The organism is Bacteroides sp. UBA939, assembly GCF_002293435.1.
GTDB lineage: Bacteria > Bacteroidota > Bacteroidia > Bacteroidales > Bacteroidaceae > Bacteroides.
This window is the reverse complement of the sequence record NZ_DBDF01000022.1, coordinates 1-53636: the sequence shown is the minus strand read 5'-3', so window position 1 is coordinate 53636 and position 53636 is coordinate 1. Positions and strand designations below refer to the sequence as shown.

Below are 53636 nucleotides of genomic sequence, written 5' to 3'. Positions count from 1 at the left end.
GTCTTAATCCTTATTCTATTGGAAGTACAAACACGAGCGTTTAAAACGATGCAAAAGTATTTGGATGCAGCTGTCTTAATCCTTATTCTATTGGAAGTACAAACACGAGCAAACGGCGTCAACAGACAATGGTTTAAGTGCAGAGTCTTAATCCTTATTCTATTGGAAGTACAAACACGAGAATTAAAAAATAGAAAAATGAAATCAATTAATCTGTCTTAATCCTTATTCTATTGGAAGTACAAACACGAGTTGCTGAAGACCTTGACAATGAGGGAATTCAAGAACTGTCTTAATCCTTATTCTATTGGAAGTACAAACACGAGTATGGAACTCTGTTAACATTATTATTTGACAAAGATAGTCTTAATCCTTATTCTATTGGAAGTACAAACACGAGAAATTAGAGGAAGATTATAAGGATATTCTTGAACTGTCTTAATCCTTATTCTATTGGAAGTACAAACACGAGGGCATCTTATCACATACCGCTAATAACCAATAAATTACCATCAAATAATTAATCAGAAACACATTGCATTAGCAAAAAAGTGCCCTTTCAAAAGCGGCGGCAAAGATAAACAATATTTCATAGAACGAATAATTAATAAAGCCTAAAAAAATAGAGTATTTTTAGACTTCATAATAATATCTACATCTATTGACTTCCCAATTATCTTCATAGCTTGAAGATAATCGGTAGAGATGGGTACAATCAAGATACTGTCATGATTGTCATAGAGCGACTGCACTTCAGCGAGGTCACTGCGAATAGATTCATACTTGTCCGCATTCAGATCCGCCAGAAATATGGAACGCTGCACACGGGTACAACCTTTACGCAACAGATACTTAGCTATCTGATTGCGAACCTTATTATTCTCTATATCGTACATCACAAAAAACAACATATTGGTAGCCGGTCTTTGAGGGTTATTAATCAATCCTAATACATGCCTGACCCGTACGTCAAGTTCCGGTATGGAAGCATAGTCGTTAGGTAAGCGGTTTATCATCTTACTATTCGCCATTCCCGCTTGCGATAATTTCATCATTTTCTGCGGAAAGGTCAACACCGTCTTCTTTTTCTTCGTGGTCATATCACACACGCAAATTATGTATTCTCATTCAAAAAGGAAGTTATCAAATCCGCCATTAACTGATTTAGCTCCGAAGACGTACCACAACGGGGAGATTGTACTACACTGAACCCACGCTTACCATAAAAAAGATTGATTTCCGCCTGCCGCAGTCCAACCTTCATCCGCAGCTTCTTGCCATACTGAATGTTGATAACTTCGTAAATCGATGTACCGGTATCCTCAATATATTTTCTCAATCCATCCATCAATTCATCAAGCTGTTCGGGAACATACACAGGTGGTTTTTCTTTCCCGCGTTTAGCAGCCTTTGGGTGAAGTACTTCTTTGATACGTGCCAAGACGTCAGCATCAGGATCAGACGACTGCATTTCTTCTTTCCCATTCCCTGCCTGCTCTTTCTCTTCTTTAGCAAACGAAGCCTTCATATCCATCATGCCAGTGATATCCGATGTATCTATATATTCATTTATATCTACAGGCGTACTATCAGGCGAGTAATAGACATCAGGATCTATACTGACAAAACAAGCCCGACAAACATCGCATGTTCGCGCATCTACCACTTGTTCCAACTGATAATGGATAGAGAACTTGCGCACAAAAGCCTTGTAAAAAAGGGAATATAACCCTGCATCATAGCAACGCTCCTTCAACCGGAATAACACTTTCAACCCATCTTCTCCGGGAGAAAGAAAACAGAGCGCTACCCGCTCATCCTGCTCTATCCGTTTACGTACATCCGCAATGTCCAGTCCCTTTTCTGTCAGATGGTCAATATCAACCATAAAATATTCTATAAAAGCGAAGTTCTCCGTTCGCCGATAAGGAGGATTGAACATGCCACACACCACATAAGGCAACATTCTCTTTAATGCCGCATATTGTTTGACATCCAAGCGGCGCACAATGCGCAGTTGCCTGATTTTCGCACTAATCTCCGGCTTAGGATTGCGGAAACTATGATACAGATACTCCACCGTTACTTTTTTTAAAGCATCAGCGGCACTCGTGATATTTGTTCCTACCAACAGCATCATTCGTAACGTTTAAATTGTTGTGCCAAATCAGTCGCATACAGTTGTATCTGAGTCAGGCGAGAACGGGAAACTGATTTCACGGATATCACTTCCTCCAGATAATCGTTGAGTGACTGTATGAGGATGCGTCTGCCCAATCCTTCCAGCCAGTAAGAGCCATCATCGCGCACGGAATAATACTCTTCGGTTACTACCCGTTGCGCTACGAGACTGTACACTACATAGTCCACCCATACACGATAAAGTTCAATTACATCGTACACTAATACCGGGCGGTTGTAGTCATCGCGATGAAGCACTCCCACATAAGGGTCGATGCCGGCTTTTATCAACGCGCCCTCTATTTTTCCATATAAGATACCATAGCCGTAGTTTAAAAAAGCATTTGTTATGTCCATTGCCGGATGTTGCGAGCGTCCGTCAAAGCGGTATTCTTCAGGGATGAACAAATTAAGCGCCTCGAAATATATTTTAGAAGCCACGCCTTCCCAGCCACGCAGCTGTGCGGCTACATCCGAAATAACCTCTCCATCCACTGTGGCGATTTTCGTACGATAATCTTCCAGCCGGGAAATAGCCTTATCACGTTTGCGTTCAATATCTGCTCCGGTAGCATTCATCATCAGCAACAACGCCTGCTGGTTTTCTATCTTCCGGCGGATAATATCCTTTATCCATGTCAGCGCATCTTTGGAAAACGTAAAGTTAAGCTGCCCTTTACGAATGGTAGATATGGAGCCGTACTTTGGACTCCAAATACGACCTATCGGCATACCTCCCTTGTCCATAAAGAGTACCTCAATTTCATTTTCTATTGCCAGCATCACAGCGTCACTTGTGATTTGAGCACCCCGGCTTATCTGTATAGACTTAATACCATCTGCCGGAATGCGCTGCCGTCCGTCTTTATGGGTGATAACAAATCCTTCGTTATCACGGCTGAGCGAGGTGCCGAATGTGTTTAAGATGAGTTCCATATAACTTTATGTATTAGTATAATCACGAAAACGCACAAAATGAAAAAACGTATGTTTCACTCCGTCTTCCGTCATTGTCACATTGCGCTCGGTACAGGATGCTATACAGCGTATGTTCCGACTTTGCAGCTTTCGCAAGAGTGAGAAACAAAAGGTGAGTTCGCCCATTAAGTGAACAGTAAGGGTACCTTCGTGTCCGTTGCTCATTACAAGAACTTTTTCCAGGTATTCATCGGAAAGTTGTTCAATCTCTTGGTCATTACACAGAGGATTAATGTCGGGGAATGGCAAATCAACACATTTGCCATAGACTTCCGCTGCTTGGTACTGCTGCTCAGACCAAGCGGAGAAGGGATGATTGGAGAGGTTAATGAGTAGCAAAGGAGTGAAAGTATTTTGCAATTCACTCTCCCGATTAAGCAAGAGAGATTCAGTACTATTTATGCGCTTCTTAATACCATCCACTATCTTTTGAGATGTCAAAGGCTGCTTTCGCATTCCTGAATGATTAAAATCATTTCTTATATCAGTTAAATGAAAAAATGCATTTGCTAATTCTTCAGCAAAAGTCTCATCATTCCAAATATTCTCAACAACTTCACGACTTTCATATCCTGTCGGTATTCCACCTTTCGTATAATAGTAAAAAGCGTCATTAACTTTTTTACGCTCCTCAGCATCTATCTCGTTAAGCTTGTGCCTCAAACAAAAAAACGTAACAATCCCTTCTTGAAGTATCGTCACAGCCTGTTCATACATTCCATGCTCAAAGCACCATCGTGCAGCAACAATTGCACATTCAGCATTACTGTATCCATCAAAGCAAGAAAAGCTTTCTTCTATTTTCGTAACGATAGGTGATAGAGGTTTGATAATATTCGCATCTACATCTTTTAGGTAAGATTTGAGTTTCTGCATATTATCTCCTTTACAAATATTAATTCCACGGCATATATTCATGTCGTTTGTTACCTGAAGTAAAGCTTTACCAAATCCTTTAATCAATCCGGCCTTTTCATCTTTTCCCGATGTAGCCCTCAAAATAGAACTAACTTTGTCGTTTGATAGTTTCTCTATTCTTTCAGCATTACCATTTTCTATAAAATTAGCTGCCGCAAAGGTCCAGTCTTGCAATGAAGACAAAGGTAACAAATCTACAATAGGAGCTTCATTTGAGACCGTATCTCGAGCCTCATAATTGCCATAAGAGATATACTTGACAGTTACTTTCTTAAGGAATTTAGCATAATTCCCCAAAACCAATACAAGCATTGGTAGATAACGAAAGCTATGTGTCAGATCAAAATACAATTCATCGTCTTTCTGTAACTCATTAAAAAGGATATTGAAGATTTCCCACATCTCAGGTTCATCTTTCCCATCAGGGATATTCAAGTCTTTCGGTTTAAAAGGTAATCCCATATCTTTCAATTCCTTTTGCAATCCTAAATAAGGGACGTCATTTCCTGTTCTATTGTCTTTGCGGACAGACAACTCTTCAGTCCAATTATCTTTTCTTGCTCTTTCTGTCAGCAAAAAGAGAGCCATATCTTTATCTCCCCAATCCTTCTTGACATTCAGCAATTCAAGCGTAGCTTGTTGTACAAAACGCGTTTCCGACGATACAAATTCACCTTTTGTGTATTTGCAATATCCATAAAAGCTTGCTCCTAAAATGGAAATAAAGACTTTTCGTGCCATACCTTTTATTCTTTAGTTTTACTATTCCTCCTCATAATAATACGAATAATCGATTCCCTTCATAAACAGTTCACGGCTATGAATATCATCCGTAAGCGAACCTTTGAGCAATCTTTTTAGCGTGGTACTATCTGTACTACTCCGGATCATTGCATCCAGATACTCTTTCTTACCTATTCGACTCCAATCCACACAACACTTAAGTCGATGCTTAAACATTAAATCCAGCCAAATACGAGTACTACGCCCATTACCTTCCATAAACGGATGAGCAATGTTCATCTCCACGTACTTGTACACAATCTCATCGAATGTATTTTTAGGCATTTGCTCAATCTGCCTCAACGTAGCACCTAAGAAACGAGCTACTGCAAATTGAAAACCACCTTTCGATATATTCTTTTGCCTGATTTGACCGGCAAAGTCATAAAGTCCACCAAACAAATAACCATGAATCTGCTGCAAACCTTGTGTAGTACCAACCTCTATGCTATCAATAAATGAACTCTCAAACAAGGCATACGCTTTTGACTTACTTTTGCCATCAATACTTTCATCACTATACGTAAACCATTCGATAAAACGGTTTGCCTTTTTGCCGGGAAACTGCTTTCCCAAAGCGATGATTCCATTGTAATCAAGCATATCGGTTAGATAACGTTTACCATCACTTGCCAGCAGTTTCAGTTGGTTAGTGGCACTAACCAACTCATCATTTTCCTTCTTTAACTTGGTCTTGAGATATTTCCAATAGTTTCGCGCTTTGCTGTAATCGTCTTGGTCAGTAAGAACTGCCACCATATCTAAAACAGAAAACCACCACTTACTATTTGCCTCATCCCAAATGGCGCGAACTTCCCGGTCGTCAAAGAAACGAATGGATATTTTGGTGTTATTGCTCATTGCTGCTTATTGCTTTTAGTTTGCTCAGTATATTGCCCTGACAACATATAAACTTTACTGTTTTTCCAAAAACTCTTCATACAACGCTACCGGCCCATAGTGCCATAGTTTTGTTTCTTCTTTCTCCAATTCCTTATAAGTATTAGAATGGTAGAAGATTCTTAGCGCATCCAAAGGATTGACATGGTGCTCTTCGGTATATATAGTGGCAACCCATGCTACTTTACCCGGTAATAGCAAGTACAGATTATCATTGGTAATCGTTTGGTTCATAATAAAACCTCCTTCGCTTCAATAAAATTTAAATAACGCAATGCTTCTTCTGTATGAAACAACATTTGATCAACCAATGTGTACGCTTTCAATTCACGGATAAGCCCATCTTTATCAAGCAATCCGCTTTCATACAGAGCAAATGCTGCATACACTTTATCATTTGCTACCGGACCATATACTAAATCGTATGGATGCATATATGTTTTATCCATGCGGTTTTGCATCACAAAATCCACCCAGTCTGTCGTTGGCTTTTCAAATTTCAAAACTTTGAGAATGGCGCTGTTAAGTAGTTCGTCATCAAACTCATATATATTAATATATCCGGTATTTGCACTTGTTCTTTTACGGGTAATCCACTGTTCAGCTTGTTCATGCGAGGTGGTGGTATAGAATCCATATCCATAATCAAGCGTACGGGTTGATATAATAATATGTGGTTCTCGTACAATCTCTAAACTTCCATGATAAAGTTTCATTTCAATCCCCCTCTTTCTTTTATAAAACTTTCAATTTCCTCTATCAGCCACTGATTTCCTTGGGTATGAAGAACATCATAGTGATCAAACAAATAGTTTGTTACCCCATAACGATCAAACAGTCCCATAGTAGCGCCCCCCGTCGTACCGCTATGCTTTTTGTATTGCTCTATACAAAACGAAATGAAATAGAGCTTGTTTTGTTCCAATTTAGAAATAGTTTCACTCATCTTTTATTGCTTTTAATTTTACGAAACCTATTAAATCTCCATCAGAATCTGTACGCCTCGATTTTGGAAAAATATATTCATCATAATTACGATTATTGGGACGTGCTGCATTCACTATAGTAGAATTAAAATTAGGCAAATCCTCTGCCCAAGCTCCCGTAATAAACCGCCAACCAGAAGCATGACCTATGCGTAACACACACTCATCACTTTGGCATCTGCGAGCCTCGGATAATATTTCATCCATCTTCTCTATGTATTTATCTGCACCGGTACGTTCTTCGTAGTTTTTCCAAATATTAATTTCTTTCTCGATAAGAGTACAAGTATAAGAATTGATCAGACCAAATAGAGAATTGATACTCATCATTTCTTGAGGCATCTCTCCAATAGCATTCGGATTAGCCAATTTAGCGTTTTCGTAATGTTGTTTGTCTATCTTTAATTGAAAAAGAGCTTCTTCTTCGACTCCTATTGCTTCTACTAATTGTGGTTTCTTATTCTCTTTAGGAATAAGATTTTCAGTATTATGAGTAATATTTAAGCCCATTACAAGTTGTACTGCGATTTCCGAACCTTGTTCAAAATAGGCGTCCCCCACCTGTAAAAAACGAAATACATCAGCATTCGGATCTTTACCAAATAACCTTTTTTCTATTTGTTCTGCCCCTATTTTTTCTCTTTTGTCCCTTATATTACTTTCAATATTCGGAATCGTATTTACCAGTGAAGTAAGTATAGCTGTACGCATAGCCCCCTTGATAGAGCTTCCGGGAATATAAGGAAGTCCAAAGCCATTATGAATACATTCTTTCAACGTATCTCCTTGTTTCAAAGTTGTACTGTCAACAAAAGAGGTCAAACGTCGCTTTGAGTAATCAGCCACTTTACTTTGAGGAGCATATCGTTTTACGAACTCCTTGATATCTTCTTGCTTTTCTATGCTCAGTAACCAATCATCAAGATGTTCTTCACCTACCAATTCCAACACCTTTCGATCGTCAATGATGCGAATATACTTTTCCTGCAATGTAGCCGTTGGCACAAACTCCGTATTGAGTTGAAGCATATTCCCTGAACCAATATGCACAGGAGTCAATGTAGTTATTTTTATTCTACTCATAATCATTCACTTTTATATGCAAGCAAAATGGCTTTCCGGTACGATAAACAGGATGCAGACATTTGTCATTCCAATCTGGACGTAAGTCTACTACCTTTCCTTTAAGAGACTGAACAACAGGAAATATGGAACCACATCCAAACATATAGATCGACTTCTTCCATAAGTGACGAAATGTTTCTATATCACTCCCTGCCATGTACCCGCCACGTAAAATGAGGGTATATCGAGAATCTGTCAACCGAAGCTTCTTTAGTTCCTCTTCTGTGGGTACATATAAGGATAAAAGAAGGGTAGTGTTAGCGTCACCTATTTCCGCAAGTTCAAGAGTTCCTGTTTCGATTTCAAACTTTCCTCCCCCTACGTTTTTATCTGTCCCTACTCCTGTTTCTCCAAGTTGCCTGAACAGCCTGACTAATTCTTCAAACAATTGGTCTGTTGCACCGGTAATACAATATAGTCCTGCATCTTTGTTGAAGTATCGCCAGTCAAAAAAGAAAGGAGTAGTATCTTGTCCATTTCTTGGCACCTCCACCCGTTGGCTTACCTGATTCTTGTATGGATGACTCCATTGTTCTTCTGTTGATCCTACAAGATATGAACCTTTAAGTTGCTTCTCATCAATTTCCACAGTCTCTCCCTGAGCAAGTCGACAGAATACAGATGTTTCTATGAAGTGAATTTTCTTCAAATACTTTCTGTATTCATATTCTTCTTTACCCCTTACCTTTATGGACAACCTCCCTACAGGCGCAGGAAGAAAAAATGAATTTCCCATGTATGGGAAAGCCGAACTAAGAACAAAAGAATTCAGAAACCGTTCTAAATCTTCCGTTTGTCCACTCTGCGCCCGAATAGCAGCTAAGGCAGAAGCTAAAGTATCACTATGAAGGTCGGTAGACGAAAAATCATAGTTATCCTTACCCGAACCTATATGAACAGGGGTGGAAAACTTCATCTTCAAAATATTATACCTTACCATAATATTCATTTATTAGGCGTTCTTCGCCATCTTCATTGTCCAAAACAATTGCGACCTGTCCATATCCGCGCGACCCATGTCCACCCAAATAATCATCTTCCAACAATTTAATGGCTTGTTTCAACGTGTTCTTTAAAGCTACCTCATCTTCCTCTTCAAAGATATTGAGCACCATGTTGAGCTTAAACTTCGCTCCGGCAGGAACACGTTCAAAAGTGCGCGGATTAGCTTTTGCAGTAATGCGGTCAATAGAAACTTCTGTCTTACTTTCTGTGTATGGCAAATCTGTATGGCTGAAGTCAACATTAGGATCATCTACCAACAATTCTGCATCACGCACTATGAGACGAGAAGGGTGACTATCGTTACTATCCCCCGATATGCCGAACAAAGCACCAGCTTTATGTTTCGGGTTATTCGTTGGCTTTCCATTGTTAGTTTCACCATTGGCTATTTCTACCAATGCACGCATTTTCCCCTTCAAGGAACTTCCCGGAATATAAGGGATATTATTAATAGGATTACGAACTACAAATTTATCCGGACCACCGATATTCAATGCAGCATTTGTTCCGCCAATATGCAAACCGGTTTTCAACTCAATAGTACCGGCATAGACTACTTTCTTTATTAATTTTGTTTCCATAATTATTAGTTTTTGCTATAATTAATCACCTCCATTTGCTTTGTGATAAGCCAACATGGCTTCTATTAGGTTACAGAAGTTTTGATAACTTGTTTCATCTGTAACATCTTTAGATGCAGTGTCAAATATTAACTTAAACATTTCCAAGCCTTTGTTTTTAGAATCTCGGCCCAACGCATAAGCCATTTTGGGTCGTAACAGATAAAATGACGATCTTTCTTTTTCAAAAGTGCCCATTTGTATTCGTTTGATTTCCCCATAAACATTACGTATTTTGGAATTTGTCAACTTATTCTTAGCCAAGAATTTTCCCGTTTTTTCCGCAAAAGAAACCAAATCTTCGTTAGCTCCTTTAGTTATCCACTCAGATTGATAATTCCATTCTTGAAAGTAATCACTAATACTTCTCTCCGGATTATTATTCCAACCGCCTCCTCTGTAATTGCCACTACCTTGCCCTTGTGAAACTCTTGGGCGAAATGAATCTCTTTCTTTATCCATATTTCTTTATTTTTATGAGTTATTACTATTTGTCCTAATCTCCAATTCTGCCCATCTTGCAGCGAAAGTCCATAACTCCAACGAGTTATAATGAGTAATAATTGATTCGCCATTTAGTGTTCGACAGTTTCTGCTGCACACCTCCTTGATACAATTATTTATCAAATCCCTGCAAGTAGATACTTGTCTCGTACTTTTCATACGGCTAAGGTCATAAGTCAACATCCAATAAGTTTTAAAATTAGTTATTGTATGCCCTTTAATATCCGCATTTAAGGCATGTCCTAACAATTTAGATATAAATGATTTAGGCAACTCTTTTTGTTCTACAAAGTTGACTATTTTATTCTTTAATCGTTTAACAATAGGATATTCTTTATCCCAATTCAGTGGAGTACCCATAAAAGAGAGGGAATTTTTAGTGAGTTCCATTTGCGTTCCATCAGTTTGCACTTTCATAACTTTATGACCTTTTGCATTCTTCTCTTCTTCAGCACTGACTTCTGCCCCTTTCATAATAGGAAACTTTTTCGGTACAATAGCTATTCCCCCAGATATAGAGAAAGACGGATTTTCACAGGTAAATTCCCTAAAATCATTTCGGATACGTTCTGCCATTTCTATCATCTTGTCCCACACGCCCACGATAAACACATCATCACCGCCACTATATACAATAAATGTATTTTCTTCATCAATCTCTTGCTGTATCTTATTAAGATATCCCGAAAAGAAATAATCCAAGGAGCGACTCAAGGCAGCATAACGAGACAATGTGGCACGGTCTTCTCTTATCCCTGATTGGAACAAAGAACCTAAATTATCCACATCCATTCGCAGAACACCTAATCGGGAAAATGAATCGTTTTTGCACATCTCTTCAAAGGTTTTACCCGAAAACTTGTTGCCACCGTAAAACTCCAATGCATAGATATTATTCAGCCCATTTATACTCTTCATAAAATCGCAGTCCAAACTTCCACCTCCATTTAAAGAAACAACGGAAACTTTATCGGCAGAAGCTCGTAACAGATCTTTCATCTTGGTCACATCCGCAAATTTCAGCAGATAATAATAAATTCCCAGATTTGCAGGAGCAATAGATACCTTATCTTTCCAATAAGGAATTTCACCATCCGATACCACCATAACATCCGATTCTCTCAACATTCGTCCAAGATCTATTTGCTTACTCGTAATCCCTCTTAATGTAAGGCGATTACCGTCTTCTTCATCTATTGAGTTTTTACTACAAAGTTCCTCTTTAAGAAATTCTTCACCGGTAATAGAATCGTGCAATCGTTCTCCACCAGCAGGAATAAAGAAATTTCCATATTCGGATTCCATAAGTGAAGAGAATTTTGACCGCTTCTTTACTTCTCTCTTTTCAAACAATTGTGTCCACGCATTACGCAAGTTTTCACCTTTACGATGCATTAACATATCCTCCGTAACTTCTACGGAATCGATAGCTACAAACAAAGTAGTAGTATGCATACGAAACAAATGTTCTTCTATTTTCCGAACAGACTGTTCTAATATTCGTTTCACTTCCCCTGTATTGGGAGCTAACAAATAAAAAGAACCTCCTGAGTTATAGATCACGTTTGCTTGAAATAGCCGTAACACTTTCAATAAGTATCGCACAATACTATCAGAAAGAATTCGTAAATAGAAAGAACGACCTTTCAGATTCTTAGCTGCATGCTTTGATATAATTTGGTAAATATAATTCTGAATGCCACTAAAGTCTCCACCAATCAATAGAAAAGGAGTATCTCCTTTGGAAGTAGATTGTTCGTAGTCGTACAAACAAATTGCGATAGCCGCCGTTGTTTTGAGATGGTCATATAAAGATACATCCGGGAAATTAATGGTACTAGACGGAATTGTAGTGGTGTATTTGAATAGTAAACTTAGCAACGTTTCTGAAAAAGCGTGATACGTATTCGCTTGTATTTGTTTAAAATCCGCATTAAATCTTCCCCACAAAGTTATATAATCAGGAATTATCTCTTTATCAGTATCCGGAAAATACTCTTTCCTTAAACAAAGCGGCATTAAAGGCAAATGAAAAACACTTTCCCCCTTACGCCCATTGATATCTTGCAAGATAGAAGTCATTCGTTTCTTCTTGAAGGCATCCCAACTCTTCTCGTCCTGATCATCCTTCATTGCTTCATCATTGTTCCTATCCATACCCGAGGAAAGACAATCTGCTTTCTTTATAATTTTCCCTAATTCAGTTTGTTGTTCCAATGGTAAATGATGTCCTGCTGCCAGAAAATACAGGTTATCCTTTTGAGTCAAATTGCAGAGGTCAGCGTTTACCAGAGATTGAAATACGCTCCGGTAATCGTCTATAAATTGCGCCGTCCATAAACCGTGTTTATGTGTATAATCACCTTTCAATAAAGGAAGGATCATACTTTTTCCCTCTATTACTACTCGACCCAAATATCGACTTGAAGTTTCACTTCCTGTATCCGCACGCTGATAAAACTTCCCAATATCATGCAACAATGCAGCCAAATAAATATGTTCTCTAATTGCATTCATATTCTATATTATTTTTCTATTTTCTCCCTTATCCTCGTTATCACCCCACACCCGATACTCGCATTCTTACCTATCCCCACATAATCCGGTACGGAAAGGTTGGATTTGAACTCGATATCAAAAGCCATTAGTTTCACGTTCTTGTTCATCACGTAAAAAGGTTCACTCACCGCTGTCAACTCACATTCCAGATGTTCATCCAAGTGGATATCCAAACCTTTGGTAAAAGAAAGCAGATTACCGGTCAGTATCTTTTCCAGAAAGGTAATTCGTTCCTTTAGTCCGTCCAGTTCCATATATGTCTTGTAGTTTTCGCTATTCAGTGGTAACCACCTGCGGATACGGTATCTGAACGATATTTTCCACAATTGAATACAAAACTGTGAAGGGCGTACTGCTTCAATTTCCATTTTTATTTGTTCCGCCCCCAGTAGAAAATCTGACGAAGCACTGGAAAAGAATCTCCCTATTTTTTCCGCTCCATCGGCTATACATACAATGGCCGCTTTACCATGTATACGTTTATATTGAATGAGTGGATATGAATAACGGAAGTTTTCACCCGTATGGTTATGATATAAAATGTCTGCTTTGTCGCCTAATGACGCAATGACTGCGCCTCGAAAACGAGGTATATCAATAGAACGCAATTCGTAGGCAAACTGAACAATAAGTATAGGTATACGTTTCTCCATCTATTTTGTTACCTTAAATAATACAAAGTTCCCAAAGCTATAAAAAATAATACTTACCACAAAATATTCTTATTAAATAGTTAAGTTCTGTTTAAACAATCTTCAATAACAATCATAATTAAAGGCTATAACTTATTTTTTCATGAGAAACATCTATTTCTTAAAAGCATAACTTTACCACATCAATCATCCGCTTACAATGTGCCTTGAACGAAAACAAGTGCGCCCAAAAGCATTGCAGATACAAAGAATAACAATAAACTTGCAATTTCAGCAAATTAAAAAGTCTATTTATCGTTTTTTTTCTACCTTTGCTAAAATAAAGTTCCAAATTATGATTGCAGAAATTGGATTTAAAAATTTATTCTCTTTCAGAGATGAAGCAATATTCAGCTTTGAAGCAGATAATAGCAAAGAACTGGAGTCTTACCACGTGGTTAATTTAGCTCCCGGAGTTCGTTTGCTCAAACTTGCAGTTGTTTATGGTGCTAATGCATCAGGGAAGAGTAATTTCATAAAAGTGTGCGACTTCATAAAGAAGTTCGTTGTTCGTACTCCAATCAATAAGGGAGAGGAAACTGGAATTATCCCATTTCTTATGAATAAGAATAGTTCGAATGAGTCATCTGATTTAAGTGTATCGTTTTATATCATAAGAAGAGATGAGACACCCTTGAAGTTTATGTATAAACTTTCTCTAACAAAAGCCTATATTGTTAGAGAAGAATTATGCTATTATCCCGGTCAACAACCTGCAATGGTTTTTGACCGAACACTTGTTGGTGGAGTCTCCAGCATAAAATTTGGAAATAAGTTGAAACTGACTGCCGCTGCGAAAGAAGAGATTTCTCTGAAATGCCTGCCTAACATGTCTGTCTTAGCAGCATACACACAAGTAAATGTAAATATACCAGAGATAGAAGAAGTGCTTGCTTATTTCCGAAGTTGCATGATGCAGGCGGTAACCCCTGCATTGCCACTTAGTAAATATGCAGAAGTTCGTATCAAGGAAGAACAAACTAAAGACTATATTCTGCAGTATCTGCAAGAAGCGGATTTCAATATCTCTGATATTTCGGCAAAAGATAGAAAAACTTCCGCCGGGGTCATTCAAGACACCATTTTTCAACACAAAGTTCAAGAAAATAAAGGAGTAGATTCATTTTATGAATTCCCGGAGTTATTGGAGTCACGAGGAACCCTCCGTACCATGGGGCTTGCCGGATGCATTCAAGAGACCATAGCCAATAATGCATTTTTAGCCATTGACGAGATCGAGTCTTCCCTTCATCCCAGATTGATAGAATATATTATTGAACGATTCCTGAAAGAATCAGAAAACGCCCAGTTGCTTTTAACTACTCATTATGATGGATTATTGGCCGAAGAGGATCTGATTCGCAAAGATAATGTTTGGTTCACGGAAAAGAGTAGTGATGGAAGCACTATTCTGTATCCACTCACAGACTTCAAAGGATTGAACAGAATCAGTTCTTTGCAAAAAGCGTATAAGTTCGGTAAGTTCGGAGCAATTCCTAATATCTAAAATCGCCATGAAAAGATATAAGCATTCACAAAATACCCGTCAGGTTATTCACATCATTGGCGAAGGTCTAACAGGGTTATTCTATTTTAGCCATATTAAGAAATTATTAGGATATCGCTGTTCTATTTCGCCTCGACTATTTGAAAATAACAGCATTGAGAAAATTGAAAAAAAGCTGATTGAACTGCTTAAAGAAGATGTCTTTGTCATTTGCGTTTTCGATGCAGATGTTAGTCAACGCTCTTCTGCTGAGAGCAAAAAGTTATTATCGCTGAAGAGACGCTATGATAAGAATAAGAACGTGCTTCTATGCGACAGTATGCAATCTATTGAGTATTGGTTTTTATTGCATTATGAAGATACATGCCGATATTTCAATGATTCGGCAGCTACTGAACAAGCATTAAAACGCTATATTCCAACTTATGAAAAAAGCCGCAAATTCATGGAAAAAGAGAAATGGGTTAAAGATATGATTGCTGATGGGAAAATGGAAAATGCTTGTGAACTCGCTGAAAGATACGACGAAAGAGATTCTTACAGCAAAATTTATAAGGCGATTAGAATTTTAGTTAGAGAAGTATCTCTGTAAATATTTTATAGAAACCATACTTGCCTATCTCCCACATTCTGCGTACTTTTGAAAGCAGAAAACCATATAAACATGAAAATACTTCATACCAGCGACTGGCACTTGGGGCATACACTGTATAACTATGACCGCAGCCCGGAGCAACAAGCATTCCTGAATCAACTAACCCGCATCGTAGCGGAAGAAAAACCGGACGCAATGGTAGTGAGCGGAGACATCTACCACTACTCCACCCCATCGGCAACCACACAGAGAATGTACACCGACGGTATGCTGGAAATTCACCGGGCTTGTCCGGAAATGATTATTGTAGTGACAGCCGGAAATCATGACAGCAGTTCCAAATTAGAGATAGACAGCAACCTATGGAATCACTTCGGAGTGAAAGTAGTGGGAAACATCGAACGGACTCAGGAAGAAGTAAACTTAGAAAAGCATATCATAGAAGTAAGGGACAAAGAAGAGATACTGAAAGGATACATCATTGCCGTCCCCCACGTATATCCGCAGAATTTCCCGATGCTGGACACAGAAACCCCGCGTGAAGAACGGCAAGCACGCTTCTTCCAGGCATTGCTGGACGAAGTGGAAAAGATAAATACCGACAGCCTGCCCGTTGTACTATCGGCGCACCTCTCCATAGAAGGCAGCGACCGGACAGGCCATGATGAAACCGTGGGCGGAATAGAATATATCCCCATCAGTTCCATGGGCGAAGGATATGATTATCTGGCCCTTGGTCACATCCACTGTCCGCAGAACATCAAAGGGAATGGCCGCCACGCACGATACTGCGGCACTCCCCTGCCTGTGAACTTCGACGAAACTTATCCACATTCTGTCTCTATCGTCGAAATCCGGAAACATGAAGAACCGGAGATAAGAACGATAGAAATAGAGAATCCCATGCCATTCGTTACGTTACCCAAAGAAGCGGTGGCTTTTGATGAAGCAATGAAACTGTTAGAAGAATACCCTGACGACAAGCCTGCCTACATCCGCCTGAATGTCCTGATAAAAGATTATCTGGCGCCTGACTGCAACGAACGGGCATCCGGCGCAGTAAAAGGGAAAAGATGCAAGTACTGCTACATCAAGTCCAACCGGGAGAAGTTGGCTTCAGAGGATAAAGTCAGGCACATATCCATTCAGGAGATGCAGGAAATGTCTCCCCTGGAAATAGCGAAACTCTACTATCAGGAGGCAGAAGGAGAAGAAATGGACGAGGAACTCTGCGAGCTGATGAATGCCGCCGTGCAAAGCGTGCAGGGAACGAATGAAAGAAAAAAGTAAAGAAAAGAGTGAGGTAACGAGTGAAAGAAAAGAACAATCTGCGTTAACCCGCATAATCTGTGGTGAATCATGAAACTTCAAAAGCTTATCATAAAGAACCTGGCATCCATAGAAGATGCCGTCATCGACTTTGAGAACGGACCGCTGAGCGAGGAATCGCTGTTCCTCATCTGCGGCGAAACAGGTGCCGGAAAGACAACGTTGCTCGACGCCATCTGCCTGTCGCTCTATAATGAAACGCCCCGTATGGAACGTGCGGAAAATGAGAAGTACAGGGATATAGGACAAACCTTTTCTTCAAAGAAAGAAGAGGTGGCAATCAACGACAGCCGCCAACTGATGCGCCGGAACACCAGCGAAGCATGGACTGAACTGGAATTCACAGGGTCGAACGAGATACCTTATACCGCCAAATGGTACGTAGCCCGCGCACACCGGAAAGCATCCGGCGCCATTCAGGATGCCCGATGGACTTTAGAGAACCGGAAAACGGGTATCCTGCTCACCAAGAAGAACGAGATTAAAGCCGAAATACAAGCTGCCGTGGGGCTGACGTTCGAACAGTTTTGCCGCACCACCCTCCTGGCGCAAGGTGACTTCACCAAGTTTCTGCAAAGCAAAGAAAGCGAGAAATCGGATATTCTGGAGAAACTGACAGGCACCGGAATCTATTCTGAAATAGGCGCCGGAATTTATGCCATCACAAAAGAGAAACGCACGGATTATGAAAACCAGAACCGCAAGCTGGAAGGTATCCGCATCCTGACTGATGAAGAAACAGCCGAAATTGACGGGGCAATTACTGCGCTAAGCACCGAAATCAATGAAAACACCAGGCAGAAGGACACAGCCGTCCTGAAACGTGACTGGCTGAAGACGCATACAGACCTTACCCGCCGCCAAGAGAACCAACGGAAAGCATGGGAAGCAAAAAAGGAACAACTGCAATCGGATGACTTCCGGCAAAAAGAACTGTTGATTAAGGACTGGAACACTACAACGGATGCCCGCAACTGGACTTCTTCCCTGAAACAGCAGCAACAGCAGCAGGAAAGCAATAACCGGCAAACCGAAAGCCTGAAAACAGAATTTATCCGCCTCAACAACGGTTGCATCTGGCTACAGGTAAATATGAAAGAGCAACAGAACGAATTGGCGCTTGCCGAAGAGTATCTGACAACTCACGCCCCGCTCCTTCCCATGTTCGAACAGAGCCAGTCCATCATTGCAGACCTCAATGCCATACTCTCTTCCCACTCACGCATCGCCGCTTACGAAAAGCAGATAACGGAACTAACCCGGCAGCAACCTACCCGGGAACAGGAACGCACAGACCGTGAGAACGACTTCAACAACAAAAACAAGGAGAACCAGGACAAGCAACAAGAGATAGACCTACTGAATGCACAGCTTGAATCCATGAACCGGAATGCTTTGCAGAACAAGAAGGATACTCTGGATACCACCAAAGAGAATCTACAGAAAGCTCAAAATGCCTTAACCGTGTTGAAAGAGAAGCAAACAACACTGAATGCGGCAGAGGAAAATGAAAAGTCACTGGACAGTAAACTACAAACCTGCAAGAGCCGGTATGTGGAACTCAAAACCGGATTCGACAACAGGAAGAAAGTATATGATGACATCCAAACGCTTTATGACAAACAGAAGGAAGCTGTAGAGGAATGGGCAAAAGAAGCCCGCGCCCGCCTTTCCGTAGGAGATACCTGTCCGGTATGCGGACAAGAGATAAAGTCACTCTGCAAGGATGAAGACTTTCAGTCCGTGCTTGCTCCCATCCGGCAGTCATTGGAAGCGAAAGAGAAGGAATACAAGGAAGCGGAACAAGCCTTGAACAACAACCGGGCAGGGAGCAAGACATACGAAGACATGATGCCAGGTACTCGTCTGGCAACTGAGAAAGCTCGGAAAGGATATGACATCGCCCGGACAGAAGCATTGGATAAGTGCAGCCTGTGCCAGATTCCGGATACCTCCGGCAACACAGAAGAAGTGCTGGAAACACTGATTCGGAAAAACAAGCAAGACCTTGAGGATATCAACGCCAAGCTGAATGAAGTGCAAACCCTTGCCACCCGCATCTCCCGCCTGCAACACCTGAAAAACGAATATCAACAAGTCGTAGAAGCTGCCCGAAAAGCATTTGACACTGCCGACAAGAACTTGGCAGAACTGAAAAATGGTATCACCACCAAACATTCGCTGAAGGATAGTGAGAAAGATATTATCCGGACTACTCTGGAGCGCATCACTCCCCTGATTCTTTGGGAAGAGTGGCAGACGGAATGGAACAGCTCCCCTGTCGCATTCATCGAACGTTTACGGAAGTCCGCCGGAGATTACAAGCAGGCACAAGCCAGGCTGGCAGAGTTGAGCACCACCCTTTCAGTTACCGGAAAGGAATTGGACAGCATATCGGCAACCCGGGAAATAATCTGCAATGCCTTCCCCGAATGGGAGAATCTTCCGATAGAGGGAAAACAGGAAATCAGGAATCTGGGAATCGCCTGGAATACATTGAACTCACAGGCGGGCGGGCTGAAACAAAGCATCCTGTCCGTCCTGAAGAACATGAATGAACTACAAGCCAACCTGGCAACCTTCCATACCTCACATCCGGACATTGACGAAGCGCGTATCATCGCCCTGTCTTCTCACTCCAACGAGCAGATAGAACACCTGCGCACCGAACTACAAAGGCTTAAAGAGGAAGAAGTAGCCACACAAACGGCGTTCAAACTGACCACCGGACAACTGGAAGAACATCTGTCACGAAAGCCTGAAATGGAGGAAGAGGGAGGAAAGACAGAGAAAGAGAAAGAGACAGAGAAACAAAAGGAAGAAGGAAAGGGAGAGGAAGAGAATCAGGAGGAAAAGGGAGGAAAGACAGAAAAAGAGAAACAGGAAGAGAAAGAGAAACAAGAAGAAGGAAAGAAACAAGAAGAGGCAGAGAAGACCCTTGAGAATCTGAACAGCCTCATCCTCGCTATAGAAGACAAAATCGCAGCAGCAACCCAGACCATTCTGCGGTTGAAAATACAACTGGAAGAGAATGAGAAGAACATTGCCCGGATAAAGGATGAGAAGAAACGTGCAGACGAACTACGGGAGGTTTACCTGAAATGGGACCGCCTCTGCCACCACTTCGGCGACGAGAAAGGAAAGAACTTCCGGAATATAGCCCAGAGTTTCGTATTGAAGGAACTGCTCAACGGAGCCAACTTCTACCTGCAACGCCTGACAGAACGTTACGAACTGGAATGCCAGGCAGGTTCACTCACCATTCTGCTGCGCGATTTCTATCATGGAGGAGCTGCACGCCCTGCCTGTACCCTGTCCGGTGGAGAAAGTTTCCTGGTTTCCCTGTCGCTGGCTCTCGGACTTTCCTCCCTCAGCCGGCAAAGCCTGTCGGTAGATACGCTGTTCATTGACGAAGGATTCGGTACGCTAAGCAGCGACTACCTGAACACAGTGATGGACACACTGGAGAAACTGCATCAGATGGGCGGCAAAAAGGTAGGAATCATCAGCCATGTAGAGGGACTGCGGGAACGTATCAAAACACAGATCCAGGTGAAGCGGATTGATAATTCGAGGAGTGAAATCACGACGGTTGCCACTCTTTGAATGAAAGTTCAGCAATGCAGATGAAAGAATTCAATCCTCATCTTGATGTACCAGCATATAATCTTTAGGCGACATTCCATGTACTTCCTTAAATGAACTGGAAAAATGCGACAAGTTTGTGTAACCCGTTGCATACGCCACATCCGAGATTGTATATATCTTCTCTTTCAGTAGAATGGCTGCCTGCTGCAAGCGGATATTCCTTATAAAATCGCGTGCCGAAAGATTCGTCAGTTCTTTCAACTTCCGGTATACATGGACGCGACTCAAACCCACATTAGCTCCCAACATCTCTACATTCAAATCCGGATTGGAAAGATTCTCATTAATCACTTTCATGATTTTATCCATCAAGACTTCATCGGGCGTCTTCATCGACAATTTCCGGACTTTGTCCTCCTGCTGCTGTGCGCCACTGAATTTACTCTTCAACAGTTTCCGGTTTGCTATCAGATTGGCGATTGTGCTCTTCAACAGTTCCGTATTGAACGGTTTCACCATATAAGCGTCCGCACCGGTTGCCATGCCCTCCATAGTGTCCTCCGGCTTCGACTTGGCTGTCAACAGGATTACAGGCACATGATTAACATTCGTATTCTGCTTTATTTTCCGGCAAAGCGACAAACCGTCCATTTCAGGCATCATGATATCACTGATTACTAAGTCGGGAGCGCCCGCAAGGATAGTATCATAGGCTTCTTTCCCATTTCCACAGGTCATTATACGGTATTCCTCTTCCAATTCCTCTTTCAGGTAAGAGAGAATTTCCTCCTCATCTTCCACTATCAGGATATGCGCACGACTTTTCGCCTTACCCGTCTTTTTAGTATTCACGTCTTCTTCCGCATGCTCAAAATGTTCCTCAAACGCTGTCTTCTCCGGTTTGATATAAGCAGCACGAGGAATGGTTACCGCCATTTCCGCATCTTCCAATTCATTGATACGAAGATGCGCTGAACCTAACGGAACCCTGATAATGAAACGGCTACCCGGAGCATCTTTACGATTCTCCGCCAGAATGATGCCATGATGCAACTCTACTAACGACCGGGACAGATGCAAGCCTATCCCCGTACCGAAGTTGGATTTTGTCACATCATTATCTATTTGATAAAAACGTTCGAATATACGTTCTATTTTATTCCGGTCAAGCCCGATACCGCTATCGGTCACCGTTATTTCAAAATACTCTCTTAAGGAATCTTTGCGGGTAATGTCCCGTCCGGTAGAAAGCCTCACTGTAATCTCTCCCTGTTCCGGCGTATATTTGAAAGCATTGGAGAAGATATTCATCAATACCTTGTCGAAGTTATTCATATCAATCCACACTTTCAACTGCGGCATAGCATGTTCAAAAGTAAAATGTATCTTCTTCTTCCGGGACAGATAGTCGAAAGTAAGCATCACATCATCAATGAAGCCAACCATATCCGTCTCCCTGAACTTCATGAACATTTGCCCCTTGTCCAGCTTACGGATATCCATCAACTGATTAATCAAGCGGAGGATACGCTGTGCATTCCGGTAAATCATCAGGTAGGTCTTCTGCACCTCTTTCCCTTTGTTTTCAGCCATCAACTTCTCCAAAGGATTGATAATAAGCGTCATCGGGGTACGGATTTCATGCGAGATATTGATGAAGAACTGTAATTTCGCCTCATTCAGTTGCTCGGCATGTTCGCGTTTCATAATCTCGCGACGATGTCGCATGCGCGACAAGATATAGTTTACGATGCCCAGCACCAGTAGCCCGAACAAGAATACGTAAATGCAATACGCCCACCACATTTCATACCAGGGTGGAGCTATCTGTATTTTAACGCTACGTATGTCCGAAAAGTTACCATGACTCAAAGCGCGAACCTGAAAAGTGTACTTGCCCGGAGGAAGATTATTGTACGTCACCCTGTTTACTCCCGGCTCTGTACTGAGCCATTGGTTACTCAACTCCTCTATTTTATACTGATAGGATATCTGTTCCGGATTGTAGTACTGCAACGTAGAAAACACAATGCTGAAAGTCTTATCTTTATGAGTCAGCCGGAACAAGTCGGCATCAGGTACGGAGGTATAGACAACCGGATTCCCCGAACGGGTATTCTTATTTACAGGTTCATTAAAAATATAGAACTCCGTTATCCAAACCTGCAGATTCTTCAACGTACTGCCTATGGAAGCCGGTGAAAAGCAAGTTATGCCATTGATGCCGCCGAAATAGATTTTACCCGACCTGCCTTTATAAAATGCTCCGTGGCTAAACTCATTTCCCTGTAACCCATCGCCCGCATAATAATTGATAAAGCGACTATTTTCCACATCATACTTGCAAATTCCCATATAAGTACTGATCCATATATTATGCTGTTCGTCCTCACAGAGTCCGCAAATCACATTGTTAGGCAAACCATCCTCCATCGTGAAACGCTTAAGTTCTTCGGTTTTCTTATTAAAACAATATAATCCGTCTGTTGTACCTGCCCATATATTTCCGGCGTGGTCTTCCTGTATTACGTATCCCACGCGGTCTTCAATCAGTGAATTGACATTGCGGTAGTTTATGAAACTCTCCGTAACCGGATTGAAACAACTGACACCTTTGTAAAGCCCCAGCCAAATCAAGCCTTCACTGTCACAGAAGATGTAGTTCACCCAGTCGTTTACCAGTTCATTCCGTGTCAAATCGCCTGTTTCGTCTTTCGGGGATTCGTAGTGTTTCAATTCTTTTGTCAGCAAGTTATATTTGTAAAAGCCTGAACCGAATGTTCCGATATAAAGGTTCTTATGGCGGTCCTCGGTTATAGAAAATATTTTCTCGTTATCAATCGGCAGCGGATACTCACATTCACCTGTCTTCCGGTTTAGTTTCGCCAAACCTCTTGTATAAGAACCCAGCCAGAAATCTCCGTCCGTATCTTCATACGTACACATAATGGTACCGGCAACCGAGTGTGGGCTATTACCCGGCTGATAGTGCCGCAACCTCTTACCTTCGGCATCCAGTTCAAAGACACCTTCATTATCCGTACCTACCCAAAGATGTTGGTTGCTATCCTGATAAATCGACATCACGCATCCCTGCCCGATAGGGTTATAGTAAATGGACTTGTAGCCGTAATACTCAAACGGATTCTCTTGTTTAGGTATCAGCGCAATGCCTTTCTGAAATAAGCCCAGCCACAGATTTTTATCCCGGTCTTCCAGAATGGCGTGTATCTTCCCTTCCGAGAAATCCATAGGTGCGGAGTTAATACTGTAATCTTCCATTTGTCCCGTCATCCGGTTATAGGTTTTCAATCCCTGCCCGTCGGTACCTATCAGCAATCTGTCATCCAACAGCGTCAGGCAATAAACGGATAATGACTTCCCGCCTACGTAAGGCACGGAGACAAACAGATCCCTTTCACGGTCATAACGCAGCAGTCCTTGCTTCTGGGTTCCGACAAACAGATTTCCATACTTATCTTCCGTAATGGCAGATATGTAATTGTCATTAATCACCGGATATCTGTAAACACGAACTTCCTGGGTTGGCGGTAAAAAACAAATCACCCCTTGGCCTTCTGTCCCAATCCATATATTATGATGGGAATCTTCGTACAGGTTCGACTGGAAATTATAATTCACCTGCCTCATTATGGCATCAACGGATATCGCTTGTTTTCCCTCTTCGTCCAGCCGGAAGACTCCTTGCCCGGTAGTTGCTATCCATACTTCACCATTATGCAGTTCCTGCATCTGCGTAACATGCGGAAAGACTTGCTTGCCTGCACGTATCAACGGAATTTTCCGAAAGGTATCCTTCTCCGGCTCATACTTCATCAACCCGTCAATGCAACCTACCAGCAGATTCTGCCGGCTGTCTTCAAAAAGGGTACGCACATAGTTATTCATAATCGAAGTGGAATCGTGCGATATATGCTTGTAATTTGAGAAACGAAGGCCGTCGAACTTATTCAACCCGTACTCTGTAGCTATCCAGATAAAACCTTTCTTATCCTGAAATATATAATTAATAAGACTGCTGGACAACTCATTATTGGTAGAATAGAACTTACCGGTCTGTGCAGCCAAAGGCATGACTATAAAGCACAGCAGCGAAATGATGAAATAGAATTTGTTTAAAAGTGCGTTCATTGTATTCTAAAGTTAAAGTCAAGCAAAGGTAAGGAAATTTTCGGAATAAATAAAGATGATGTAGTATATAATTAAGCCCGGACATAAAAGTTCAAGAATGCATCAGGCTAAAAGTGACATGTTTGCACTTGCCTGTATTATTCATACTGCAGGAGTTAAGGGAGTTGTCAGATTGACACTTTGTATTTTAAGTTGGCTGAGAATGCGATATTTCCGCCCGAGGGCAGGCTCGGTTGGAAATATCGAAGCGAAAATCAGTAAGTGCCAGAGGGATAGACGGATATCGAAATGCTTACATTTANNACAAAACATCTCCTGAAAGTGGGCTGATAAGGGGGAAACAGGACAGGATAAGCCAACTACTTACAGGTAACAAGCCAACCACTTATAGGTAACAAGTGATCTACTTACAGGTAGTTAGTGATCTACTTANNCTACTTATAGATAGTTAGTGTTTTACTTATGGATAGTTAGTGTTTCATCCTTAAGCAACAGGCTATTTTTGCATAAATAGCTTGTAAATATACAATAATACGCATAAATACTGCATCATTATTCTTTGTTCGTTCATCAAGTATGCTAAAAGATGAATTTATAAATCAAGGCATGTTATAAAAAGCGGGATAATGCTATCATAATGAACACAAACAACGATTATTCGTTATCATTTAGATATTTCCACAAATTCTTAGCCTGTATTATTCATAGTACAGGCCTAATTCGTAGAAGCAGTTTTTACCGCGAAGCCTGTAACAAAAAAAACAGTTGGAAGCACTCAAGTATTCAAACGTTTCACTAAATTTGCAAACCGTTTCACTAAAAAACAGAATGAACTTATAAACAACTCGATGATAGAAAAACTGATTGTTCTTGAAGATATCGACCCGGTTATCTTTTACGGCGTGAATAACGCCAATATACAATTAATAAAAGCTCTGTACCCCAAGCTGCGTATCGTTGCACGCGGCAATGTCATCAAAGTGCTGGGAGACGAAGAAGAGATGTGCGCATTCGAAGAAAACATCACCAAGCTGGAGAAATATTGCGCCGAATACAATTCACTGAAAGAAGAAGTCATTATTGACATAATCAAAGGAAATGCACCCCAGGCGGAAAAGTCGGGCAACGTCATCGTATTCAGCGTGACGGGCAAACCGATTATCCCCCGCAGCGAAAACCAGATGAGACTGGTAGAGAGCTTTAGCAAGAACGATATGGTATTTGCCATCGGTCCTGCAGGCTCGGGAAAGACCTACACCGCCATCGCCCTTGCCGTGCGCGCCCTCAAGAATAAAGAGATAAAGAAAATCATCCTCAGCCGCCCCGCTGTAGAAGCAGGCGAAAAGCTCGGCTTCCTGCCCGGCGACATGAAGGATAAGATAGACCCGTACCTGCAACCCCTGTATGATGCCCTGCAGGATATGATTCCCGCCGCCAAACTGAAAGAGTATATGGAACTGAACATCATTCAGATAGCTCCCCTCGCCTTCATGCGCGGACGTACACTGAACGATGCAGTTGTTATTCTGGACGAAGCGCAGAACACCACTACTCAACAAATCAAGATGTTCCTCACCCGCATGGGCATGAATACCAAGATGATTGTAACGGGCGACATGACGCAGATTGACCTGCCACCTTCCCAAACATCGGGACTTGTGCAAGCGCTGAAAATACTGAAAGGCGTAAAAGGTATCAGCTTTGTGGAACTGAACAAGAAAGATATTGTACGGCACAAGCTGGTGACACAGATTGTGGAGGCTTATGAAAAGTTTGATAAAGAAGTGAAAGCAGACAAAACATCACAAAAATAATATGAACTTAATACATTATAAGAATGAAAGCATTAACAAAAACAGATTTCAACTTCCCGGGACAGAAGAGTGTCTATCATGGGAAAGTGCGCGATGTCTATAACATCAATGGTGAACAGTTGGTCATGGTAGCAACCGACCGCATCTCTGCCTTCGACGTTGTTCTGCCGAAAGGTATCCCCTTCAAGGGACAGATGCTGAACCAGATTGCTGCAAAGTTCTTAGATGCCACTACCGATATTTGCCCCAACTGGAAAATGGCTACGCCCGACCCAATGGTAACGGTAGGAGTAATGTGCGAAGGTTTTCCTGTCGAAATGATAGTACGCGGTTACCTTTGCGGCAGCGCATGGCGTGCGTACAAAAGCGGTGTACGTGAAATCTGCGGCATCCGGTTGCCCGAAGGAATGAAAGAGAACCAGAAGTTCCCCGAACCAATCATCACCCCAACTACCAAAGCCGAAATAGGCGAGCACGACGCTGACATTTCCAAAGAAGAAATCCTTGCTCAAGGTCTGGCTACTCCCGAAGAATATGCCGTATTGGAGAAATACACGATGGCGCTTTTCAAGAGAGGAACAGAAATCGCAGCCGAACGCGGTCTTATTCTGGTAGATACCAAATACGAATTCGGTAAGCATAAAGGCACCATCTACCTGATGGACGAAATCCACACTCCGGATTCCAGCCGCTACTTCTATTCCGAAAGCTATCAGGAACTTTTCGAAAAAGGCGAACCACAGAAACAACTTTCCAAAGAGTTTGTACGCGAATGGTTGATGGACAACGGTTTCCAGGGTAAAGCCGGACAACAGGTTCCGGAGATGACAGATGAAATCGTGACTTCCATCAGCGACCGTTACATCGAGTTGTACGAACACATCACAGGTGAGAAGTTCGTAAAAGAGGATACCGGCAACATTGCGGAACGCATCGAGAAGAATGTAACTACGTTCTTGAACGAATAAGTACATTAATTGTTTATACTATAAATGATAATTTAGGTGGGAATGGGTACGCATCGTCCGCGTATCCATCCCCACTAATAAATTATAAACCTATTGACAACAATGGATTACCCTCAGGAATCTATCAAACCCTACGGGAAAGATGGGAAAAAGAGTGAGCAGATAGAAGCAATGTTCAACAACATTGCTCCCGCTTATGACAGGTTGAACCATACCCTTTCTCTGGGCATCGACCGCAGTTGGCGCCGGAAAGCAATCAAATGGTTAAAGCCTTTCCAGCCGAAGCGCATCATGGACGTAGCTACCGGCACGGGCGACTTCGCCATCCTTGCCTGCCGCGAGTTGCAGCCCGATGAACTGACAGGCATCGACATATCGGAGGGCATGATGAACGTAGGACGTGAAAAAGTAAAACAGGCGCACCTCTCGGACAAGATATCTTTTGCCCGGGAGGACTGCACTTCCCTCTCATTTGCCAATGACACGTTTGATGCCGTAACCGTAGCGTTCGGCATCCGTAACTTTGAAGAACTGAATAAAGGATTGTCGGAAATGTGCCGTGTACTGAAAGCGGGAGGCCACCTCGTCATTCTGGAACTCTCCACGCCCCACCGCTTCCCGATGAAGCAACTCTTCACCATCTATTCCAAAGTAGTGATACCCCTGCTTGGGAAATGTTTGTCAAAAGACAACAGCGCCTATACTTACCTGCCCCAAAGCATTCGCGCTTTTCCCCAGGGAGAAGTCATGCAGGAGATTATCCGGGAAGCAGGATTCAGCCAGGTAAGTTTCCGGAGACTGACATTCGGTACATGCACCTTATACACAGCAACCAAGTAATTCTTATATTGACACTTCATCACATTACTAACATCAGCCACTAACAGAATTATGCAGAAATACGGTTTAATAGGTTATCCGCTAAAACATTCGTTTTCTATCGGATATTTCAATGCAAAGTTCAAATCGGAGAACATAGATGCCGAATATCTGAACTTTGAGATACCCAACATCAATGACTTTATGGAAGTTATAGGAGAAAACACCAATCTCTGCGGATTGAATGTGACTATTCCCTATAAGGAACAAGTCATCCCCTACCTCGATGAGCTGGACAAGGACACAGCCAAGATTGGTGCGGTAAACGTTATAAAAATAATCCGCCCGTCGAAAGGAAAGATAAAGCTTATCGGCTACAACTCGGACATCATCGGATTTACACAATCCATTGAACCTTTACTGCAACCCCACCATAAGAAGGCTCTGATTCTGGGCACGGGCGGTTCGTCGAAAGCCGTCTATCACGGATTGGCTAACCTGGGTATCAAAAGCGTATTCGTATCACGCACCAAAAGCAATCCGGACTACCTTACTTACGAAGAACTCACACCGGAGATTATACAGGAATACACGGTTATCGCCAACTGCACCCCCGTGGGTATGTATCCCAAGGTAGATTTTTGCCCGAACATACCTTACGACTCCTTAACTCCCAACCATTTGCTCTACGATTTGTTATATAATCCAAACGAAACCCTTTTCATGAAGAAGGGTGAAGCGCGCGGCGCCGTTACCAAGAACGGACTCGAGATGTTGCTATTGCAAGCATTTGCCGCATGGGAGATATGGAACAAATAGAGTAAAAGGAAGAGAATATGAAAAAAGGTATCAAATACGGTCTGATTGGGCTGTTGGCGGTTATCATTGCGGTTGTCGCAGGGGGGAGCTTTTATATGCTTGGCTTCTCGTTGAGACCGGACTATCACAATGACAGAACCTTATCCGGCTCCTACGAGTACATGTTCAACGAATATCCTCACATAAAGCCCTGGATAGACAGCCTGCAAATATCCGACGCCCTGCGCGATACCTTTATCACTAACCCGGAAGGAGTGCGACTTCATGCCATCTATGCAGCCGCCCCCGAACAGACAACTCAAACTGCCGTCATCGTACATGGATATACCGACGATTGCGTTCGTATGCTGATGATAGGCTACCTGTATAATAAAGAATTAAAGTATAACATCCTGTTGCCCGACTTGCAATATCATGGATTGAGTGACGGTAGGGCTATTCAGATGGGTTGGAAAGACCGTTTGGACGTATTGCGCTGGATGGACGTTGCCAATGAAATCTACGGCGGGAACACACAAATGGTGGTACACGGCATCTCTATGGGAGCGGCCACTATCATGATGCTATCCGGCGAACCGCAACAACCTTTTGTAAAATGCTTCGTGGAAGATTGTGGTTACACCAGTGTATGGGACGAGTTTTCGAACGAACTGAAAAGCCAGTTCGGGCTTCCCCCTTTCCCGATGATGTACACCGCCAGTTGGCTATGTAAGATGAAGTACGGTTGGAGTTTCAAGGAGGCTTCATCGCTGAACCGGGTAGCGAAGTGCCGGTTGCCCATGCTGTTTATTCATGGCGATGCGGACACTTACGTCCCTACCGGTATGGTCTATCCGCTTTATGAAGCTAAGCCGGAGCCTAAGGAGTTGTGGATTGTTCCCGGCGCCACTCACGCCACGTCCTACAAAGATTATCCTGAAGAATATACCGGATATGTGAAGAATTTCGCAGGAAAGTATATCCATTGATGTGATTTTCCCTTATATTCGCCGTATCAATATAATAAGTATGAAAAGATTCATCTCCATTAGTTTATTCCTATGCCTGCTCTTATCCGTGCAGGCGCAGAAGGTTTATACTACAAACAATATTCCTAAAGTACACCTTCAGGACAAGACGCGCTACGTTTGCAATCCGGAGCAGATTCTATCTCAAGCCGCATGCGACAGTATCGACCGTATGCTGTATGCACTGGAACAACAGACAGGTATCGAAACCGTGGTAGCCATCGTACCGTCCATTGGAGATAAAGACTGCTTCGACTTCTCGCACAGCTTGCTCAATGAGTGGGGCGTTGGGAAAAAGGGAAAGGATAATGGTTTGGTTATTCTTCTTGTGACAGACCAGCGTTGCATTCAGTTTTATACGGGATACGGCTTGGAAGGTGACTTGCCGGATGCTATCTGTAAACGTATCCAGACGCGAGATATGATTCCTTATTTGAAAGATGGTAACTGGGATGCGGGAATGGTTGCCGGTATCCGCTCCGTATGCGGCAGACTGGATGGAAGCATGGTAAATGATACGGGAAGTGATACGGGAAACGATACAGGCCTCTCTTTCTTGGTAGTTTTGGCAATAGCCATTGGCTTCCTTGTTATAGCCGGGTTGATAGGCGTATTGTCGGCGCGCGCGGCAAGCAAATGTCCTCAATGCGGTCAGTACAAGTTGCAGCGCACGGGCAGTAAACTTGTCTCCAGTAATAATGGGGTGAGAACGGAAGATGTCACCTATACATGCCTTAATTGCGGGCACACTTTGGTACGCCGGAAACAATCGTATGATGAAAACTACCGGGGAGGAGGCGGAGGAGGTCCGGTTATCTTCGGAGGTGGTTTCGGAGGAGGCGGTCTTGGTGGAGGCAGAGGCGGTTTCGGAGGAGGTAGCTTTGGAGGTGGTAGAGGAGGAGGCGGAGGAGCCGGTTCCAGATTCTGAATTTGTATAATCAATTAATATAAAAGAGTATGAAGAAGTCAACTATTATCATTCTTGTAGTCTTAGCCCTTTTGGTTATCTGGGGAATCACCAGTTATAACGGGCTGGTAAGTATGGACGAAAACGTAAGCGGACAATGGTCTAACGTCGAAACACAGTATCAACGCCGTGCCGACCTGATACCGAACTTAGTCAGCACAGTCAAAGGATACGCATCTCACGAGCAAGAAACGCTGGAAGGCGTAGTACAGGCACGCAGCCAAGCCACTCAAATCAAAGTAGACGCCAACGACCTGACTCCTGAGAAACTGGCTGAATATCAGAAAGCCCAAGGCGCAGTCACTTCCGCTTTGGGTAAGTTGCTGGCTATCACCGAGAATTATCCCGACCTGAAAGCCAACCAAAACTTCCTGGAACTGCAAGCACAGTTAGAAGGAACAGAAAACCGCATTAATGTGGCACGTACCAACTTCAACGATGCGGCAAAAGAATTTAATACTGCCATCCGCCGCTTCCCGAAGAGTATCCTTGCAAGTATGTTCGGCTTTGAAAAGCGCGCTTACTTTGAAGCTGCCGAAGGTAGCGATGTAGCGCCGCAAGTACAGTTCTAAATGTTCCCCGAACACACTTTATCTTACTGAAGAAAGTACGAATAGTTAAGTCCACTATCCTTCATCCGCAGATGAGGCGGATAACACAGATTACGCAGATTTATTCAAAACCTAATCTGTGTTCTGCGTTATCTGCGGATGAAGAATATCTTTTTGATAGTAGACTTAAACTTTGTACATATCCTCATTCCACTATCCTTTCAACTAAAGTACCCACTTACTCCAAATCCGCTATCGCATCCTGCAATTCCTTTATTCCCTTCCATGCCCTGAGAAGTAAACATATACCCACGAATAAACCTATCAGAATCCCTGTCCAGATAGCAAGTAACATGTTGCGGTCGCCAAGCCCAGCTATATCCCATACCATACTCGACAGCAAAGGCACGGCGCACAATACACTTACAACTATCCCTATCTTAAAAGACATACGGAAACGATTCTCCGCCAAGCACACTTCACGCACTGTCATCTGCAAACAGTCAATCCTCCCCAACAACCACATCCATATCAATTGCCGGCAGACTACAACAGCAATGAATACCCCCATCAATGTCCACGTCAGCACACTGAAATGAAGGTCTATATTATGGGCAAGATTAAGAGACAGAGGTAGCAAAATGCAAATAACCAAAGTTAACCGTAACAATAAACGCCGGCGTACTTGCTTCAGCTTGCTATTCACCGTTTTATTTAATTGCCGGCGGTTCTCCATTTCCAACCGTCCGAGCCTTTCTTCCATTGCAGCCCAATTATTCTTTAATTCATCCAGTTCCATAATCTATATTCTTTAGCTATTCGCTTGTTTTGTTAGTTTATCCTTAATTCGTTTCAGTCTCGAAGCAACGGTATTGCGCGGCACGCCGACAATTTCCGCAATCTCCTCATAAGAGTTTTCATCCAGCCACAGCAAGATGATGGCGCGTTCAAACTTGTTCAACCCTGCAATGAGGCGGTACATCTCTTTCAGGCGGATTGTAGTCTCGTCATTTTCAGCTTCCAGTCCATAAAGAGCATCAAGAGAAGTGTGCTCGCCCCGGCGTTGTTGCTGTCGATAAAAAGAGATACAAGTATTCAGGCCTACACGGTATATCCACGAAGAAAGTTTGCCTCTACCTTCATAAGTATCAAAACCCCTCCAAAGGTTTATCACTACTTCCTGATACAGGTCTTTAAAGTTATCTCCATCCGTAGCATACATGTAGCAGATTTTACAAATCAACCGCTTGTATTCCTCAATAAAAGAAATGAACTGCTTTTCGTTATCATTCTGTTTCATCTTAAGATAGTCTTTTTACATAAGACGCCGGCTTTGGGAATTAGTTTCAAAGGAACAAAAAATTCTGCTGCAATGCTTGATACTTGTTTGCAAAAAGACAGCAAAAGCGCCTTTTCACCAACACACTCTTCTGTTGAAAGAGGAAGAAATAGAAGTTACAGGCACGCTGTATTGAATATACATGCAGATATTATGTACAATTCGCGGCTGATATACGGGATTTATGCAATAATTGTTTGTTTCCCGTGCGAACCACATATATCCGGTGCGCGGACGGCATATATATCGTGCGCAAACCAGATATATCCCGTGCGCGAACCAGATATATCCGGTGCGCGAACCACATATATCCGGTGGGCAAACCAGATATATCCCGTACAAAAGCCACACATACCCGGCAGGAATAAACCATTAAAAAGCCCTTCGGAAGAGGTCATTCGCATTTTTTAGAGATGTATATATTTCGATATCACGCTATGTATCAACAAGATACGGATTTTTACTTCGATATTTCCAATCGTCCGTGCCTTTGGACGGAAATACGGCATTCTGAAGCTATAAAAAATGTAAAAAGTCAATCCGGAAGCGACGGTTCTCTGCCACGAGTGCCTTCATAACTACTACGTAGTAGTTGGTTAACTATTTAGTAGTAGTTAGGCAATTACTACTGGGTAGTTGGTCAACTACTACGTAGTAGTTCACACACTACTACGTAGTAAATTCAACGATCCCAATAGATACAAATATCATACATATATTTTAGTTTTTCCTGCACCTTTGTAACATCTGTTTCATCATTATCCTCCTGCACACTGTGTTGCATAAGCCAAGTAGAGGAACAACAAGCTTCCCTGCCTCTAAATTCTTAATCTAAACTCAAGGCAATAAGCAAAATAATCGCTACTTTTGCACATTCAATTGAAAATATACATATATCAACTCATGAGTAACCAAAGATACATGATGCGTGGTGTGAGCGCGTCTAAAGAAGATGTGCACAATGCCATTAAGAACATTGACAAAGGAATCTTCCCGCAAGCCTTCTGTAAAATCATCCCCGACATATTAGGCGGCGACCCGGAATACTGCAACATCATGCATGCCGACGGCGCAGGTACAAAGTCATCATTGGCCTACATGTACTGGAAAGAAACAGGCGACCTCTCCGTATGGAAAGGCATCGCACAAGATGCGCTGATTATGAATATTGACGACTTGCTTTGCGTAGGCGCGGTAGACAACATCCTGGTATCTTCCACCATCGGGCGAAACAAACTGCTGATTCCGGGCGAAGTAATCTCCGCCATCATCAACGGTACCGACGAGCTGCTCGCCGAACTCCGCAAAATGGGAGTAGGCGTATACGCCACCGGAGGCGAAACTGCCGACGTAGGCGACCTGGTACGTACAATCATCGTAGACAGTACCGTGACCTGCCGCATGAAACGCAGCGAAGTAATCGACAATGCCAATATCCGCCCGGGTGATGTAATCGTCGGCATGGCTTCCTACGGACAAGCCACTTACGAGAAAGAATACAACGGCGGCATGGGTAGCAACGGACTGACCAGCGCCCGCCACGATGTATTCTCCAAATATCTCGCAGAGAAATACCCCGAAAGTTACGACAAGGCAGTACCCCGGGAACTGGTTTATAGCGGCAAACTGAAACTGACGGATGCCGTAGAAGACAGTCCGCTGGATGCCGGCAAGCTGGTACTCTCCCCCACCCGCACGTATGCTCCGGTGGTGAAGAAGTTGCTGGACGCACTGCGCCCTGAAATTCACGGCATGGTGCACTGTTCGGGCGGCGCACAAACCAAAGTGCTGCACTTTGTAGGCGATAATTGCCGTGTAATTAAAGACAACCTGTTTCCCGTTCCTCCTTTGTTCAAGACTATTCAGGAACAAAGCGGCACGGACTGGGCGGAAATGTACAAGGTGTTCAACATGGGGCATCGCCTCGAAGTCTACCTGTCGCCCGAACATGCCGAAGAGGTAATCGTCCTCTCGAAAAGCTTCGGTATTGATGCGCAGATTGTGGGACGCGTTGAAGAAAGTGATAAAAAGGAACTGATAATCAAGAGTGAGTTCGGAATTTATAAATATTAATAGATATGCCTAAATCAACAATGCCTGTCAAGGTCGAACTGTATTTGGGTGATTGCGCTAAACACTTAACCAAACTGCCCGATAATTCGGTTGACCTAATTATCACCTCGCCTCCGTATGCCGACCAAAGAAAAAATACGTATGGAGGAATCTCTACAGAAAGATATGTAGACTGGTTTTTACCAATATCCAAAGAACTGTTACGGGTATTAAAACCAACCGGTACATTCATTCTCAACATAAAAGAAAAAGTTCAGGATGGGGAAAGAAGTACTTATGTAATGGAACTTATATTGGAAATGAGAAAACAAGGATGGTTATGGACAGAAGAATTTATCTGGCACAAAAAAAACAGTTATCCAGGGAAATGGCCCAATAGATTTAGAGATGCTTGGGAGCGGTTACTTCAATTCAATAAAAACAAAAAATTCAATATGTACCAGGAAGAAGTGATGATACCTACGGGCGACTGGGCAAAATCAAGATTAAAGAAACTAAGTTCGACAGACAAGGAAAGAGATAACTCAAAAGTAAACAGCGGATTCGGGAAAAAAATATCGAACTGGGTAGGAAGAGAATTTGCCTACCCGACCAATGTATTGCATCTGCCAACCGAATGTAACAATAAGAATCACAGCGCCGCCTTTCCGGAAGCCTTACCGGAATGGTTCATAAAACTTTTCACGAAAGAAGGAGATACGGTTTTAGATCCATTTATGGGAAGCGGAACCACGAATATCACAGCTCAAAGACTATATCGCAATAGCATAGGCATTGACATTATGCCCGATTATTATAATATGGTAAAGAGTTCATTATCCCAATACAAATTATTATTATGTGAGCCGGAATCAGAATATGGAAACAACAAGAATGATAAATCAGATTACAGCATATGTGGAACAGAATATCAGCAACTTCCACCAAAGCCGTATAAACAAATTAGAAAAACTAAAGTTAAAAACAATATTAAAGAAGAAGAACCCATATCTCTTTAAAGCAAAGTATTTCAATGCAGCTTCTGATATTGTAAAAAGTCTGACTGACGCTTTCATCTCATCAGCCGAGGAAACAATCTTTGGTGATTGGCTGGAAGGATTAGCTATCTTTGTCTGTGGGGAAGTCTATAACGGATGGAAATCTACGACAACAGGTATTGACTTGGAAGTTGACAAAGATAGTATTCGATATATTATTTCTATAAAGTCAGGACCTAACTGGGGAAATAGCAGTCAAATATCGAAAATGAGAACTGATTTTAATAAAGCAAAACGAACAATAAGGACAAGTAAATCTAAAATAGAAATTGTGGCAGTAAACGGTTGTTGCTATGGCATTGATAACCAACCGGATAAAGGAGATTACTTTAAATACTGCGGGCAAGAGTTCTGGTATTTTATCTCTGGCGAAAAAAGACTATATACAGATATTATAAAACCATTAGGGACAAAGGCAAAAGAAAGAAATGAAGAGTTCCAAGAAAATTATAATAAAATGACAAATCGGTTCACTAAAGAATTTATCGATGAATTCTGTACAAATGATGGAGCTATTGACTGGAATAAGCTTGTTCAATTCAATTCTAAAAGCAAAAATCTATAAAGAATGGCAGACAATAACACCCTATTAGAGAAATTAGAAGGCCTCGTCGCCCGCTTCGAAGAAGTATCGACACTGATTACAGACCCGGCAGTAATTGCCGACCAGAAGCGTTACGTAAAGCTCACCAAAGAATACAAGGAATTGGGAGACTTGATGAATGCCCGCAAGGAATATATACAAGTACTGAATGGCATTGAAGAGGCAAAAGAAATCTTCGCCAACGAAACCGATACGGAAATGCGGGAAATGGCACGCGAAGAACTCGATACCTGCCAAACGCGCCAACCGGAATTGGAGGAAGAAATCAAACTCCTGCTTGTACCCGCCGACCCGCAAGACAGCAAGAATGCCATTCTTGAGATTCGTGGCGGTACAGGCGGCGACGAAGCCGCCATCTTTGCCGGCGACCTTTTCCGCATGTACACCAAATACTGTGAAACCAAAGGCTGGAAGATAGAAGTATCCAGCGCCAACGAAGGCGCAGCAGGCGGATTCAAGGAAATCATTTGCAGCGTAACGGGCGACAATGTGTACGGAACTCTGAAGTACGAATCCGGCGTACACCGCGTACAGCGCGTGCCAGCCACCGAAACGCAAGGACGTGTGCATACCTCTGCCGCATCAGTAGCCGTACTTCCCGAAGCCGAAGAATTTGACGTGATAATCAACGAAGGTGAAATCAAATGGGATACCTTCCGCAGTGGTGGCGCCGGAGGGCAGAACGTAAACAAGGTAGAGTCCGGCGTACGCTTGCGCTATATATGGAAAAACCCCAATACAGGCGTTTCCGAAGAAATCCTGATTGAATGTACCGAGACACGCGACCAACCCAAAAACAAGGAACGCGCCCTCTCCCGCCTGCGTACATTCATCTACGACAAAGAGCACCAGAAATACGTGGACGACATTGCCTCCAAGCGCAAGACAATGGTTTCTACCGGAGACCGCTCCGCCAAGATTCGTACTTACAACTATCCGCAGGGACGCATCACCGACCATCGTATCAACTATACCATCTACAATCTTTCCGCCTTCATGGACGGAGACATTCAGGATTGCATCGACCACCTGATTGTAGCCGAAAACGCAGAACGACTGAAAGAAAGCGAATTATAAACAGATTAAAAACATCTGATATGAATAAACAACAACTATTTGAAAATATCAAGCGCAAGAAGTCATTCCTCTGCGTAGGCCTGGATACGGACATAAAGAAGATTCCCGAACATCTGTTGAAAGAAGAAGACCCGATCTTTGCTTTCAATAAGGCCATTATTGATGCAACAGCCGATCTTTGTATCGCCTACAAGCCCAACCTCGCATTCTACGAAAGCATGGGCGTGAAAGGTTGGATTGCCTTTGAAAAGACAGTGAAGTACATCAAGGAAAACTATCCCGACCAATTCATCATCGCCGACGCTAAACGTGGTGACATCGGAAACACATCTTCCATGTATGCCCGCACTTTCTTCGATGAACTGGATATAGACTCCGTAACCGTAGCCCCTTATATGGGCGAGGACAGTGTAACTCCATTCCTTACTTACGAAGGCAAATGGGTGATTCTCCTGGCGCTGACCAGCAACAAAGGTTCGCACGACTTCCAACTGACAGCAGACCCGAACGGCGAACGCCTCTTCGAAAAAGTACTGCGTAAATCTCAGGAATGGGCTAACGATGAACAAATGATGTACGTAGTAGGCGCTACACAAGGACGCGCTTTTGAAGACATCCGCAAGATTGTTCCTCATCACTTCCTGCTCGTGCCGGGTGTGGGTGCGCAAGGCGGCTCGCTGGAAGAAGTTTGCCGATATGGTATGAATTCCACTTGCGGACTGATTGTAAACTCCAGCCGCGGCATTATCTATGCAGACAAAACAGAGAAGTTTGCTGAGGCTGCCCGCAGTGCTGCTCAGGAGGTGCAGGTGCAGATGGAGGAGGAGTTGGGAAGGATTCTCTGATAATTGTTTAAAAAAGATAACAACACGCAAAAAATGCGTATTGTTGGCGTAAAACAAAGTGTTGCAGTTTATACCTTAAATATCATAATTAGCGTAGAGTACTCTTGTAGCGATAACCATCATGATAGCCGAATCAAAAACGGAAGAAAAAGAGATTATGACAACACTGCTTATGAACTTCTTGACATAACGCATGAGTGGAGTTGACTAAAAACAAGAGAATTATAAACCCTCAAACATGTCCTACGAACGTAAAATCATCAACGACCCGGTATTCGGGTTCATAAACATACCGAAGGGGCTATTGTACGACATCGTGCAACATCCCCTTCTGCAACGTTTGAACCGTATCAAGCAACTGGGTTTATCTTCTGTAGTTTATCCCGGTGCACAACACACTCGCTTCCAGCACTCACTGGGCGCTTTCTATCTGATGAGCGAAGCCATACAAAACCTCAGCAGTAAAGGAAACTTCATCTTCGACAGTGAAGCCGAAGCAGTACAGGCAGCCATCCTGATGCATGACATCGGACATGGCCCTTTCTCCCACGTACTGGAAAACACAATTGCACAAGGTGTATCTCACGAAGATATCTCCCTCATGCTGATGGAGCGCATCAATAAAGAGATGAACGGACAACTTACGCTCGCCATTCAAATCTTCAAGGACGAATATCATAAGAAGTTCCTGCACCAACTCGTCAGCGGACAGCTCGACATGGACCGCATGGACTACCTGCGCCGTGATAGTTTCTACACCGGCGTAACCGAAGGAAATATCGGTTCGGCACGCATCATCAAAATGCTTAATGTAAAGGAGGATCATCTCGTTGTAGATTCCAAAGGAATTTATTCTATAGAAAACTTCCTCACTTCACGCCGCCTGATGTACTGGCAAGTATATCTGCACAAAACATCCGTAGCTTATGAAAGAATGCTTATCAGTGCGTTACTCCGTGCGAAAGAGTTAGCAGGTCATGGCGTAGAATTGTTTGCTTCACCTGCCCTACGCTTTTTCCTCTATAACAACATTAATAAGGAGACTTTTTGCAGCAACCCCGACTGTCTGGAAAACTTTATCCGGCTGGATGATAACGACATCTGGACTGCGCTAAAAGTATGGAGCACCCACAGCGACAAGGTTTTATCGACATTAAGCCTCGGCATGATAAACCGCAATATCTTCAAAGTGGAAATTTCTACCGAACCTGTTAGTGAGGAAAGAAAAAAAGAACTAACTTTGCACACCAGTCAGCAACTCAACATAACACTCTCCGAAGCGAGCTATTTTATCTCTACCCCCAGTATTGAGAAGAATATGTACGACCCGGCAGATGATAGTATTGATATACTCTACAATGACGGGAGCATAAAGAATATAGCCGAGGCATCGGACATGCTCAATATATCTCTTTTGTCTAAGAAAGTAAAGAAATACTATCTTTGCTACCAACGTTTGCACAGGTAAATACAAAATATTCACCCAAGGACAAGGAAATATAAAAAAAAAGTCCGTTATTTGTGATTCGAAACTATATAACAAGAATAAGACAATGGAGTTCTCTGCCAAACAAATTGCAACATTTATCCAAGGAGAAATCGTTGGGGATGAGAATGTGACGGTACACACTTTTGCCAAAATAGAAGAAGGCATACCCGGTGCTATTTCATTTCTATCCAACCCCCAATATGCATCTTATATATATGAAACATTATCCAGTATTGTGCTGGTGAACAAAGACTTCGTACCCAAACAAGAGATAAAGGCCACTTTAATCAAAGTGGATAACGCCTATGAAAGCCTTGCCAAACTACTCAATCTTTACGAACAGAATAAGCCTAAGCGAATAGGTATAAGTCCGCTGGCTTCTATCGACGAGACCGCCAAAATTGGCAAGGATGTTTACATAGCGCCTTTCGCATGTATTGAAGCACATGCAATAGTTGGAGACAAGACAGTCATTCATCCGCATGTTACCATAGGTAGTGGCGTTAAAGTAGGCGACAATTGTATCATATATGCCAATGCAACTGTTTACCACGACTGCCGCATAGGTAATAATTGCATCCTGCATTCCGGTTGCGTCATCGGTGCAGATGGTTTTGGCTTCGCTCCCACTCCCGAAGGATATGAAAAGATTCCTCAAATTGGTATCGTAGTACTGGAAGACAATGTAGAGGTTGGCGCCAACACCTGCATAGACCGTGCTACAATGGGTGCAACCATTATACATAAAGGTGTAAAGCTGGACAATCTGATACAGATAGCTCATAATGATGAAATTGGCTCGCATACTGTTATAGCTGCGCAAGCAGGTGTAGCCGGTTCCACCAAAGTAGGCGAATGGTGCATGATAGGCGGACAAGCCGGTTTGGCCGGACATGCCAACATCGGGCACAGAGTAGGCATAGCCGGACAAAGCGGAGTACCCGGCAATGTAAAAGATGGTAGCCAGATTATGGGTTCACCCTCTTTCGATGCAAAGCAATTTTTCAAAGCCTCTGTTGTCTATAGAAGATTGCCCGACATGTCTGTCGAACTCAGCGCTCTTCGCAAAGAATTGAACGAACTAAAAAAACAATTAAATAAGTAACAAATGTTGAAACAAAAGACTCTGAAAGATAGTTTTTCTCTCAGTGGTAAAGGTCTCCATACAGGACTTGACCTGACCGTTACTTTCAATCCGGCTCCGGATAACCACGGATACAAAATCCAGCGTATCGACCTGGAAGGAAAACCTATCATTGATGCCGTTGCCGACAACGTGACTGAAACGACCCGAGGCACCGTCCTCTCCAAGAACGACGTGAAGGTTAGCACAATAGAACACGGTATGGCAGCCCTTTATGCCCTTGGCATTGACAACTGCCTGATGCAAGTAAATGGTCCTGAATTTCCCATCCTGGATGGAAGCGCCCAATACTATGCAAAGGAAATAGAGCGTGTAGGCACAGAAGAACAAAACGCCGTTAAAGATTTCTATATTATCAAGTCCAAAATAGAGTTCCGTGATGAAAAGACAGGTTCTTCCATCATTGTATTGCCCGACGAGAATTTCAGCCTGAATGTTCTGGTATCTTACGACTCTACAATCATCCCCAACCAGTTTGCCACTTTAGAGGATATGTCGAAGTTTAAAGATGAAGTGGCTGCCAGCCGTACATTCGTATTTGTACGCGAAATAGAACCGTTGTTGCAAGCAGGTCTTATCAAAGGGGGCGACTTGGACAACGCCATCGTGATATACGAGCGTGAAATGTCTCAGGAAGCTTATGATAAACTGGCTGATGTAATGGGAGTTCCTCACATGGACGCCAAGCAACTGGGATACATAAACCATAAACCGCTGGTATGGGCCAATGAATGTGCGCGCCACAAATTATTAGACGTAATCGGCGACCTGGCCTTGATTGGCAAACCTATCAAAGGGCGTATCATCGCAACCCGTCCGGGACACACCATCAATAACAAATTTGCCCGCCAGATGCGTAAGGAAATCCGCCTGCACGAAATACAGGCTCCGACTTACGATTTTAACCGCGAGCCGGTGATGGATGTAAACCGTATCCGTGAACTACTGCCGCACCGCTATCCATTCCAATTGGTAGACAAGGTGATTGAAATCGGCGCCAATTATATTGTAGGTGTAAAGAATGTAACTTCTAACGAACCATTCTTCCAGGGTCATTTCCCGCAGGAACCGGTAATGCCGGGCGTACTGCAGGTTGAAGCAATGGCTCAGGTAGGAGGTTTACTTGTACTGAACTCTGTTGATGATCCGGAGCGTTACTCCACCTACTTCATGAAAATTGACGGTGTAAAATTCCGCCAGAAAGTTGTACCTGGAGATACGTTACTTTTCCGTGTGGAATTAGTAGCTCCCATCCGCCGTGGCATCTCTACCATGAAAGGTTATGTATTCGTAGGAGAAAAAGTAGTTTGCGAAGCAGAATTTATGGCACAAATAGTTAAGAACAAGTAAATTAATTATGAATGATGAATGATATGAGACATTTATAATTCAAAATTCAAAATTCAAATCAGCATGATAAGCCCCTTAGCGTATATTCATCCCGAAGCGAAAATCGGGGAAAACGTAGAGATTGCTCCTTTCGTATTCATCGACAAGAATGTGGTAATCGGCGATAATAACAAAATTATGGCAAATGCCAATATTCTGTATGGCTCGCGTATCGGTAATGGAAACACTATTTTTCCGGGAGCCGTGATCGGCGCCATTCCTCAGGACCTGAAGTTCGTAGGAGAAGAAAGTACCGCAGAAATAGGTAATAACAATATCATTCGCGAGAATGTAACTGTCAACCGTGGTACGGCCGCCAAGGGCAAAACCGTTGTAGGTAATAACAACTTGTTGATGGAAGGTGTGCACGTTGCCCACGATGCCCTTATCGGTAACGGATGCATCATTGGTAACTCAACCAAAATGGCGGGTGAAATTGTTATTGACGACCATTCTATTATCAGCGCCAGCGTATTGATGCACCAGTTTTGCCGTGTAGGCGGGTATGGCATGATACAGGGAGGTTGTCGTTTCAGTAAGGATATTCCACCTTACATCATTGCCGGACGCGATCCTATCGTTTACAGCGGCATTAATGTCGTTGGCTTACGCCGCCGCGGATTCTCCAATGAAATGATCGAAAACATCCATAATGCATATCGTATTATTTACCAAAGCGGTTTAAATACAACAGAAGCACTAAAGAAAGTAGAGGAAGAAGTTCCTATGAGTCCGGAAATTGAATATATAATCACATTCATCCGGGACTCTGAACGGGGTATTATTAAGTGATAAGATTACAAAATAATAATATTATAACTCTAAAGTATGATTTATAGATTTACTCTTATCTCCGATGAAGTAGACGACTTCATAAGAGAAATACAAGTTGACCCGGAAGTTACATTCTACGACTTTCATGAAGCTATATTAAAGTCAGTGGGTTATACCAACGACCAGATGACCTCTTTCTTCATCTGCGACGATGATTGGGAAAAAGAAAAGGAAATCACGCTGGAAGCAATGGATGATAATCCGGAAATGGATAGTTGGGTGATGAAAGACACAACCATCAGTGAAATGATAGAAGATGAAAAGCAGAAACTATTGTATGTCTTTGACTATATGACGGAACGCTGTTTCTTCATTGAACTTTCCGAAATCATTACCGGAAAAGATATAAAAGGAACCAAATGCACCAAGAAAGAAGGAGTAGCTCCAAAGCAAACCATTGATTTCGAAGAAATGATAGCCAACAATAATTCACTCGACTTAGATGAAAGCTTCTACGGAGACCAGGACTTTGATATGGAAGAGTTCGACCAAGAAGGATTCGACATGGGTGAAGGTGGAGGTAACGGCTCATACGAAGAAGATAAATTCTAAAACTATTTTTGATTTCTCATCCGCAGATAATGCGGATAACGCAGGTCTCTTTTAGTCTTAAGCTTTTCAAACCTGTGTTATCCACGTTATCTGTGGATGAGAAATTGTCCTCTAAAATATCATCTCTTCATGAAAAACCTGATAGTGCTTATAGGCCCGACCGGAGTTGGCAAAACCGAACTCAGCCTGCGACTGGCAGAGCATTACCAGACCTGTATTATTTCTGCAGATTCACGACAACTGTATGCCGACCTGAAAGTAGGAACGGCAGCCCCCACTCCCGAACAACTGCAACGAGCAAAACACTACCTCGTCGGTACATTGCAGCTTACCGATTATTACAGCGCCGCCCAGTACGAAACAGAGGTACTGAAGCTTCTGGAAATACTGTTTGCCGGACAAGATACCGTATTGCTCACCGGAGGTTCTATGATGTACGTAGATGCTGTGTGCAAAGGGATTGATGATATTCCAACCGTAGACGCAGAAACACGCCGGTTAATGTTGCACAAGTATGAAACAGAGGGATTGGAAAAACTCTGTGCAGAATTGAAACTAATCGACCCGGAATACTATAGAATAGTAGACCTGAAAAATCCCAAACGTGTAGTCCATGCCTTAGAGATATGTTACATGACCGGGAAAACCTACACATCCTTTCGAACGCAGCAGAAAAAAGAACGCCCCTTCCGAATTGTTAAAATAGGATTGACACGTGAACGGGAAGAACTTTATGACCGCATCAACCACCGGGTGGATGGTATGATAGAAGAAGGTCTGATTGAAGAAGCCAAACAGGTATATTCTTACCGGGCGCTGAATTCTCTAAACACGGTCGGATACAAAGAAATATTCAAGTATATCGACGGAGAATGGACATTGCCTTTCGCCATAGACAAAATCAAGCAGAATTCACGTATCTATTCACGTAAACAAATGACATGGTTCAAAAAAGATGAAGAAATCCGCTGGTTTCATCCGGAACAAGAAACGGAGATACTGACGTACCTCCGTTCAATAATACAATAGAGTTTACAAAAATTTGTTACTCAACGCACGTACATGCACGTGCATGCGCATGCATACACATCGGGGAAGTCCAAAACCTGAATTCTGTAGTTTTCTATTTACACAAAATCATGGACAGCGCTTTCTCATTCCGCGTCAAGCAAACTCTGATAAATTATTTGTATTGACGCTTCCACTTCACTATAAAACTGTGGTATTGCTTTTGTATCAAGACTTCCCTTTTTGCGCCACTCTTCCAGTAATGGTTTTATGATATTGAATATTTCATCTTCCACCGGAGTAAGCGTTGTCATATAGCCATCGCCTTGCTTAGGGCTATACAACCGTTCCCAATTCAGGTAACGTCCCGTTCCCATCCCTTGTTTATAGCTGAAAACCCTGCCTGCCAAACGAAGCGACCAGTCGCTAAGTGGGGCAGCCTTATATTCCTTATTGAAACGAACCATCCCGGGAAGAAGTTTATCGGCATCTTTCACCCAAAGCGGAACGGCTATTCCGGTAGGGGGATAACCAAGCAGAGTCCATATCGTTGTAAGTTCTGCATTCTCCCCCGGCTTCACGCCTTGCACCACTACGGAGCACGATGTGCTGCTACGCGGAATGAAATCCTGGTCAACAAACCAGCCTGATGCCTGCGGACGGTTATAAGCACCACTGCGCAAATCAATATCAAGCATACGGTTACGGAATGAACGCGACAAATCATTGAAGATAAATTGCGGCGTAATGCTGCCTGTAGCCGAAGCCTTCATCAATACCTGATCGGCTTCCATATAACGGACATACCCTCCACCTTCGTTCACTTTACCCGCGAAGGAGAAGTTAGTACGAGCAACATATCCGTAAGGGGCATCTTTGGGATTGTTAGCATCATACATTACATACTTCTGATAGTCCACTTCAAACATAACCGCACCACCTTTCGCATCAATCACACCAAAATTGGCTTCAATATAGCTGGGCTTAGAGAGAGTATCCAAGAAATGACAGAAGTCCTCTACCGTTGCACAGACTTCGAGTGCACGATAGATAATACGCCCATTGGCAGCTCCCCGCTCCTCACCGTCTTTTATGTCCACCAGATTATAAGACTGGGTATTCATCAAGGCAAATCCTGCAGAATTAGTTCCCATCCACGCTTCTTTCAGATAGGCATTATCACTATTTACTACTGCGATGAAGTCATACTTTTCGCCTTTCACGCAGTCAATATGATTCCGCATGAAGTCCGTATCGCGGTGCTTCCAAAGCAAGGGACGACCATCGGGAGTAACTTTGCCTGATACAACAGCAGAAGTACAGGCCGACAGAGGGTTAGCCCAATAAAAAGTAATTGCCACAGCAAAGGCAATTTTTAAAATTCGTTTCATAGATGAGTTTCCTAAATTTCTTATTCTTAATTCTTGCTCCTAATTCCTGTTCTTATTCATATTCTCCTCTGACGGAGATTATCGGTTTGATATACACCTCTAATATTCCGTCTGCTCCGGTTTTCACATCCATTTGTTCTATGTCTGTCTGGTAAGCGGTACTTGCAGGAGCTTCTTTGCCGTCAATATAGTAACGGACATTTCGTTTGTCTACCCCCCTTGGCTTCAGAAGAGCATCAATTTTCCTGGTTGCATTTTCTCGCTTTACCTGTTCTGCGGACTTCAATGTAATAATTATAACTCCATTTGCACCACGCTCGCCATAGACTGCTGTAGCCGATGCGTCTTTTAATATTTCAATGCTTCTGATATAGTCAGGATTCAGAGCAGCAAAGATTTCGGGAGGGATTTCCAGCTTATTGACAATTAATAAGGGGTCACCGTCGGTTCGAGCAGGAGCACTATTTCTGATAACTGAAATATTGCCCTCCTCCGAAGGATGCGACACAACATTCTCATTTTTCAAGGTATCTTTAAAAAGTACCTCGCGCTCTATGAAAGGAGTTCCTGCATGGATAAATACAACCGCATGCATTACTAATAATAGAAAAAGTCCCAAAAGAAGATCATGTCTCCGGCGAATCTGATTTTTTTGTCTCATAGCATTTTCGTTTAAGTGATTAAATTCTAAATCATCTCAAACAAAATTACTTAATAGTAATGACTTAAGCAAAGAAAAAGGAAATAAAGTGTCTATTCGGCTGATAATTCCTTCAATTGGTCAAGCAGAAACTCTCGTTTACCCACATTCGTACCTTCATCCCAATAGCGGATCACACCTTTTTTATCAACCAACACGGTAGTCGGTGCCACCTGCACTTTAAACAGATTGAAAAAGAATAGTTCATCGGCAATGTGAGTAAAGAGAAAGAAGCATCCTTCAATAAGAAGATATGTATCATCGGTTGTCCGGGCAGTGCAAAGCCCTGCCCGGACAAGTATCATAAAGAGAAACAAAAAGAAAATCATTCTTTTCATACCCAAATATGCTGATTATTCGTTTTCCAAAGTAACTGTCATCTCCGGTGTTGCTTTCACCTTAACAGTCTTCATATTTATAAAGGAAACTACCATTATATCTCCCTTTGAAGCAGAGATGACAAAACGTCCGTCAGGACCAGCGACTGTTCCTCTGTTGGTACCTTCAACAACAACGGTAGCGCCCACTACCGGCTTTCCATCTTTACCCTTTACGGAACCTTCTACCTTCATATCGCCCCGGACAGACGTTTTCTCAGCGCCTTTTCCCTTTTTGGTTACGATATGTATTGTATCACTCTTGCTTTCAACAGATTCACCGACCTTAGCTTTCCCGATATTTATATAAGCAATCTGGTCAACCGGTACTATTTTATTAAGTTCCGTTTCTTTGGTATCAACCTTTACTCCATCTACAAATACCACAACATCTTTCATGTCTGCTTTCTTACTGTTACCAAGATAGATACTTGTTGCCGACATAGACATCTCCCCCGTTTTCTGGGTTCCATAACCCACAACATTCACTGTCGAGGGACTTTGTTTTCCTGGTTTCAAAGTAATCAATACTACACCATTCTTCCCTTTTTCCCCATACACCGCTGTAGCAGATTTATCTTTCAAAACAGATATGCTTTCTATATTTTCCGGTTTCAATGCATTCATTATTGACGAAGTAACTTCTTGCCCATCTACAATAACTAAAAGATTGTTCATACTGGAGAACTCTGAAGTTACCACCGCCTGGGAACCCGATGTTTTTTCATCGTCCAGTCTAAACACCACCGGCATCGTGTACTTCACCGCTACCGCCTGCCCTTTTTGCATACCCGGTTTCCATTTGGGCATCGACTTCACCACCCGAATGGCTTCAGCATCCATATCTTTATCTACCGAACGGGACACTGTAGGATTCGTCACATTCCCTTCCTTATCAACGACAAACTGCACCATAACACGCCCTTGCGTACCATTTGCTTTTGCCGATTCCGGGTAACGCAGATTCTTCTTAACATATTCCACCGCAGCAGTCATTCCACCGCCCGGGAATTCCGGCATCTGTTCAACTACATCCACAATCTGAGAACCCTGCAGCTTGTCACTCACTTCCGCAGGTTTCACCGTATCTTTCAATACTGTACCCATCTGCACAACCGTAGTTTTTGTGTGTTTTGTTTCCGCAATTGCTGCCAAATCATTAACTTTGGCGGCAGAAACGTCGTGCAAACGGGAAAAGAGCGAGCTTGCTTGTTCTATTCCAAGCGCGTTTGATACTGCTGAAATCTCTTCAACTGTTTCAGAGACTTCAGGACGGGCAAAAGCAGTCACTGCAATAGCAGCTACCGGAAGTACGTACAAATACTTCAACTTCGCCCACTGACTTGATTTTTCTTTTAACATCATAGTGATACGTTTTTTAAGTTTACTGTGATTAAAGCTGTTGGCCATAGAGTAGAGCCTTGTGCCAACAGCTTTTTTTATTAATAATAATTGATATTGTTTCGCATCGACTCCTTTTTCAATCACTGTTTCGTCTGCCTCATATTCATGAATATTCTGCAATTCCTGCTTCAGTAGCCACGAAGCCGGATTGAACCATTGAAAAAAGACACAGACATCTGCCACCAGCAAATCCAGCGAATGCCTGTTCCGGATATGTGCCAACTCATGGATAAGTATCTCCCGTCCGTTCTCTTCCAAATCCTTCTGCGAGATAACGATATACTTCATCCAACTGAACGGAGATATATTACGATCGTGTACAATCAGAGTCACTTGCTCTTTGTCACCGGTATATTTTTCAAACTGTTCTTTCTTACCCGATCTTAACAGAGCGCCCAGCTTCAACAGTGAATACCCATTGCGAAGGACAAAGAACAGGATACCGGCCAGATACACCAACAATGCCACCTGTATCCAGGTCACTGCCACTTCCTCCGCCTGCACCTCCGTAGCGCCTGCTTCGTTCATCACGTCTGCCAACATCAGCCACTGCTCCAGCGTCATCATGGTCTGATGAACCTCCGTTTGTTTCTCCACCGTCACCTCCACCAGCGGCAAAAGGCACGACAGCAGCAGTATGCCCAGCAACGCCACCCGATTGAAGCGGTGAAAAGTTTCGCGGCTCAGTAACAGCCGGTAAAACAAGTAGAATACCGCCAGGCAAACCGATGATTTCAGTATATAGACAAAGAAAATTCCCATATTCGATGTACTGTTTTATTATTTGCTCCCTCGAGTCCAGCGTGTAAGGTTGCTATTTTTTTCCTCTCTCCACTTCGGCAATCAGCCGTTTCAGGTCATCCAACGAGATATCTTCTTCTTTCACCAATGACGACACCGCACTGAGGTAAGAATTATTAAAATACTTGCTGATTACCTTCTTCAGTGTTCCCTTGCTGAAATCTTCCCTATTTACCACGGCGTAATACTGATATGTGTTGCCATACGGCGTATGTGCCAGAAAACCCTTATCCTCCAATCCCCTCACAATCGTGGATAAAGTATTGAAATGCGGTTTCGGTTCTTCATAGAAAGCTAGCATTTCTTTCACAAACAGCGGACCTTTCTCCCAGAAAAATCCCATGATTTCTTCTTCTTTCGCAGTCAATCCTTTCATTGCTATTTTTATTTTTTGCAAATAACGAGATTATTTAGTTCGCAAACTAAATAATCTCGTTAAATAAGATTAAACTCATTAAGTAGCTGTTCATAATTAGTTTATACTATCATTTTTTAGACGCAGATAACGCGGATGACGCGGATCTCTTTTTGTCTTCCGGATAGGCTAACGTAGCGCAGCTTTTAAAACGGTTTCCATAGCCCCAAACAGCCTATTTGTACTTGAAAGCTAATACATTATACACTACCATTACCATCACCATCAAGCAACTGACACCGACCATGAGCTTACTACACAGCCCTTGCGGAATACCAAATCCCATCTCCACCTTACTGAATATAAGGACAGAAAAGAGCAGAGCTATCATGATATTCTGCACCCGGACCATACGAGTTACCAAAAAAAACTGTGTGGCAACATTACGTTCTGTAATGCGCACCGGAAAACGTACAAAACGGATAGGGAAATACGCCGAAACACCCATAAGCAGAAAGACCAAAGTGCCAAGTCCGGCATACAGAAAAGAGGAATTTGCCGTTACCTTATCTTCCACATGAAAATACACCCACACTGCACATGCCCAGAAAGCAACTACCAACAGAACAGCAACACCTTCCAGAATTCGGTCTACAACAGTGGGATGTATGCGTACACCTGAGAATTCGGTAGCTGAATGAGAACCAAGTTTTAACATAAGACTATGATTTTACGATTTAACGAGTCATGATAGAAATTACTAATCACCGATAATCGGATTACGTTTCAGATTTCAGGGACGGAGGATTAATTTTAGTTTTCTTCATCCGCCCACTCTTCCGCAATGCCTCAGCAATAATCCACTGAAGCTGTCCGTTAGTACTGCGAAACTCATCGGCTGCCCATTTTTCAAGGGCATCCATAGTCTCGGCATCCACACGCAGGACAAAGCTTTTGGTTGAAGTTTCTTTTTTAGCCACGACTTTATTTATAATTTAGCGATTTACGATTTAACAAATTATGATTATCAATCTATGCCTTAAGGCAATACTATTGCAAACGACCACTACGTATAAACAAGACTATATCATCCATCACATATCCCGGTACCGGTGACACCTTGTTATACTCAAACGGAGTAGCCTTTCCACTGCCCTCCTGCAACAAGTGATTGAGCTTGGGATAAGACTTGAAGAAAACATTTCTATTACGCATCAACCCGAAGCGCCATAAGCCGAAATCTTCCATAGTAACCTGATAATCGCGTTCACCTTGCAGTATCAGCATGGGTAAAGTCAATTTAAAGGCTACCTCCACAGGTTTGTATGCATTGGCAGACTCCCAGTAAGAGCGGGGAACACTCATCAATAAGGGAATCGTGTCATTGAACTCCGGCGTGCCCAGTTTCTTTATATTATCCGCCTGCCTCCTTATTTCTGCAATCCGCTTTTTAGCAGAGTCCGAAGAATCCATCAATGAAGAAATATAGGTCATCTGTTCAACGATGGCATCTTCAAACGGGCGTGCCAGAGCAGCAACAAGAATGACACCTGCCACCCCGTCGGCCCGTTCTGCAATACGGGGAGCGAGCGTAGCACCCAGACTATGCCCCAACACATAAACGCTGTCCGCATCAACCTCCGGCAACGTCTTTGCCCAGGCTGCAATGGCTACGGCATCATCTACAGCTTCGGTGTCATAATCCATTTCCCGGCCTTCCGGCACAGAAGCCGCACCATAGACTTTGGTACGTTTCTCATAACGCACCGTTGCAATGCCGCGTTCCGCCAGCCCCCAAGCCAGGTCACGGAAAGGCTTGTTCGGCCCGAGCGTTTCATCACGATCCTGCGGGCCGGATCCATGCACAAGTATCACCACAGGAACTTTTTTCTTCCCTGCAGGAAGTGTCAGAGTTCCGGGCAATTTAAAGCCTTCCGAGCCGACGGTAATGTCCCGTTCTGTCATTTTTTCCTTATCAAAAGTTACGGTTTCTGCCGTGGATGCAGCGGGCACGGGCATCAGGCGAATTGTATTCATACCCCCGCCGGCATCAAATGATAATAAAAAACGAAGGTTGTAACGTTCAAACTTCAAATCGGAATAATAGAGCGTAATGCCTTGTGCCACATCTTTTTGCCATTCTCCATTGGATTGAAGCTTGCCAAACTGCCGTTCCGACTGACTGAGCATACCTTTAAAGATTACAGGAGACAACTTTTTTTGCAGTTCTTCATTTAGCAGCGCATGAATGCTGTCGCCTTGGTCGGCCACAAACAATTCGTACACATGCTTGGCGCGTTCCATATTTGTATCCTGGGCAAAAATCGCCGCTACATACCCCAGTAACAGGCCGAGGAGCAACGCCCACTTATATAGAAAAGAGAAGTTCATTTCCGTATTCCTTATAATCAATGATTCAATGTACCTGTATTGACAACCGGTTGCGCAGCCTCGTCGGCGCACAGTACCACCAACAGATTACTAACCATAGCCGCCTTCTTTTCTTCGTCCAGCTCAACGATTTCCTCTTCCGCAAGCTTGTGGAGAGCCATTTTCACCATAGATACCGCACCTTCCACAATCTTTTCGCGGGCAGTGATAATAGCCGAAGCCTGCTGGCGACGAAGCATCACCGCGGCAATCTCGGGTGCATAAGCCAGGTAATTAATACGTGCTTCCACAACTTCCATACCTGCCATAGCAAGGCGTTCGTTCAGTTTCTGCTCCAACTGGTCATTGATTTCCTCACCCCCCGAACGAAGAGTAAGCCCTTCAACGTCCGCCTCGTTGTCATCATAGGCATATTGCCCGGCTACCTGGCGCAAAGCGGCATCACTTTGTATCTTCACAAAGTTCTCGAAAGCGTTCATACGGCTGGCAACCGCATTACCGATACTGACTTGGTTGGCATGTCCTGTCGCAGTACCAGAGGCAGCCATCGTCTGCGAGTCAATCTCGAACATTGCCTTGTACGTATCTTTAAGTTTCCACACCAGTACAAGGCCAATCAGGATAGGGTTACCAATCTTATCATTTACCTTAATCGGTTCCACATCCAGATTGCGTGCACGGAGAGACAGTTTCTTTTTGTCCAGGAAAGGGTTAACCCAGAAGAAACCGGTTTCCTTGAACGTGCCTTTGTATTTGCCGAAGAACACCATAGCCCGCGCCTCGTTAGGTTCCAACTGCATATAACCGGCAAGCAAAATAAACCAGACGACGCAGAGAACTCCCGCCAGAATCATCATCGGGGCAGACATCGTGAAACAGTAGACTATCAGCGCAGTCAACACAATGAGATGAATAAATAAGCCCAAGAACCCATTCATTTTAAATCCTTTGAAATCCATTTCTTTCGTTTCCATAATTCATATAATTAGTTGATATCATTTTGATATCACAAATATATTGTTTTGTTTGATACGAGAGACAATAGGAACGTGCTTTTTAAAGAATATTAATATATGGTATCTGTTGGGGAGAATCATCTTCTTCCTGCTATCCTCTCCGTAACCTTCCATTCTCCTGCTATGTTTAAAATAGGGGTTCACGCGTTTCACCTTTCTCTGTAATTTGCTCATACACAGGAAGAAACGGGTGAAAGCGGTTTTTTTGCACCCTGTCTGTACGGGCTGTGGGGCGGGGGGAGGCCTTCACCGGGCTTCACATTTGGAGAATTTAAGCGAAGCGGAGCTTCGTAGTGATTAGTGATAAGTGGTTAGTGGTTAGTGATAAGTGATTAGTGATTAGTGATAAGTGATTAGTGATAAGTGATAAGTGATAAGTGATTAGTGATTAGTGATAAGTGTTTAGTGATAAGCAATAGTATCTCTATTCTCCTCCTCCTGGG

The 53636-nt window shown here is 42.9% G+C and carries 49 protein-coding genes and 1 CRISPR repeat array; of the genes, 22 read left to right on the top strand and 27 right to left on the bottom strand.

Going from position 1 to position 53636, the window contains the following annotated elements; all coding sequences use genetic code 11:
• Positions 1 to 472: a CRISPR direct-repeat array (repeat unit 37 nt; unit sequence GTCTTAATCCTTATTCTATTGGAAGTACAAACACGAG).
• 142 nt (positions 473 to 614) lie between these two features.
• From cas2 to B2Z67_RS01585, 14 genes are read right to left on the bottom strand one after another with little or no spacing between them, the layout of a single operon-like run.
• Positions 615 to 1100: a CRISPR-associated endonuclease Cas2 gene (cas2, locus tag B2Z67_RS01650; protein ID WP_291528078.1), complete on the bottom strand. Its 486-nt coding sequence runs from the start codon at positions 1098 to 1100 to the stop codon at positions 615 to 617.
• A gap of 14 nt (positions 1101 to 1114) precedes the next feature.
• Positions 1115 to 2140, bottom strand: coding sequence for a CRISPR-associated primase-polymerase type B (locus tag B2Z67_RS01645; protein WP_349677260.1), 1026 nt, complete (start codon positions 2138 to 2140; stop codon positions 1115 to 1117).
• Positions 2137 to 3117: a CRISPR-associated endonuclease Cas1 gene (gene cas1, locus B2Z67_RS01640; RefSeq protein ID WP_291528077.1), complete on the bottom strand. Its 981-nt coding sequence runs from the start codon at positions 3115 to 3117 to the stop codon at positions 2137 to 2139. Before cas1 ends, B2Z67_RS01645 begins: the two co-directional genes overlap by 4 nt.
• A 6-nt stretch (positions 3118 to 3123) precedes the next feature.
• Positions 3124 to 4818: a TIGR02221 family CRISPR-associated protein gene (gene csx2 / locus B2Z67_RS01635; protein WP_291528076.1), complete on the bottom strand. Its 1695-nt coding sequence runs from the start codon at positions 4816 to 4818 to the stop codon at positions 3124 to 3126.
• A gap of 21 nt (positions 4819 to 4839) precedes the next feature.
• Positions 4840 to 5721 carry a protein adenylyltransferase Fic gene (fic, locus tag B2Z67_RS01630; protein WP_291528075.1) on the bottom strand — a complete coding sequence of 294 codons (882 nt, stop codon included), beginning with the start codon at positions 5719 to 5721 and terminating at the stop codon, positions 4840 to 4842.
• A 54-nt stretch (positions 5722 to 5775) separates the two neighbouring features.
• Entirely contained in the window at positions 5776 to 5994 is a 219-nt protein-coding gene (locus tag B2Z67_RS01625) for a hypothetical protein (RefSeq protein ID WP_291528074.1), read from the bottom strand.
• The gene (locus B2Z67_RS01620; RefSeq protein ID WP_291528073.1) at positions 5991 to 6476 is read right to left on the bottom strand and encodes a DUF3990 domain-containing protein; all 486 of its coding nucleotides are present in this window, start codon (positions 6474 to 6476) and stop codon (positions 5991 to 5993) included. Before B2Z67_RS01620 ends, B2Z67_RS01625 begins: the two co-directional genes overlap by 4 nt.
• Complete coding sequence (locus B2Z67_RS01615) at positions 6473 to 6706, bottom strand: DUF3791 domain-containing protein (RefSeq protein WP_291528072.1); 234 nt, start codon at positions 6704 to 6706, stop codon at positions 6473 to 6475. The genes B2Z67_RS01620 and B2Z67_RS01615 overlap by 4 nt, the downstream gene beginning before the upstream one ends.
• The gene (gene csm5, locus B2Z67_RS01610) at positions 6699 to 7829 is read right to left on the bottom strand and encodes a type III-A CRISPR-associated RAMP protein Csm5 (RefSeq protein WP_291528071.1); all 1131 of its coding nucleotides are present in this window, start codon (positions 7827 to 7829) and stop codon (positions 6699 to 6701) included. Before csm5 ends, B2Z67_RS01615 begins: the two co-directional genes overlap by 8 nt.
• A complete protein-coding gene (gene csm4, locus B2Z67_RS01605; protein WP_291528070.1) occupies positions 7822 to 8811 on the bottom strand; it encodes a type III-A CRISPR-associated RAMP protein Csm4 in 990 nt (329 codons plus the stop codon). The genes csm5 and csm4 overlap by 8 nt, the downstream gene beginning before the upstream one ends.
• Positions 8798 to 9457 (bottom strand): type III-A CRISPR-associated RAMP protein Csm3, encoded by a 660-nt coding sequence (gene csm3 / locus B2Z67_RS01600; protein WP_291528069.1) that lies wholly within the window; start codon positions 9455 to 9457, stop codon positions 8798 to 8800. Before csm3 ends, csm4 begins: the two co-directional genes overlap by 14 nt.
• Positions 9458 to 9478: 21 nt before the next feature.
• Entirely contained in the window at positions 9479 to 9958 is a 480-nt protein-coding gene (gene csm2 / locus B2Z67_RS01595) for a type III-A CRISPR-associated protein Csm2 (RefSeq protein ID WP_291528068.1), read from the bottom strand.
• Positions 9959 to 9970: 12 nt separating this feature from the next.
• A complete protein-coding gene (gene cas10, locus B2Z67_RS01590; protein WP_291528067.1) occupies positions 9971 to 12517 on the bottom strand; it encodes a type III-A CRISPR-associated protein Cas10/Csm1 in 2547 nt (848 codons plus the stop codon).
• Positions 12518 to 12525: 8 nt separating this feature from the next.
• A complete protein-coding gene (locus B2Z67_RS01585; protein WP_291528066.1) occupies positions 12526 to 13212 on the bottom strand; it encodes a CRISPR-associated endonuclease Cas6 in 687 nt (228 codons plus the stop codon).
• Positions 13213 to 13546: 334 nt separating this feature from the next.
• Here B2Z67_RS01585 and B2Z67_RS01580 point away from each other — a divergent pair, with 334 nt between their 5' ends.
• From B2Z67_RS01580 to B2Z67_RS01565, 4 genes are all read left to right on the top strand, one after another.
• The gene (locus B2Z67_RS01580) at positions 13547 to 14758 is read left to right on the top strand and encodes an AAA family ATPase (protein ID WP_291528065.1); all 1212 of its coding nucleotides are present in this window, start codon (positions 13547 to 13549) and stop codon (positions 14756 to 14758) included.
• Positions 14759 to 14765: 7 nt separating this feature from the next.
• Positions 14766 to 15350: an RloB family protein gene (locus B2Z67_RS01575; protein WP_291528064.1), complete on the top strand. Its 585-nt coding sequence runs from the start codon at positions 14766 to 14768 to the stop codon at positions 15348 to 15350.
• A 72-nt stretch (positions 15351 to 15422) separates the two neighbouring features.
• Complete coding sequence (locus B2Z67_RS01570; protein WP_291528063.1) at positions 15423 to 16643, top strand: exonuclease SbcCD subunit D; 1221 nt, start codon at positions 15423 to 15425, stop codon at positions 16641 to 16643.
• Positions 16644 to 16712: 69 nt separating this feature from the next.
• Positions 16713 to 20288, top strand: a complete 3576-nt coding sequence (locus B2Z67_RS01565; protein ID WP_291528062.1) for an SbcC/MukB-like Walker B domain-containing protein — start codon at positions 16713 to 16715, stop codon at positions 20286 to 20288.
• Between the two features lie 30 nt (positions 20289 to 20318).
• Here B2Z67_RS01565 and B2Z67_RS01560 read toward each other — a convergent pair whose 3' ends face one another.
• Entirely contained in the window at positions 20319 to 24422 is a 4104-nt protein-coding gene (locus tag B2Z67_RS01560) for a hybrid sensor histidine kinase/response regulator transcription factor (protein WP_291528061.1), read from the bottom strand.
• A gap of 848 nt (positions 24423 to 25270) precedes the next feature.
• Here B2Z67_RS01560 and B2Z67_RS01555 point away from each other — a divergent pair.
• From B2Z67_RS01555 to B2Z67_RS01525, 7 genes are all read left to right on the top strand, one after another.
• Positions 25271 to 26236, top strand: a complete 966-nt coding sequence (locus B2Z67_RS01555) for a PhoH family protein (RefSeq protein ID WP_291528060.1) — start codon at positions 25271 to 25273, stop codon at positions 26234 to 26236.
• 23 nt (positions 26237 to 26259) lie between these two features.
• Positions 26260 to 27204, top strand: coding sequence for a phosphoribosylaminoimidazolesuccinocarboxamide synthase (locus tag B2Z67_RS01550; protein WP_291528059.1), 945 nt, complete (start codon positions 26260 to 26262; stop codon positions 27202 to 27204).
• 102 nt (positions 27205 to 27306) lie between these two features.
• Positions 27307 to 28044, top strand: a complete 738-nt coding sequence (gene ubiE / locus B2Z67_RS01545) for a bifunctional demethylmenaquinone methyltransferase/2-methoxy-6-polyprenyl-1,4-benzoquinol methylase UbiE (protein WP_291528058.1) — start codon at positions 27307 to 27309, stop codon at positions 28042 to 28044.
• Between the two features lie 51 nt (positions 28045 to 28095).
• Positions 28096 to 28842, top strand: coding sequence for a shikimate dehydrogenase family protein (locus B2Z67_RS01540; RefSeq protein ID WP_291528057.1), 747 nt, complete (start codon positions 28096 to 28098; stop codon positions 28840 to 28842).
• A gap of 17 nt (positions 28843 to 28859) precedes the next feature.
• On the top strand, positions 28860 to 29810 hold the full coding sequence (locus tag B2Z67_RS01535; RefSeq protein WP_291528056.1) for an alpha/beta hydrolase: 951 nt from the start codon (positions 28860 to 28862) through the stop codon (positions 29808 to 29810).
• A 40-nt stretch (positions 29811 to 29850) separates the two neighbouring features.
• On the top strand, positions 29851 to 30777 hold the full coding sequence (locus B2Z67_RS01530) for a TPM domain-containing protein (RefSeq protein ID WP_291528055.1): 927 nt from the start codon (positions 29851 to 29853) through the stop codon (positions 30775 to 30777).
• Between the two features lie 29 nt (positions 30778 to 30806).
• Positions 30807 to 31388, top strand: coding sequence for a LemA family protein (locus tag B2Z67_RS01525; protein WP_291528054.1), 582 nt, complete (start codon positions 30807 to 30809; stop codon positions 31386 to 31388).
• Between the two features lie 217 nt (positions 31389 to 31605).
• Here the strand turns inward: B2Z67_RS01525 and B2Z67_RS01520 are convergent, their stop codons facing one another.
• From B2Z67_RS01520 to B2Z67_RS01510, 3 genes are all read right to left on the bottom strand, one after another.
• A complete protein-coding gene (locus B2Z67_RS01520; protein WP_291528053.1) occupies positions 31606 to 32166 on the bottom strand; it encodes a hypothetical protein in 561 nt (186 codons plus the stop codon).
• A gap of 12 nt (positions 32167 to 32178) precedes the next feature.
• Positions 32179 to 32667 carry an RNA polymerase sigma factor gene (locus B2Z67_RS01515; protein ID WP_291528052.1) on the bottom strand — a complete coding sequence of 163 codons (489 nt, stop codon included), beginning with the start codon at positions 32665 to 32667 and terminating at the stop codon, positions 32179 to 32181.
• Positions 32668 to 32888: 221 nt separating this feature from the next.
• Positions 32889 to 33104, bottom strand: coding sequence for a hypothetical protein (locus B2Z67_RS01510; protein ID WP_291528051.1), 216 nt, complete (start codon positions 33102 to 33104; stop codon positions 32889 to 32891).
• Between the two features lie 505 nt (positions 33105 to 33609).
• Here B2Z67_RS01510 and B2Z67_RS01505 point away from each other — a divergent pair.
• The 11 genes from B2Z67_RS01505 to miaA all read left to right on the top strand — a co-directional run bounded on the left by B2Z67_RS01505 (position 33610) and on the right by miaA (position 44779).
• Positions 33610 to 34779 (top strand): AIR synthase-related protein, encoded by a 1170-nt coding sequence (locus B2Z67_RS01505; RefSeq protein WP_291528050.1) that lies wholly within the window; start codon positions 33610 to 33612, stop codon positions 34777 to 34779.
• Between the two features lie 5 nt (positions 34780 to 34784).
• Positions 34785 to 35777 (top strand): DNA-methyltransferase, encoded by a 993-nt coding sequence (locus B2Z67_RS01500; RefSeq protein WP_291528049.1) that lies wholly within the window; start codon positions 34785 to 34787, stop codon positions 35775 to 35777.
• Positions 35677 to 36381 carry a PmeII family type II restriction endonuclease gene (locus B2Z67_RS01495; RefSeq protein WP_291528048.1) on the top strand — a complete coding sequence of 235 codons (705 nt, stop codon included), beginning with the start codon at positions 35677 to 35679 and terminating at the stop codon, positions 36379 to 36381. The genes B2Z67_RS01500 and B2Z67_RS01495 overlap by 101 nt, the downstream gene beginning before the upstream one ends.
• 3 nt (positions 36382 to 36384) lie before the next feature.
• Entirely contained in the window at positions 36385 to 37497 is a 1113-nt protein-coding gene (gene prfA / locus B2Z67_RS01490; RefSeq protein ID WP_291528047.1) for a peptide chain release factor 1, read from the top strand.
• A 20-nt stretch (positions 37498 to 37517) separates the two neighbouring features.
• Positions 37518 to 38342 carry an orotidine-5'-phosphate decarboxylase gene (gene pyrF, locus B2Z67_RS01485; RefSeq protein WP_291528046.1) on the top strand — a complete coding sequence of 275 codons (825 nt, stop codon included), beginning with the start codon at positions 37518 to 37520 and terminating at the stop codon, positions 38340 to 38342.
• Between the two features lie 238 nt (positions 38343 to 38580).
• Positions 38581 to 39810: an HD domain-containing protein gene (locus B2Z67_RS01480; protein ID WP_291528045.1), complete on the top strand. Its 1230-nt coding sequence runs from the start codon at positions 38581 to 38583 to the stop codon at positions 39808 to 39810.
• 85 nt (positions 39811 to 39895) lie between these two features.
• Complete coding sequence (lpxD, locus tag B2Z67_RS01475) at positions 39896 to 40936, top strand: UDP-3-O-(3-hydroxymyristoyl)glucosamine N-acyltransferase (RefSeq protein ID WP_291528044.1); 1041 nt, start codon at positions 39896 to 39898, stop codon at positions 40934 to 40936.
• A gap of 3 nt (positions 40937 to 40939) precedes the next feature.
• Positions 40940 to 42325: a bifunctional UDP-3-O-[3-hydroxymyristoyl] N-acetylglucosamine deacetylase/3-hydroxyacyl-ACP dehydratase gene (locus B2Z67_RS01470; protein ID WP_291528043.1), complete on the top strand. Its 1386-nt coding sequence runs from the start codon at positions 40940 to 40942 to the stop codon at positions 42323 to 42325.
• Between the two features lie 63 nt (positions 42326 to 42388).
• Positions 42389 to 43156, top strand: a complete 768-nt coding sequence (gene lpxA, locus B2Z67_RS01465) for an acyl-ACP--UDP-N-acetylglucosamine O-acyltransferase (protein WP_291528042.1) — start codon at positions 42389 to 42391, stop codon at positions 43154 to 43156.
• A 36-nt stretch (positions 43157 to 43192) separates the two neighbouring features.
• Positions 43193 to 43750 (top strand): IS1096 element passenger TnpR family protein, encoded by a 558-nt coding sequence (locus B2Z67_RS01460; protein WP_291528041.1) that lies wholly within the window; start codon positions 43193 to 43195, stop codon positions 43748 to 43750.
• 129 nt (positions 43751 to 43879) lie between these two features.
• Positions 43880 to 44779, top strand: a complete 900-nt coding sequence (gene miaA, locus B2Z67_RS01455) for a tRNA (adenosine(37)-N6)-dimethylallyltransferase MiaA (protein ID WP_291528040.1) — start codon at positions 43880 to 43882, stop codon at positions 44777 to 44779.
• Positions 44780 to 44904: 125 nt separating this feature from the next.
• Here the strand turns inward: miaA and B2Z67_RS01450 are convergent, their stop codons facing one another.
• The 9 genes from B2Z67_RS01450 to B2Z67_RS01410 form a co-directional block, all read right to left on the bottom strand.
• On the bottom strand, positions 44905 to 46149 hold the full coding sequence (locus tag B2Z67_RS01450; RefSeq protein ID WP_291528039.1) for a carcinine hydrolase/isopenicillin-N N-acyltransferase family protein: 1245 nt from the start codon (positions 46147 to 46149) through the stop codon (positions 44905 to 44907).
• Positions 46150 to 46201: 52 nt separating this feature from the next.
• Positions 46202 to 46810 (bottom strand): TonB-dependent receptor, encoded by a 609-nt coding sequence (locus B2Z67_RS01445; protein WP_291528038.1) that lies wholly within the window; start codon positions 46808 to 46810, stop codon positions 46202 to 46204.
• Between the two features lie 92 nt (positions 46811 to 46902).
• Positions 46903 to 47187 (bottom strand): hypothetical protein, encoded by a 285-nt coding sequence (locus tag B2Z67_RS01440; RefSeq protein WP_291528037.1) that lies wholly within the window; start codon positions 47185 to 47187, stop codon positions 46903 to 46905.
• A gap of 15 nt (positions 47188 to 47202) precedes the next feature.
• The gene (locus B2Z67_RS01435) at positions 47203 to 49392 is read right to left on the bottom strand and encodes a TonB family protein (RefSeq protein WP_291528036.1); all 2190 of its coding nucleotides are present in this window, start codon (positions 49390 to 49392) and stop codon (positions 47203 to 47205) included.
• A 52-nt stretch (positions 49393 to 49444) separates the two neighbouring features.
• Positions 49445 to 49807 carry a BlaI/MecI/CopY family transcriptional regulator gene (locus B2Z67_RS01430; RefSeq protein WP_291528035.1) on the bottom strand — a complete coding sequence of 121 codons (363 nt, stop codon included), beginning with the start codon at positions 49805 to 49807 and terminating at the stop codon, positions 49445 to 49447.
• A 214-nt stretch (positions 49808 to 50021) separates the two neighbouring features.
• Positions 50022 to 50504: a hypothetical protein gene (locus B2Z67_RS01425; protein WP_291528034.1), complete on the bottom strand. Its 483-nt coding sequence runs from the start codon at positions 50502 to 50504 to the stop codon at positions 50022 to 50024.
• Positions 50505 to 50565: 61 nt separating this feature from the next.
• Positions 50566 to 50766 carry an Arc family DNA-binding protein gene (locus tag B2Z67_RS01420; protein WP_291528033.1) on the bottom strand — a complete coding sequence of 67 codons (201 nt, stop codon included), beginning with the start codon at positions 50764 to 50766 and terminating at the stop codon, positions 50566 to 50568.
• A gap of 70 nt (positions 50767 to 50836) precedes the next feature.
• Entirely contained in the window at positions 50837 to 52177 is a 1341-nt protein-coding gene (locus B2Z67_RS01415) for an alpha/beta fold hydrolase (RefSeq protein WP_291528032.1), read from the bottom strand.
• Between the two features lie 17 nt (positions 52178 to 52194).
• Entirely contained in the window at positions 52195 to 53151 is a 957-nt protein-coding gene (locus B2Z67_RS01410; RefSeq protein ID WP_291528031.1) for an SPFH domain-containing protein, read from the bottom strand.
• Positions 53152 to 53636 lie beyond the last annotated feature (485 nt).

Bases quoted from the DNA above. Each gene is read 5' to 3' on its own strand.
- B2Z67_RS01445 (WP_291528038.1), bottom strand. From the start codon at position 46,810: ATGAGACAAAAAAATCAGATTCGCCGGAGACATGATCTTCTTTTGGGA.
- B2Z67_RS01570 (WP_291528063.1), top strand. From the start codon at position 15,423: ATGAAAATACTTCATACCAGCGACTGGCACTTGGGGCATACACTGTAT.
- B2Z67_RS01430 (WP_291528035.1), bottom strand. From the start codon at position 49,807: ATGAAAGGATTGACTGCGAAAGAAGAAGAAATCATGGGATTTTTCTGG.
- B2Z67_RS01555 (WP_291528060.1), top strand. From the start codon at position 25,271: ATGATAGAAAAACTGATTGTTCTTGAAGATATCGACCCGGTTATCTTT.
- B2Z67_RS01470 (WP_291528043.1), top strand. From the start codon at position 40,940: ATGTTGAAACAAAAGACTCTGAAAGATAGTTTTTCTCTCAGTGGTAAA.
- miaA (WP_291528040.1), top strand. From the start codon at position 43,880: ATGAAAAACCTGATAGTGCTTATAGGCCCGACCGGAGTTGGCAAAACC.
- B2Z67_RS01625 (WP_291528074.1), bottom strand. From the start codon at position 5,994: ATGAACCAAACGATTACCAATGATAATCTGTACTTGCTATTACCGGGT.
- B2Z67_RS01575 (WP_291528064.1), top strand. From the start codon at position 14,766: ATGAAAAGATATAAGCATTCACAAAATACCCGTCAGGTTATTCACATC.
- B2Z67_RS01580 (WP_291528065.1), top strand. From the start codon at position 13,547: ATGATTGCAGAAATTGGATTTAAAAATTTATTCTCTTTCAGAGATGAA.
- B2Z67_RS01645 (WP_349677260.1), bottom strand. From the start codon at position 2,140: ATGATGCTGTTGGTAGGAACAAATATCACGAGTGCCGCTGATGCTTTA.
- B2Z67_RS01535 (WP_291528056.1), top strand. From the start codon at position 28,860: ATGAAAAAAGGTATCAAATACGGTCTGATTGGGCTGTTGGCGGTTATC.
- B2Z67_RS01540 (WP_291528057.1), top strand. From the start codon at position 28,096: ATGCAGAAATACGGTTTAATAGGTTATCCGCTAAAACATTCGTTTTCT.
- lpxD (WP_291528044.1), top strand. From the start codon at position 39,896: ATGGAGTTCTCTGCCAAACAAATTGCAACATTTATCCAAGGAGAAATC.
- B2Z67_RS01560 (WP_291528061.1), bottom strand. From the start codon at position 24,422: ATGAACGCACTTTTAAACAAATTCTATTTCATCATTTCGCTGCTGTGC.
- csm2 (WP_291528068.1), bottom strand. From the start codon at position 9,958: ATGGATAAAGAAAGAGATTCATTTCGCCCAAGAGTTTCACAAGGGCAA.
- B2Z67_RS01480 (WP_291528045.1), top strand. From the start codon at position 38,581: ATGTCCTACGAACGTAAAATCATCAACGACCCGGTATTCGGGTTCATA.
- csm5 (WP_291528071.1), bottom strand. From the start codon at position 7,829: ATGAGTAGAATAAAAATAACTACATTGACTCCTGTGCATATTGGTTCA.
- B2Z67_RS01615 (WP_291528072.1), bottom strand. From the start codon at position 6,706: ATGAGTGAAACTATTTCTAAATTGGAACAAAACAAGCTCTATTTCATT.
- B2Z67_RS01450 (WP_291528039.1), bottom strand. From the start codon at position 46,149: ATGAAACGAATTTTAAAAATTGCCTTTGCTGTGGCAATTACTTTTTAT.
- B2Z67_RS01550 (WP_291528059.1), top strand. From the start codon at position 26,260: ATGAAAGCATTAACAAAAACAGATTTCAACTTCCCGGGACAGAAGAGT.
- csm3 (WP_291528069.1), bottom strand. From the start codon at position 9,457: ATGGAAACAAAATTAATAAAGAAAGTAGTCTATGCCGGTACTATTGAG.
- B2Z67_RS01440 (WP_291528037.1), bottom strand. From the start codon at position 47,187: ATGAAAAGAATGATTTTCTTTTTGTTTCTCTTTATGATACTTGTCCGG.
- B2Z67_RS01620 (WP_291528073.1), bottom strand. From the start codon at position 6,476: ATGAAACTTTATCATGGAAGTTTAGAGATTGTACGAGAACCACATATT.
- cas1 (WP_291528077.1), bottom strand. From the start codon at position 3,117: ATGGAACTCATCTTAAACACATTCGGCACCTCGCTCAGCCGTGATAAC.
- B2Z67_RS01410 (WP_291528031.1), bottom strand. From the start codon at position 53,151: ATGGAAACGAAAGAAATGGATTTCAAAGGATTTAAAATGAATGGGTTC.
- B2Z67_RS01415 (WP_291528032.1), bottom strand. From the start codon at position 52,177: ATGAACTTCTCTTTTCTATATAAGTGGGCGTTGCTCCTCGGCCTGTTA.
- prfA (WP_291528047.1), top strand. From the start codon at position 36,385: ATGGCAGACAATAACACCCTATTAGAGAAATTAGAAGGCCTCGTCGCC.
- B2Z67_RS01425 (WP_291528034.1), bottom strand. From the start codon at position 50,504: ATGTTAAAACTTGGTTCTCATTCAGCTACCGAATTCTCAGGTGTACGC.
- pyrF (WP_291528046.1), top strand. From the start codon at position 37,518: ATGAATAAACAACAACTATTTGAAAATATCAAGCGCAAGAAGTCATTC.
- B2Z67_RS01585 (WP_291528066.1), bottom strand. From the start codon at position 13,212: ATGGAGAAACGTATACCTATACTTATTGTTCAGTTTGCCTACGAATTG.
- B2Z67_RS01530 (WP_291528055.1), top strand. From the start codon at position 29,851: ATGAAAAGATTCATCTCCATTAGTTTATTCCTATGCCTGCTCTTATCC.
- cas10 (WP_291528067.1), bottom strand. From the start codon at position 12,517: ATGAATGCAATTAGAGAACATATTTATTTGGCTGCATTGTTGCATGAT.
- B2Z67_RS01565 (WP_291528062.1), top strand. From the start codon at position 16,713: ATGAAACTTCAAAAGCTTATCATAAAGAACCTGGCATCCATAGAAGAT.
- B2Z67_RS01500 (WP_291528049.1), top strand. From the start codon at position 34,785: ATGCCTAAATCAACAATGCCTGTCAAGGTCGAACTGTATTTGGGTGAT.
- B2Z67_RS01505 (WP_291528050.1), top strand. From the start codon at position 33,610: ATGAGTAACCAAAGATACATGATGCGTGGTGTGAGCGCGTCTAAAGAA.
- ubiE (WP_291528058.1), top strand. From the start codon at position 27,307: ATGGATTACCCTCAGGAATCTATCAAACCCTACGGGAAAGATGGGAAA.
- fic (WP_291528075.1), bottom strand. From the start codon at position 5,721: ATGAGCAATAACACCAAAATATCCATTCGTTTCTTTGACGACCGGGAA.
- csx2 (WP_291528076.1), bottom strand. From the start codon at position 4,818: ATGGCACGAAAAGTCTTTATTTCCATTTTAGGAGCAAGCTTTTATGGA.
- B2Z67_RS01510 (WP_291528051.1), bottom strand. From the start codon at position 33,104: ATGACCTCTTCCGAAGGGCTTTTTAATGGTTTATTCCTGCCGGGTATG.
- B2Z67_RS01435 (WP_291528036.1), bottom strand. From the start codon at position 49,392: ATGGGAATTTTCTTTGTCTATATACTGAAATCATCGGTTTGCCTGGCG.
- lpxA (WP_291528042.1), top strand. From the start codon at position 42,389: ATGATAAGCCCCTTAGCGTATATTCATCCCGAAGCGAAAATCGGGGAA.
- B2Z67_RS01515 (WP_291528052.1), bottom strand. From the start codon at position 32,667: ATGAAACAGAATGATAACGAAAAGCAGTTCATTTCTTTTATTGAGGAA.
- cas2 (WP_291528078.1), bottom strand. From the start codon at position 1,100: ATGACCACGAAGAAAAAGAAGACGGTGTTGACCTTTCCGCAGAAAATG.
- B2Z67_RS01460 (WP_291528041.1), top strand. From the start codon at position 43,193: ATGATTTATAGATTTACTCTTATCTCCGATGAAGTAGACGACTTCATA.
- B2Z67_RS01520 (WP_291528053.1), bottom strand. From the start codon at position 32,166: ATGGAACTGGATGAATTAAAGAATAATTGGGCTGCAATGGAAGAAAGG.
- csm4 (WP_291528070.1), bottom strand. From the start codon at position 8,811: ATGGTAAGGTATAATATTTTGAAGATGAAGTTTTCCACCCCTGTTCAT.
- B2Z67_RS01525 (WP_291528054.1), top strand. From the start codon at position 30,807: ATGAAGAAGTCAACTATTATCATTCTTGTAGTCTTAGCCCTTTTGGTT.